The organism is Pseudomonas sp. FEMGT703P, assembly GCF_002786345.1.
Lineage (GTDB): Bacteria > Pseudomonadota > Gammaproteobacteria > Pseudomonadales > Pseudomonadaceae > Aquipseudomonas > Aquipseudomonas peli.
Map to the genome: position 1 here is coordinate 1 of NZ_PGCM01000001.1, position 57,671 is coordinate 57,671.

Below are 57,671 nucleotides of genomic sequence, written 5' to 3' on the forward strand. Positions count from 1 at the left end.
TGCCAGCCCGGACGACCCGCGCCCCACGGCGATTCCCAGCTCGGCTCGCCCGGCTTGACGCCCTTCCACAGGACGAAATCCAGCGGGTCCTGCTTGGCTTCGTCGACTTCGATGCGCGCACCGATCTTCAGGTCTTCGATCTTCTTGCGCGACAGCTTGCCGTAACCGACGAACTTGCCGACGCGGTAATACACGTCGCCATTGCCGGGCGCGTAGGCAAAGCCCTTGTCGATCAAGGTCTGGATCATCTCGTGCATGCCGGCGATATGCCCGGTGGCACGCGGTTCCTGATCCGGACGCAGCACATTGAGGCGTGCTTCGTCTTCATGCATGGCCGCAATCATGCGCTCGACCAGCGCTTCAAACGGCTCACCGTTGTCATTGGCGCGCTTGATGATCTTGTCGTCGATGTCGGTGATATTGCGCACGTAGGTCACGTCATAGCCACGATGACGCAGCCAGCGAGTCACCACATCAAACGCCACCATCACCCGCGCGTGACCGATATGACAGAAGTCGTAAACCGTCATGCCGCACACATACATGCGCACCTGGTTACCCACCAGCGGTTTGAAGACGTCTTTGCTTTTGGTCAGCGTGTTGTAGATCGAGAGCATCGGAGTTCCTTGGAAAACCTCGGGCCAGCGTACCGGCCCGGTTCTAATCTGAGCGACTGGGCCTTAGGCCCAGGAATCGCGCAGCGTTACGGTACGGTTGAATACCGGTGCACCCGGCTTGCTATCCTTCATATCCGCGCAGAAGTAGCCTTCGCGCTCGAACTGGAAGCGCTCTTCCGGTGCAGCCTCAGCCAGCGAGGGCTCGGCGCGACAGCCTTTGAGCACCACCAGCGAATCCGGGTTGATGTTGTCGAGGAAGCTGCCGCCCTCTTCGTCCTTCTCCGGGTTGGCGGAGCGGAACAGACGGTCATACAGGCGCACTTCACACTCAACGCTTTCAGCCGCCGGCACCCAGTGGATCACGCCCTTGACCTTACGGCCTTCCGGGTTTTTGCCCAGGGTATTTTCGTCGTAGCTGCAACGCAGTTCGATGATGTTGCCTTCGGCATCCTTGATCGCTTCGTCAGCACGAATCACATAGCTGCCACGCAGACGCGCTTCGCCACCGGGAACCAGACGCTTGAAGCCGTCTGGCGGGGTTTCTTCAAAGTCACCGGCGTCGATATAGATCTCGCGGCTGAACGGCAATACACGAACGCCCATATCCTGCTTGGGATGGCGCGGCAGTTCCAGATGCTCGACCTTGCCTTCCGGATAATTGGTGATCACCACTTTCAGCGGCTTGAGCACGCACATGGCGCGGCCTGCGTTGGCATCCAGGTCATCACGGATGGCGAACTCGAGCATGCCCACATCGACCACGCCGCCGGCGCGGTTGACGCCGATCATGTCGCAGAAAGTGCGGATCGAAGCCGGGGTGTAACCACGGCGGCGGAACCCCGACAGGGTCGACATGCGCGGGTCGTCCCAGCCATTAACGTGGTTTTCGTCGACCAACTGCTTGAGCTTGCGCTTGCTGGTGATGGTGTAGTTGAGGTTCAGCCGGGCGAACTCGTACTGACGCGGCTGCGCCGGCACCGGCAGTTGCGCGAGAAACCACTCGTACAGCGGGCGGTGGTCTTCAAATTCCAGGGTGCAGATCGAGTGGGTGATGCCTTCAATGGCGTCCGACTGACCGTGGGTGAAGTCATAGCTCGGGTAGATGCACCACTTGTCGCCCGTCTGGTGGTGATGAGCGTGGCGAATGCGGTACAGAATCGGGTCGCGCAGGTTGATGTTCGGCGAGGCCATATCGATTTTCGCGCGCAGCGAACGGTCGCCATCGGCGAATTCACCAGCTTTCATGCGGGCAAACAGATCAAGGTTTTCCTCTACGCTGCGCTCACGGAACGGGCTGTTCTTACCCGGCTCAGTGAGGTTGCCGCGGTAAGCGCGCATTTCTTCGGCGTTCAGGTCGCAGACAAACGCCTTACCGGCCTTGATCAGCTCGATGGCCCAGGCATGCAGCTGGTCGAAATAGTTGGAGGCATAACGCTCCTCGCCCGCCCACTGAAAGCCCAGCCACTGCACGTCGCTCTTGATCGCGTCGATGTATTCCTGGTCTTCCTTGGCCGGGTTGGTGTCATCAAAGCGCAGGTTGCACTCGCCACCAAACTCCTTGGCCAGGCCGAAGTTCAGGCAAATCGACTTGGCGTGACCGATGTGTAGATAGCCATTGGGCTCCGGCGGAAAACGGGTAATGATCTTCGCGTGTTTGCCAGCATCCAGGTCAGCCTGGACGATAGGACGAAGAAAGTTGGCGGCGGCGACAGTTTCTGGCTTGCTCATGGGGTCCTTAGCGAGTGCGAGGCGCGGCTCAGAACCGGTTCGCGTGCACCAGGCAACGCGTCAACAGGCTCTCAGGGTAGGCCGACTTATACAAAGCGCTTATCATAGCCGAAGCTGTCAACCCCCTGACAGGCCCAAGAACCGCTGCAACGCCCTTTGCTGGAAATTCAGCGGCTCACGGATTTATCGACAGAGCGATTACCTACATGATCAAGCTGCACACCAACCACGGCGTTATCACCCTCAACCTGTTCGAAGACAAAGCCCCGGAAACCGTGGCCAACTTCAAGCAGTACGTCAAAGAAGGTCATTACGACAACACCGTTTTCCACCGCGTGATCAGCAACTTCATGATCCAGGGCGGCGGTTTTGAGCCGGGCATGAAGCAGAAAACCACCCGCGCCCCGATCAAGAACGAAGCCAACAACGGCGTGGCCAACAAGATCGGCACTGTGGCCATGGCCCGTACCATGGAGCCGCATTCGGCCTCCGCGCAGTTCTTCATCAACGTGGGCGACAACAGCTTCCTTAACCACAGCGCACCAACCGTGCAAGGCTGGGGCTATGCGGTGTTTGGTGAAGTGGTTGAAGGCATGGACGTGGTCAACGCCATCAAGGCCGTTGCCACCACCAGCAAATCCGGCCATCAGGATGTACCGGTTGAGGACGTGATCATCGAGCGTGCCGAGATCGTTGAGTGATCTTACTGATCTCCGACCTGCATCTTGAACAGGAGCGCCCGGACATCAGCCGGGCGTTCCTGCATTTCCTCCAGACGCGCGCGACCCAGGCTGAGGCGCTGTATATCCTCGGCGACTTCTTTGAAGTGTGGATCGGCGACGATGCCATCACCCCCTTTCAACGTTCGATTGCCCAAGCCCTGCGCCAACTCAGTGAGCGCGGCACACGCATCTACCTGATGCATGGCAATCGCGACTTCTTGATCGGCAAAGCCTTCTGCCGCGAAGCGGGCTGCACGCTATTGCCCGACCCTTGCGTGATTGAACTGAATGGTGAGCGTGTGCTGCTCATGCATGGAGACAGCCTGTGCACCCAGGACATCGGCTATATGAAGCTGCGCCGCTGGCTGCGCAACCCGATTTCGCTGTTTATCCTGCGCAACCTGCCGCTCAGCACCCGACAAAAACTGGCGCGCAAGCTGCGCAATGAAAGCCGCACCCAGACGCGGATGAAAGCCAGCGAGATTGTCGACGTCACCCCGGATGAAGTGCCGCGCATCATGGCCGAGCAACGCGTACGCACGTTGATCCACGGCCACACGCACCGCCCCGCCACCCATCAACTGCAGGTTAACGGCCAGACGGCGCAACGCATTGTGCTGGGCGACTGGGACAAGCAGGGCTGGGCACTGCAGATCGACAGCCAAGGCTTGCAGCAAAGTGCCTTCGATCTTGAACCTGCGTGAAACTTTGACGGCGCGCACAAAGCGCTGAGCGCCCCCACTTGACGGACGATTCGCCGATCATCAGCATCAGCGACCTCAAAACGCCATCAGGGACCGATCATGCTGCTCAGCAAGGAACATCTCTTTAAATACGCCATCGCCCCCGCCGCACTGGTGGCGGTGAGCTTCGTCACCTTCAACAGCGTGTTCTTCTATAACGAAGCCGGTTTTGCCACCCACGTGCGCACCATCTTCGGTGAAGAGAAAGTGGTCGACGACGTTGGCTACGCCACCAAATGGTTCGGCCGCGCCACCGCCTGGAAGAAGGCCCTGAGCGTGCAATCGGTGCTTACCGAAGCCCTGGCCATCGACGACAGCAGCGACAACGACTCGCTCGGCGCAACCATCGAAGCCTTTCCCATCGTGTTTCTCGGCAACGTCGATGCCAAGGTCGAGTCCTCCGCGCGTTTCCGCCTACCTGCAGGCGAGCAGTTCCTGAAAATCGCTCAGGAATACCGCAACCCGGAGAACTTCATCAAAACTGCGCTGGTTCCGGCCATCAAGGAAACCCTGCAGGCCACCGCCTCACTAATGAGCGCCGACGATTTCTATGCCGGTGCGCGCAGCGAGTTTGCTGCCGAGTTCGAAAACCAGCTGAATGACGGCCTGTACCTGATCAAGCGCAAGGAAATTCGCGGCCCGCGCGGCCACCAGCCCACGCAAACCGCAATCCTGCAGGCCGGCACTGAACAGGGTGTGTTCGGCGATAACAACGTCAGCCAGTTCGTCACCGAAAAGGTCATGGACAACAAGGGCATCCCGGTACGCAAGCAGCAGCAGTTCCGCAAATACGGCGTTGAAGTGGTCGAGGCGCGCATCACCAACGTCGACCCCAACCCGCAGTACAAGCAGCGCATGGTCAAGGTGCAGCAAGCCCTGGCTGAGCTGGCCGTAGCACGGCAGAACCGCCTGAAGGAAGAAGAAGAGAAGCTGCTGGTGACCGCCCGCGGTGAGAAAGAAGTGGAAGCGCGTCGCCAGGAAACCCTGCGCGACCAGATCGAGCGCACCACCCAGGCGGAAACCGAGAAGCAACTGGCGCGAATCAACGCCGAGCGTGAAAAAGGCCGCGCCGAGATTGAAAAGCAGACTGCCGAGCTGCTGCGCGACAAGGCTGCGATTACCGCCGACGCGACGAAGATCACCGCCGATGCCGAGGCTTATGCCCGTGAAGCGGTGATCAAGGCGGACGGCGCGTTACAACCCAAACTTGATGCACTGATCGCGATCAACAAGGTTTGGGCCGAAGCAGCTGCTCAAGCACCCGTGCCCAGCGTGATGATGGGTGGCGGTAGCGACGGCGCCAGCAGTCGACAGGATGAAATCAGCCAACTGATGGGTGTTCTGGCCACCAAGGCTGCACGCGACCTATCGCTGGACCTGAAAGTGCAGCAGTAAGCACCGCACCAACCCTACTAAAAAGCGCCCTACTGGGCGCTTTTTGCTTTAGAGCGGCGGCACACCGCTGTGGAAGCGAAACTCAGTGTCCGGCGACTCGATCAGCTCGCGCTCTGCCACCCTCACCCGTTCAATGGCCTGGTCCACATCACGCGCATCGCCGTACTGATACGCCAGCTTCAGGTAATTCTGGAAATGCCGCGCTTCACTTTTCAACAAACCGAAGTAGAACTTGCCTAGCTCTTCATCAAGATGCGGCACCAGGGCCTCGAAACGTTCACAGCTGCGCGCTTCGATAAAGGCGCCGACCACCAGGGTATCCACCAGCTTGTGTGGCTCATGGGTGCGCACCACCTTGCGCAGGCCCGAGGCGTAGCGCGCCGCCGATACCGGGCGCAGGCCGATCTTGCGGCGTTTCATGATGCGCAGCACCTGCTCGTGATGCACCAGCTCCTCACGGGCCAGACGCGACATGGCGTTGAGCAGGTCAACATAGGTGCTGTACTTGGCTATCAGACTCAGCGCTGTGCTGGCGGCCTTAAATTCGCAGTTCTTGTGGTCGATCAGCAGCGTCTGCTGATCAGCCAAGGCGGCGGTGATCCAGGCATCCGGTGTGCGGCAGCCGAGAAACTCGTGAATTTCCGGCAGGTTCATCGGTGCATCTCCGTAACCAGACGGCGACATGCCAACAGACAAGGGGCAAAACAACGCAGCAGATCATCAGTTGCGGCTAACGGATACATAAATTCACAAAACCAGGCAGGCGGGAGTGATAAGGCTACAGCGCAGCCATTATACGAATGAGCGCGCGAACAGCCACTCGATTGACACCCGTCAAGCATCAAGCCAGTGGCAGCGATCTATAGTGATAAACAGTACAACTGACTGCACATGGAGATGATCATGCAAGCTATTCGCAGCATTCTGGTGGTGATGGAGCCCAATCACACGGAAGACCTGGCACTGAAACGCGCCAAACTGATTGCCGGCGTCACTCAATCTCACCTGCATCTGCTGGTGTGCGACAAGAAAAGTGATCACACCGGCTACCTGCGCGATCTTACCGGCTTGCTCAACAGCGAAGGGTTCAGCACCTCCAGCCAGCAGGCCTGGGATGAAAATAAGCACCAGACCATCATCAACGTGCAACAGGCCGAAGGCTGCGGCCTGGTGGTCAAGCAGCACTTCCCCGACAACCCACTGAAAAAAGCCCTGCTCACCCCCGATGACTGGAAACTGCTGCGCTACTGCCCGGCGCCAGTATTGATGGTGAAAACCGAAAAATCCTGGGCTGGTAGCGTCATCCTGGCTGCGGTCGATGTCGGCAATGCCGATGGCGAACACCGCACCCTGCACACCAGCATCGTCAGCCATGGCTTTGATATTGCCGCCCTGGCCAAGGCTGAGCTGCACGTGATCAGCGCTCATCCGGCACCGATGCTCTCGGCGGCCGACCCGACTTTCCAGCTCAAGGAAACCATCGAAGCGCGCTACCGCGAGCAATGTAAGGCGTTTCAAGCCGAGTACGAAATCAGCGATGAGCGCTTGCATATCGCCGAAGGCCCAGCCGATGTCTTGATCCCGCAGACCGCGCATCGACTCAACGCAGGCGTGACGGTGATTGGCACCGTGGCGCGCACCGGTATTTCCGGCGCACTGATCGGCAACACCGCCGAGGTGATTCTCGACTCACTGGAAAGCGACATCCTGGTGCTCAAGCCGGATGACATCATCGCCCACCTGGAAGAGTTGGTCGCCCAGCGTTAAACCAACTGCGCGCAACAAAAAAGCCGCCTGAACAAGCGGCTTTTTCATGCAGCACAGACTTCAGACCCTTAGCTCAAGCCCTTCGAGCAGAAAGCGTGGCGCGATGTAACGTTCGTAGTGCGCTTCAGACAGCAGAAAGAACTCTCGATCAATCGCATCACGTAACTCCGGCAGACCCCAGCCACGAAACTCAGGGAACAGTACCATCCCATAAGCCTCCAGCTGACTGATTACCCGCGCCCCCCGGGCAATCAACTGATACGCCCAGCAATACGGTGATTGCTGCGGCACAAAGCGGATCTTGCGCTGTTCCAGCTGCATACGCAGGCGATCGGCATCGAAAACTTCCAGCTTGGCCGCCATCACCTGCACCAATAAGACTTCCAAACGCAGCCAAACGGCGTGTTTTTCCTCGTCGTTGTAGCCGTTCCAGTTGATCACCTCATGGTGAAAGCGCTTGCAGCCACGGCAGACCAAATCACCGTAAACAGTGGAGCACAGGCCGACACAAGGGGTTTTGATGCGTTGGTTGGACATAGCAAAAGGCATGGACACTGGCGGACAGGCTGGCATCTTAGCCCTTTGTCTAAGGCAGATCACCCCTATATAAGCGGGGCCTTTGGCTTAACTTATTCAAAGCTTTCCAGTAGAATCAGCCGGCCTTTTAGAGGCAGCAACGTCCGTTGGAAGCTGTTTTCAAAGCGTCACGAGCACAGTCAATCCTGCAGGTTCGATGTTGGTGCCGACCCTTGAGCCACCCTTCAAGTGTCTGCACCAGCCCTCATCCAGCCCGTCCTGCCGGCGTAAAACTTTGAAAACAGCTTCTGCAAGAGAGCAGCGTAACCTCGGCTGAGCGGCCCATAACGCCACGAAGCGCCTGGTTTGTTGTTTTCTGGATCGCGTCCCGGACAACCCTTTGGGACCACTGATGAGGGTAATAACTGTGCTTGAAGCCTATCGCAAACATGTAGCAGAGCGTGCCGCTCAGGGTATCGTGCCCCAGCCGCTGAACGCCGAACAAACCGCAGGCCTGATCGAGCTGCTGAAAAACCCGCCAGCCGGCGAAGAAGCTGTACTTCTCGACCTGATCACCAACCGCGTGCCGCCAGGCGTCGACGAAGCCGCCTACGTTAAGGCCGGTTTCCTCTCTGCCCTTGCCAAAGGCGAAGTCACTTCCCCTCTGATCAGCAAGCAACACGCTGTTGAACTGCTCGGTACCATGCAGGGCGGTTACAACATCGCCACTCTGGTAGAGCTGCTCGACGACAGCGAACTGGCTGCCGTGACTGCCGAGCAACTGAAGCACACCCTGCTGATGTTCGACGCCTTCCACGACGTTGCAGAGAAAGCTAAGAACGGTAACGTTCACGCCAAAGCCGTACTGCAATCCTGGGCTGACGGCGAGTGGTTCAAGAACCGCCCGACTCTGGCCGACAAGATCAGCCTGCGCGTATTCAAGGTCACCGGCGAAACCAACACCGACGATCTTTCCCCGGCTCCAGACGCCTGGTCGCGTCCGGATATCCCGTTGCACGCCCTGGCCATGCTGAAAATGGCCCGCGACGGCATCGTGCCGGACGAGCAAGGCGTAACCGGCCCGATGAAGCAGATCGAAGCCATGCGTGGCCAAGGTTTCCCGATTGCCTACGTCGGTGATGTAGTCGGTACCGGTTCCTCGCGCAAATCCGCCACCAACTCGGTGCTGTGGTTCTTCGGCGACGACATCCCTAACGTGCCGAACAAGCGCGCGGGTGGTTTCTGCTTCGGCAGCAAGATTGCTCCGATCTTCTACAACACCATGGAAGATGCCGGCGCTCTGCCAATCGAATTCGACGTTTCCAACATGCACATGGGCGATGTGATCGACCTGTACCCGCATGCTGGCAAAGTCTGCAAGCATGGCACCGACGAAGTACTGACCACCTTCGAAATGAAGACCCCAGTGCTGCTCGACGAAGTCCGCGCTGGCGGCCGTATCCCGCTAATCATCGGTCGCGGTCTGACCGAGAAAGCGCGCGCCGAACTGGGCCTGGGCCCAACCGACCTGTTCAAGCTGCCTGAGCCACCTGCTGCTAGCACCAAGGGTTTCACCCTGGCGCAGAAGATGGTCGGCAAGGCGTGCGGCCTGCCAGAAGGCAAAGGCGTGCGTCCTGGCACCTACTGCGAACCGAAGATGACCACCGTCGGCTCCCAGGACACCACTGGTCCGATGACCCGCGACGAGCTGAAAGACCTGGCTTGCCTGGGCTTCTCCGCTGATCTGGTGATGCAGTCTTTCTGCCACACCGCGGCTTATCCGAAGCCAATCGACGTCACCACCCACCACACCCTGCCGGATTTCATCCGCACCCGTGGCGGCGTGTCCCTGCGTCCTGGCGACGGCATCATCCACAGCTGGCTGAACCGCATGCTGCTGCCGGATACCGTCGGTACCGGTGGTGACTCGCACACCCGTTTCCCGATCGGCATCTCCTTCCCGGCCGGTTCCGGTCTGGTTGCCTTCGCTGCTGCCACTGGCGTCATGCCGCTGGACATGCCGGAGTCGGTACTGGTGCGCTTCAAGGGCAAACTGCAGCCGGGCATCACCCTGCGTGACTTGGTGCATGCCATCCCTTACGTGGCCATCCAGAAAGGCCTGCTGACCGTCGAGAAGAAAGGCAAGAAGAACATCTTCTCTGGCCGCATCCTTGAGATCGAAGGTCTGGACGAGCTGACCGTTGAACAGGCTTTCGAGCTGTCCGACGCCTCTGCCGAGCGCTCCGCTGCCGGTTGCACCATCAAGCTGCCGGAAAAGGCGATTGCCGAGTACCTGCGTTCGAACATCACCCTGCTGCGCTGGATGATCAGCGAAGGCTACGGCGATGCCCGTACCATGGAGCGTCGTGCTCAAGCGATGGAAGCCTGGTTGGCCGATCCGAAGCTGATGGAAGCGGACAAGGACGCCGAGTACGCCGAAATCATCGAAATCGACCTGGCCGAGATCAACGAGCCGGTTCTCTGCGCTCCGAACGACCCAGACGACGCTCGTCTGCTGTCCTCCGTTCAGGGCGAGAAAATCGACGAAGTGTTTATCGGTTCGTGCATGACCAATATCGGTCACTTCCGCGCGGCTGGTAAGTTGCTGGAAAAAGTCGAAGGCACCCTGCCTACTCGCCTGTGGCTGTCGCCGCCGACCAAGATGGACCAGCATCAGCTGACCGAAGAAGGCTACTACGGCATCTACGGCAAAGCCGGCGCGCGCATGGAAATGCCGGGCTGCTCGCTGTGCATGGGTAACCAGGCACGCGTTGAGGCGAACTCCACCGTGGTTTCGACTTCCACCCGTAACTTCCCCAACCGCCTGGGCGATGGCGCCAACGTCTACCTGGCTTCGGCCGAGTTGGCAGCTGTTGCAGCCATCACCGGCAAACTGCCAACTGTTGAGGAATACATGGTCTACGCGAAGAAAATCGACACCATGGCAGCGGACGTTTACCGCTACCTGAGTTTCGACCAGATCGCTGAGTTCCGTGAAGCAGCTGCAAACGCCCAGATCCCTGCTGTTCAGGTCTAAGCGTTACCGGCAATAAAAAAGCCCCGCCTAGTGCGGGGCTTTTTTATTGCAGCCTGGCTTGCCAGGCAATGCTCAGCAGCTACCTTCTGACATGGGGGTGCAACAACGCACCACGGATCATCAGGAGAGCCTCATGAAGCACTGGATTATTGCCGTACTCTGCGTATTCAGCCTGGCCGGCTGCAGCAGTGAATACATTATCAGTACCACCGACGGGCAGATGCTGACCAGCGACGGCAAACCGCAGCTGGACGAGGACACCGGCATGATCGAGTTCACCGACAGTGAAGGCCGCAAACAGCAAATCCCACAGAGTTCAGTCAAGCAGATGCTGGAACGCTAAACCAGCTCTGCCAGCCTCAAACCGAACCCCGCTACGGCGGGGTTTGTTCTGTCTGCGTCCCCGTACCATGCGCTGGCATACGCCTTGCTTTGGCTTAAGCCACTAAGCCTTTCCAACGGCGGAAACGGCTCAAATAGACAATGGTGTCGTTCTGATCGCTGACTGAAGTCAGTGCTTGGTACGGCACCTTTTTGTGTGGGCACAGGAAACGCACCATGAATGAGCACGAGATCAGCCGCAGTCACCCACCGGAAAAACCGGTGCTGAACATCGGCTTTATGGCCCTCACAGACGCCGCATCGGTCATCGTCGCCGCCACTCAGGGCTTCGCCGAGAAGCATGGGCTGACCCTCAACCTACAGCGCCAGGCTTCCTGGGCCACGCTGCGCGACAAATTGCTGAGCGGCGAACTCGATGCAGCGCATAGCCTCTACGGCCTGATCTATGGCGTGCAGCTGGGTCTTGGCGGTGCACCAACCACCGATATGGCCGTGCTGATGGGCCTGAACCAGAATGGCCAAAGCATCAACCTGTCGCCCGCCTTGCAAGCCGCCGGTGTGAGCACTGGCAGCGCATTGGCGCAACGCGCGCACCAGCCTGGCGCAAAACTGACCTTCGCCCAGACCTTCCCCACCGGCACCCACGCCATGTGGCTGAATTACTGGCTGGCCAGCCAAGGCATTCACCCATTGAGCGACGTGGACAGCGTTGTCGTACCGCCACCGCAGATGCTCGCCCACCTTAAGGCCATGCGCATCGATGGTTTCTGCGTCGGCGAACCCTGGTGCGCTCAGGCCGTGAATGAGCAGATGGGTTGCACCCTTATCACCAGCCAGGCCATCTGGCCGGACCACCCGGAGAAAGTTCTGGGCTGCACCCGTGAGTTTGCTGAGCAGTACCCCAACAGCGCGCGTGCGTTGATCATGGCTGTGCTGGAAGCCAGTCGGTTTATCGATGAGAGCGAAGAAAACCAACGCAGCACCGCGCAGCTGCTCAGTGGTAGCGAGTATGTCGATGCGCCTCTGTCGGCGATTCAGCCGCGTTTCCTCGGCCAGTATCAGGACGGCCTCGGCCATGCCTGGCAGGATGCCCACCCGCTGCGCTTCCACGCAGGCGGCGCAGTCAACCAGCCGTACCTGTCCGACGGCATGTGGTTTATGACCCAGTTCCGCCGCTGGGGCCTGCTGCGTGACGACCCGGACTACCTGGCGATTGCTCGCCAGGTGCAGCAACTCGACCTCTACCGCCAGGCTGCCGAAGCACTCGGCATCAACATACCAAGCGACATGCGCAGCAGCCAGTTGCTCGATGGCCAGGTCTGGGACGGCAGCGACCCGGCAGCTTACGCGCGCAGCTTTGTCTTACACGCCCTGGCCGATGCGCCCCTCAGTACTCAACAGGAGAGCCGCTAATATGCTGCGCATCCTGCTGATCAATGACACCGCAAAGAAGGTTGGCCGCCTGAAAAACGCCCTGACCGAGGCCGGTTTCGAGGTCATCGACGAATCCGGATTGACCATCGACCTGCCGGAACGGGTCGAGGCAGTTCGGCCTGACGTGATCCTGATCGACACCGAATCACCGAGCCGCGACGTGATGGAACAGGTGGTACTGGTCAGCCGTGATCAACCGCGGCCGATTATCATGTTCACCGACGAGCACGATCCCGGCGTGATGCGCCAGGCGATTCAGAGCGGCGTCAGCGCCTATATCGTCGAAGGCATCCACGCCCAGCGTCTGCAGCCGATTCTCGACGTAGCCATGGCTCGCTTCGAGAGCGACCAGGCGCTGCGTGCGCAGCTGCAGGCACGTGATGCCCAGCTGGCCGAACGCAAGCGCATCGAGCTGGCCAAGGGCCTGCTGATGAAGATGAAAAGCTGTGACGAAGAACAGGCCTATACCCTGATGCGCCGTCAGGCGATGAGCCGCCAGCAGAAGCTGGCCCAGGTGGCCGAACAGATTATCGCCATGCATGACATGCTCGGCAGCTGAGCCGGCGCACTGTTATGCCGCAGCGCCGCTTGACTGTACTGGACAGCCGGGGGACTCGGCGCTTATCTTCGCCGCCTGGCCAGCGCACTGGCCAACGTCGCTCGGACGGTTCCGGGCGCTTACGTATCCGAGGAAAGCATGGCTGACCAAGCTTCGCGCCGCTTTGCGCGCATTGATCGACTCCCACCCTACGTTTTCAATATCACCGCCGAACTGAAGATGGCCGCGCGGCGCCGTGGCGAAGACATCATCGACTTCAGCATGGGCAACCCGGATGGCCCCACGCCGCCGCATATCGTCGAAAAGCTGGTGCAGGTCGCCCAGCGTGAAGACACCCATGGCTACTCCACCTCACGCGGTATTCCGCGCCTGCGCCGGGCCATTTCGCGCTGGTACAAGGACCGCTACGAGGTTGAGATCGACCCGGAAAGCGAGGCCATCGTTACCATCGGTTCCAAGGAAGGCCTGGCGCATTTGATGCTAGCCACCCTGGACCATGGCGACACCGTACTAGTGCCCAACCCCAGCTATCCGATCCATATCTATGGCGCGGTGATCGCCGGCGCCCAGGTGCGCTCGGTGCCGCTGATTCCCGGCGTGGATTTCTTCGCCGAACTGGAGCGGGCGATTCGCGAATCGATTCCCAAACCGAAGATGATGATCCTCGGCTTCCCCTCCAACCCCACCGCGCAGTGTGTGGAGCTGGACTTCTTCGAGCGAGTGGTGGCTCTGGCCAAACAATATGACGTGTTGGTGATTCACGACTTGGCCTACGCCGATATCGTCTACGACGGCTGGAAAGCCCCGTCGATCATGCAGGTGCCGGGCGCCAAAGACATTGCCGTGGAGTTCTTCACCCTGTCCAAGAGCTACAACATGGCCGGCTGGCGCATCGGCTTTATGGTCGGTAACAAGGAGCTGGTCAGCGCACTGGCGCGGATCAAGAGCTACCATGACTACGGCACCTTCACCCCGCTGCAGGTGGCGGCGATTGCCGCACTGGAAGGTGATCAGCAATGCGTGCGCGATATCGCCGAGCAATACCGCCAGCGCCGCAACCTGCTAGTCAAAGGCCTGCACGAGCTGGGCTGGATGGTCGAAAACCCGAAAGCCTCGATGTATGTCTGGGCGAAGATTCCTGAGCAGTACGCCCAGCTCGGCTCGCTGGAGTTCGCCAAGAAGCTGCTGCTGGAGGCCAAGGTCTGCGTCTCCCCAGGTATCGGCTTTGGCGATTATGGCGATGACCATGTGCGCTTTGCCTTGATCGAAAACCAGGACCGCATCCGTCAGGCGATTCGCGGGATCAAAGCGATGTTCCGCGCCGATGGCCTGTTACCTGGCAAGAAGGCCAAGGCCGACGAGTAAACAAACAGAGGGCACCTTAGGGTGCCCTCTTTGGTTTCAGCCGGAGTAATCCAGTACCGTCCAAACCTTGCTCAGACCACTGGTAATGACGCAGCCGCTCTGCCCGAGTTGATTGTTGCTGTGCAGCGACATCAGGTTGGTCATGCCATCCGCCGCATCCGAGCGCTCGCTCAGCCACTGCACGCGGCCGCAATTGGCCGTTTCGATCACATAACTGGCCGCTACGGCAGAGTTCTCGCTCGGCAATCTGATCACATCCACCACCGTACCCTGCTCTTCCACGCGTTTGCCGTCTGATACCAGCACGGCCCAGGCCTGCCCGTTCTCGATCACCAGGTAGGTGCCATTGGCCCTCGGTTGATCAAGCTGCGGTTGCGCACAACCGGCCAAAAGACCCAACAGCACAATTGTCATCAGCATCTGTTGCATTGTTAGTGACTCCTCTGCAGTGCCTGTGGCCATTGGCTTTGCGGGCAGATGGCGCGAGTGATCGAGTAGGTGCCGGTTAAGGCCTTGGGCTTACTATTATCGAATACTGTTTATTTGTACAGTATTTTTCGATTACCCTTGATCATGCCATCCAGCCAACCGTTCAGCCCGGCTAACGGGCCTATACAAGGCGTTAACAGGAGTACCCAGATGCTCGACGTACTGCAGCTGAAACACAGCGTAAACCGCATGCCCTTGGAAAAAGTCCGGGCCACCGTCAATGAATTGCAGCTTGAAGGCATCGTTACCGAGGGCAAAACGCCGTTTTCCCGGGTGCACTTCAACACCTGTTTTGCCGAGATCGAAGCCTTGCTGCAGCGCGCCGGCTATCACCGTCAGCTGGATGTAGTCGGCTATCAGGGCCTGGCCTATGCCATGTTCGACCCCTCGCGCTGGGAGGCGGTGGAGGTGCTGCGCTGGCTCAAAGAGTTTGTTGAGGAAGCTCAGGGTAAATCGCTGTCCCGCTAAGGCTGTGGCACGCGATCAATACTTGAGCTAGCCAGCACCAAGGCGAAGCAAAAGCGCTTGGCAGGAGCTTGGCCATGCACAGCATTGGCTCAATAAGCCGGCTGGCAGCGCTGCTGGTTTGCGGCATGGCGCACTGCTACGGCAAGAAAACTCTGCTCTAGCCAACATTCAATACTGCGCTTAAACCCATGATTTATAGCATTTAAGCCTGCCAACCTAAGGCTCGTTCGAGCCATTTTCAGAGCGCTCTGGCGGTTGTTAGCCGCCGTGCCCCAGCAAAACTGGCAAGCCCCTTGCAATTGCCCTCACAAGATTCCTGCGCAGCCCACCAATGGCGGTGAGCCGCGGATCACGGACAACGGCGTCCGTCAGGTCCCCTCCTTAGAGGTGGCCTGGCGTACGCCGTTTTTTGTTTCAGCCGGTTTATCGGCCAGAAAGGACAGACCTATGACTGATCGTGATTCGAAGCACCCAAGCCTGCACAGCCGCCGTAATTTCCTGAAAACCTCGATTGCCGTCGCCGGCACTGTCGGCGGTGTCGCCGCCCTTGGCCTTAGCGCGCCCGCCTCGCTGCGTAGCATGGCTTGGGCCGCCGGTTCCGATGCACCGGAAAAGGCGGCGCTGAAAGTCGGCTTTATTCCGTTGACCGACTGCGCCTCGGTAGTAGTCGCCGCTACTCAGGGCTTTGGCGAGAAATACGGCCTGACCATCACCCCAAGCAAGGAAGCCTCCTGGGCCGGTGTGCGCGACAAGCTGAATACCGGCGAGCTGGATGCCGCCCACGTGCTGTACGGCATGATGTACGGCGCACAACTGGGTATCGCCGGGCCGCAGAAGGATATGGCCGTGCTGATGGGCCTTAACCAGAACGGCCAGGCCATCACCCTCTCCAAACAGCTCAAAGAGGCCGGCGTCACCAACGGCGCACAACTGGCCGAGCATGTGAAAAAAGGCGGCAACCCGCTGACCTTCGCCCAGACCTTCCCCACCGGCACCCACGCCATGTGGCTGTATTACTGGCTGGCAAGCCTGGGCATCAACCCGATGAGCGATGTGAAAACCATCGTCGTGCCGCCACCACAGATGGTCGCCAATATGCGCGTCGGCAATATGGACGGTTTCTGCGTCGGCGAGCCCTGGGGCGCGCGAGCGATTGCCGACAAGATCGGTTTCACCGCCGTCACTACTCAGCAGATCTGGCCGGATCACCCGGAAAAGGTCCTCGGCACCACCCGCGCCTTTATCGAGCAGTACCCCAACGCAGCCCGCGCGCTGATCATGGCGGTGCTGGACGCCAGCCGCTTTATCGAGGCCAGCGAGGAAAACCGCAAGAGCACGGCCAAGCTGATTTCCGGTAAGGCTTACGTCAATGCCCCGGTCAAGGTGATTGAGCCGCGCTTCCTCAGCCACTACGAGGACGGCCTGGGCAACAGCTGGAAAGACGACCACGCCATGGCCTTCTGCAAGAACGGCACAGTGAACTTCCCGTATCACTCCGACGGCATGTGGTTTATGACCCAGTTCAAGCGCTGGGGCCTGATCAAGGAAGACCCGAACTACGCCGCCGTCGCCGCCGGGGTCAACCAGGTTGCGCTGTACAAGGAAGCCGCCAGTGCGCTGAACATCCCTGTGCCGGCCAGCTCGCTGCGCAGCAGCACGCTGATCGACGGCAACGTGTGGAATGGCTCCGACCCGGCAGCCTACGCCAACTCCTTTGCGATTAAAGCCTGATTGGGAGGTTCGTGATGAACGCACCACTGAAAACCCCATTGCCGTTAGCTGCGCCGATCAGCAAAGCGCCACGCCTGGTTCTGCCAGGCGTGGCGGCACTGACCAGCCTGCTCAAGGCGGTTGTGCCGCCATTGCTGGGCATCCTGCTGTTTATCGGCGTGTGGGCGCTGATTGCGACCAAGAGCGAGGGCCTGCCTGGCCCGGTCAGTACCTGGGCGGCGGCGCTGGAGCTGTTTGCCAACCCCTTCTATGACAACGGCCCGAATGACATGGGCATCGGCTGGAACATCCTGCATTCGCTGGGTCGCGTGGGGATTGGCTTTGGCTTGGCGGCGCTGGTGGGCATTCCGCTGGGTTTTGCCATCGGCCGCTTTGCCTTCTTGGCCGGCATGCTCTCGCCGATTATCAGCCTGCTGCGCCCAGTGTCGCCGCTGGCCTGGCTGCCCATCGGTCTGCTGGTGTTCGAAGCGGCTGGTCCTGCCTCAATCTGGGTGATCTTTATCAGCTCGATCTGGCCGATCATCCTCAATACCGCCGCCGGCGTGGCCAGCGTGCCGCAGGATTACCTGAACGTGGCGCGGGTGCTCAAGCTGTCAGAGTTCAAGGTGCTCACGCGCATTCTATTTCCCGCCGTATTGCCGCACCTGATGACCGGCATTCGCCTGGCCATTGGCGTGGCCTGGCTGGTGATAGTCGCGGCCGAAATGCTTACCGGCGGCACTGGCCTGGGCTTCTGGGTGTGGGATGAGTGGAACAACCTCAACGTCGAACACATTCTGATCGCCATCATCATCGTCGGTCTGGTCGGCCTGGCTCTGGAGCAACTGCTGTTGCTGCTGGCCAAACGCTTCGACTACGCCAGTTAAAGCAGGTAGCTGATTACGCCAGTTTAAGGAGCCGCAACATGGATAAATTCGTGGAGCTGACCCAGGTCGGCAAGCATTTCGATACCAAGAAAGGTCGTTTCCAGGCCCTGACCGACGTCAACCTGAGCATTGCCAAGGGTGAGTTCGTCACCCTGATCGGCCACTCGGGTTGCGGTAAATCCACCGTGCTCAATCTGATCGCCGGCCTGCTCGAGGCCAGCGAAGGCGGCCTGATCTGCAACGGCCGCGAGATCGACGGCCCCGGCCCGGAGCGCGGCGTGGTGTTCCAGAACCACAGCCTGCTGCCCTGGATGACCTGCTACGGCAACGTCTACCTGGCGGTGGAAAAGGTCTTCGCCGGCAAGGAAAGCAAAGCCCAGCTCAAAGAACGCACTGAAGCGGCGCTGGCCATGGTTGGCCTCAGCCACGCCACCTACAAGCATCCCAATGAAATCTCTGGCGGCATGAAGCAGCGCGTCGGCATCGCCCGCGCCCTAGCCATGCAGCCCAAGGTACTGCTGATGGACGAACCCTTCGGCGCGCTAGATGCCCTGACCCGCGCACACCTGCAGGACGAACTGCTGCGCATCGTCGGCGAAACCCACAGCACCGTGGTGATGGTGACCCACGATGTCGATGAAGCAGTGCTGCTATCTGATCGCATCGTGATGATGACCAACGGCCCGGCGGCGACCGTGGGCGATATCGTCAAGGTCGAGCTGGCGCGCCCGCGGGATCGCCTGGCACTGGCCAATGACCCTCACTACCACGCCTACCGCACCGCCGTGCTGGAGTTTCTCTACCAGCGCCAGCAACGCCCGGCGGCCTAGGGCGCAGGCGTGGCACCGATGCGCTGGAAGAAGGTTTCCACTGCATCGGTGTAGGCACCCGGCACGCCTAATTGCGCATTGATCTCGCCGTGCGACAACGCCTGTGGCAATACCGTCACCTGCATGTCCAATGCGCGGCCTCGCTCCGCAAATCCCTGCGCCTGGAGGCATGCCTCTTTGCGTTTACTGGAGCAGACGGCCAGCATTGGCGCGCCTGCTTGCTGCAAACGCCGCACGGGCGATGCGGCACGCCAATAGGCCGGGTCCTGGCCAAACGCCTTGTCATACAGTCGGTAGTGCCTGTCGCGCATAATGCGTTCAACATCAAACGCCGCACTGTCCAGTGCCACAGTGCCCAACCAGGGTTGTACAGCATAAGCCTGGCCAATCTCAGGAGCGGCACTGAGCAGGCTGACCAAATGCGCACCTGCCGAATGCCCCAGCAGTACCACGCGCTGCGGGTCACCGCCCCAGGCTGTTGCATGTTGCTGGACGTAGCTCAGCGCCTGGGCAATATCCTCGGCCTGCTGCAGGGGGGGGGCATCCGGTAATAAGCGATAGTTGGTCGACACAAACAGGTATCCCTGGGGCAACCAACGCGCCATCTTGTTCTCTACGACCCGGTCCATGCGCTTATCGCCTTTATCCCAGGCACCGCCATGCACCATCAGCAATATGGGCGCAGAGCGCGCATTGAGTGGACGATAAACGTCCAGGCGCTGGCGCTCATGCTGACCGTATGGCAGATCTGCCAACAGTTCAGCACCCAGCTGCGCGGCACTTTTGGCACTGCGTCGATCACTCATGGCATCGCGCAGCCCCTGCGCCTGCACATCCCCCAGTAACAGCAGCGCCAGCAGTCCACCCATGCTCAATTGCCTGAAGTTCATACGCGCTTAACTCCGCACCTGAAGATGATGGGCCGATCATCACCGTTTTACCTGCAACGCGCATCAGCGGCTGCCCGACAGATGCGAACGGGGTTAACATTCGCCACCTTTTACTGACGACCGGATGCTGGCATGGCCCGCCTGACCCTTGAGTTCCCCGAAGACCAGTTCTGCTACAGCACCCACCTAACGGTGCGGGTGACCGACATAAACGCCGCCAACCACCTGGGTAATGATTCGATGATCTCGATGATTTCCGAGGCGCGGGCGCGTTTTCTCTTCGAGTTCGGCATCGAGGAAACCCAGGAAGACGGCACAGGCATCATCGTCACGGACCTCGCCACCACCTACCGCGCCGAGGCTCACGCCCGTGATCAGTTGCTGTTCGAGGTTGGCGTGATGGATTTCAACACTTATGGTGGCGACATTACTTTCCGCATCACCCGCCCCGCCGACAACACGCTGGTGGCCATGGCCAAGTCCGGGTTTGTGTTCTTCAACTACAAACTGGGCAAAGTGGTGCAGATGCCGGCGACCTTCAGCGACAAATTCAGCAAGGTCAACTGGCTGAGCAAGTAACCTGGGCTTATCGGCATAAATCGGGTGATTACCGTCCTGATCACGCTTGATCGCAGCAAAGCTGCCGGATTGAGCATTAATTGCTCAACTATCTAGCGGCCGCCGTGACAGCTGGCACATCCTCTGCTACGCCTTAGGCATAACAACAAAAGCAGGGGAATTGCAATGCCAACCACGCGCAGCCATGTCCGCCACGCCGGGCTTTTGAGCAACCTACTCGCTATGGCCCTCCTCACCCTTCCCTTACCGACCCAGGCTGCACATGCAGCCGCCTACGCCACACCCGGTGAGTCACGCTGCAGCATGCTAACGCCTACCAGCTGACGCACTCGCCACAAGGCCGATTGAGGCCTGCCTTAGAAAGCCTGGCTTGTCGGAACCGGGAAAAAATTCTGCGCCCTATTCAAGGGCATGCCTTCCGCCAGCGCCTCCTTTTGCAGCACAGTCGCAGCTATCCAACAGCTGAAAGCCCCGTAAATCCATGGATTGCCCGGTTGGCGCAGCTCTTGCTAAAGACCTGTTACCGGTAGCCAATGGCGGCTGCTCAAAAAACGACAAAGACGTCGCATAAACCTCGCCCTAGAGCGCTCGGTTTATGCGGCGTTTTGCGTTTTACGCCCCAGCGTTTGGGGCTGGCACCTGCCCTGCGATCCAGGACTTGCGCTAGTAACTCTCTCAACCCAGCTGTGGCGGAGGGTCTATTGATGTTTCGCCGCGAGCCGCGTCGAAACGTCAACAGACCCTGTTCCTCAGGGTGGCGTACCACAAGTACACCACCTCCCCGATAGGGTGCGGCCGCCGTGTCCACGACCATGGCGTACCGCCCCCACCGGGACCCTTTTTTGCTGAATGAGGTTTTCGATGAATACAAGTTTCTGGAAATCCGGCCACACCCCAACCTTGTTCGCCGCGTTTCTGTATTTCGACCTGAGCTTTATGGTCTGGTACGTGCTCGGTCCACTGGCTGTGCAGATCGCCACCGCTCTCGACCTGACCGCGCAACAGCGCGGTCTGATGGTCGCCACGCCGATTCTCGCCGGTGCCGTGCTGCGTTTGCTGATGGGCTTTCTGGCGGATCGCCTATCACCCAAAACCGCCGGCCTGATTGGTCAGGTGATTGTCATCGTGGCGCTGTTCTGCGCCTGGCAGATCGGCATCAGCAGCTATGAACATGCCTTGTTATTAGGTCTGTTCCTCGGTTTTGCGGGCGCGGCTTTTGCCGTAGCCCTGCCGCTGGCCTCGCAATGGTATCCACCGCAGCACCAGGGCAAGGCCATGGGCATTGCCGGTGCGGGTAACTCCGGCACCGTACTGGCTGCACTGTTTGCCCCGGGCTTGGCCGCACTATTCGGTTGGCAGAACGTATTCGGCTGGGCACTGATCCCGCTACTGGCAACCCTGCTGATCTTCGCCCTGGTTGCCAAAAATGCTCCGGAGCGCCCCAAGCCAAAAGCCCTGGCCGATTACCTGAAAGCTCTGGGTGACCGCGACAGCTGGTGGTTTATGTTTTTCTACAGCGTGACCTTCGGCGGCTTTATCGGCCTGGCCAGCGCCCTGCCCGGTTATTTCAACGACCAGTACGGCCTGAACCCGGTGACCGCCGGTTACTACACCGCCGCCTGCGTCTGTGCCGGCAGCCTGTTGCGCCCCCTCGGCGGCGCACTGGCCGACCGTATCGGCGGCATCCGCACCTTGCTGATGATGTACACCCTGGCGTCCTTGAGCATTGCCGCTGTGGGTTTCAATCTGCAAAGTTCGACCGCAGCGCTGGCCCTGTTCGTCACTGCCATGCTCGGCCTTGGCGCAGGTAACGGCGCAGTGTTCCAACTGGTGCCGCAGCGCTTTCGCAAAGAAATCGGCGTAATGACCGGGCTGATCGGCATGGCCGGCGGCATCGGCGGCTTCCTCCTCGCCGCCGGCCTGGGCACCATCAAGCAGCAGACCGGTGATTACCAGCTCGGCTTATGGCTGTTCGCCAGCCTCGGCGTGCTCGCCTGGTTCGGCCTCTATGGAGTCAAGCTGCGCTGGCGCACCACCTGGGGCAGCGCAGCAGTGACCGCAGCACGCGTGTAACTGCCGAATTAGGGTGGAGAACGCCTTTCTCATCCAACACCCTACGCAAAACTATTGGAGCACTGAGGCAAAGGCGAGGCTGACTGGCAGCGCTTATTGCACTGGTCAGGAAAGGCGGGAGAAGTCGGCAGCGGCTCTCCTTAGCTGCCTCACCAGCCTCGCCTTTATCTCGGCGCTTCTTCAGACGCCTACTCAGGAACCTCTGCATGGCCTTGCAACTGACCTTCGGCGAAGCCAGCGCCACCGGCCCGCGTAGCGAAAATCAGGACGCCATTCGCGTGGTCACCCCGGCTCCGGCCCTGGCGGCCAGCAAGGGCTACCTGTTCGCCCTCGCCGATGGCGTTAGCCAATGCGCCGACGGCGGCCTGGCGGCGCGCGCCACTCTGCAGACCTTGGCCCTGGATTACTACTCCACCCCGGAAACCTGGGCGGTAACCCAGTCGCTGGACCGTGTGCTGGTCGCGCACAACCGCTGGCTGCAAGCCAATGGCGGTGGTCAGCCACTACTCTCCACGCTGAGCGCGCTGATCCTGCGCGGCCGGCGTTTTACCCTGGCGCACATCGGTGATTGCCGGGCCTACCGCTGGCTGAACGGCACGCTTGAGCGCCTCAGCGAAGACCATGTGTGGGAACAACCCGGCATGCAGCATGTGCTCAAGCGCGCCATGGGTCTGGACCAGCACCTGGTAATGGATTATCTGGATGGCGAGCTGCGTCAGGGCGAATGTTTCGTGTTGGTCAGCGACGGTATCTGGGCCACCCTGGGCGACGCGGGCATTCAACGCATCCTCCACGATGAACAGGACCTGCCCGCCGCCAGCAGTGCGCTGGTCAATGCCGCGCACCTGGCCGGCAGCCAGGACAACGCGAGCGCCCTGCTGCTGCGCGTTGAGGCATTACCGCAAAGCGATCTGGCCGACACCTTGGCGCAACTGCAGCACTGGCCGCTACCAGCCAAACTGCGTGAAGGGCAGAATTTCGAAGGCTGGCAGATTGAGCGACTGCTGGCCGAATCGCGCCAATCGATGGTGTATCGAGTGCGTGATGCTCAGGCGCGGCGCTGGCTGCTGAAAACCCTGCCGCCCAACCGCAGCGATGAGCAGCAAGCCGGTCATGCACTATTGCTTGAAGAATGGTTTGTGCGCCGCGTGGCCGGGCGTTTCTTCGCCGAAGTGCACCCGCTGCCGCTGCGTCAGCATCTTTACTACGTGCAGCGCGAATACGCCGGACAAACCCTGGCCGAACACCTGCGCCTGAGTGGCCCGCTGGGCCTTCCGGAATGGCTGGACATCGCCCCCCGACTAATCAAAGCACTGGGTATGCTGCACCGGCGCAATATCCTGCACCGCGATATCAAGCCGGAAAACCTGCTGTGGGGCGATGACGGCGAGCTGCGCGTGCTGGATTTCGGCCTGGCCTACTGCCCCGGCCTGACCCGCGATGAAGCCTGCGAGCTGCCCGGCACGCCCAGCTATATAGCCCCGGAAGCCTTTACCGGCGCAGCACCCAGCCCACAGCAGGATCTCTACAGCGCAGGCGTTGCGCTGTATTTTCTGCTCACCGGGCATTACCCCTATGGCGAAATTGAAGCCTTCCAACATCCACGCTTCGGCCAGCCGACTCCAGCCAGCCGCTATCGCCCGGATTTACCCAGCTGGGTCGACGACAGCCTCAAACGAGCCCTGAGTGCCGAACCGAAACAGCGCTATGAAACCGCCGAAGAATGGCTGCTCAACCTGGAGCAGGCAGAACGTAAATCCCTCAGCAGCCGGCCACGGCCACTGCTGGAACGTGAACCGCTGCTGGTCTGGCGAGGCGTGGCCTTGTTTTCCCTGCTGCTGAATCTGCTCCTGCTGATCGGGCTGCTGCATTAAAGCCGCCACTTTCGCACCAACACTGCGCAGGATGCCTTTAAACGGTGCGTAAAACCTCACAAAACAGCTGTAACTTGCTGATAAGCCTTGAAAATACGCACCATACAAGTTGGCACAAGCTCTGCATTGCTGATTGCACAATTTAATAAAGCGCGGCCTCAACGAAGAAGGTTGCACTTCCCGATAGAACGGGACTTGGACAAAGGCGTCCTCGCTAGGTGACTAGCGGGACGCCTTTTTTGTGGCCAGCCATCCATGGCTGCCACCCTACGGGCCGTCGCGGGGCGACGTCAAAAATTGCTCCCGGCAATTTTTTGTTTTGCGTGAGTTTTATTAAGCAGATTGATGGCCACCTAAATGACTGTTGGAACAAGGCTGCTGAGTAGCCAAGTCAAACCATTGCTGGTGATATACACGGGCTTGAGGAGATCAATATGAGCGCAAAAGTCTGGCTGGTAGGCGCAGGCCCCGGTGACCCGGAGCTGCTGACCCTAAAGGCGGTTAAAGCCCTGAACCAGGCCGAGATCGTGATGATTGATGACCTGGTCAATCCCGCCGTACTGGAGCACTGCATCAACGCGCGGATCGTGCCGGTAGGCAAGCGCGGCGGTTGCCGCTCCACGCCACAGGCGTTTATCCATCGCCTGATGCTGCGTTATGCCCGCCAGGGTAAATGCGTCGTGCGCCTGAAAGGCGGCGACCCCTGCATCTTCGGTCGTGGCAGCGAAGAAGCCGACTGGCTGAGCGAGCACGGTATCGAGGTGGAAATGGTCAATGGCATTACAGCAGGCCTGGCCGGAGCGACCAACTGCGGCATCCCTCTGACACTGCGCGGCGTAGCACGCGGTGTCACCTTGGTTACCGCGCACACCCAGGATGACAGCAGTCTCAACTGGCCTGCTCTGGCTCAGAGCGGCACAACGCTGGTGGTGTATATGGGCGTGGCCAAACTGGCAGAAATCCGCGAGAGCCTGCAGGCAGGCGGCATGCGCGCCGACATGCCGGTGGCCTTGATCGAGAACGCCTCCCTGCCACACCAGCGCGAATGCCGCAGCAGCCTCGCGGCCATGCAACAAGCCGCCCACGACTTCAAATTGAAAAGCCCGGCCATTCTGGTGATTGGTGAGGTCGCGGCTCAACCAAACATACAGCTAGCTGCTATCAGCGCCTAACCACTTCGCGAAGTTCCAATTGCCTGCCACCAGCGGGCTTTTTTACATGGGTTTTTCTTTATGGGCCGCCATGGATGGCGGCCCATAAAGAAAAACCCGGCCGAAGCCGGGTTTTCTATACAGCCAGATCGATTACTGCTTGATCTGAGCTTCTACTTCAGCTTCTACGCGGCGGTTAACAGCGCGGCCAGCGTCGGTAGCGTTGTCAGCAACCGGACGAGCTTCACCGTAGCCAGCAGCGTTAACGCGAGCAGCGTCTACACCGTACTGGTTAACCAGCACGTCACGAACAGCGCTTGCACGACGCTCGGACAGGTTCTGGTTGTAGGCATCGCTGCCTTTGGAGTCAGTGTGACCTTCAACCACGGTGGTGGTCTGTGGGTACTGCTTCATGAAGTCAGCCAGGTTCTTGATGTCGCCGTAGCTTTCTTCTTTAACGCTGGCTTTGTCGAAGTCGAACTTAACGTCCAGCTCAACGCGAACCAGTTCCATCGGCTCTTCAACAGCAACCGGCTCTGGAGTCGGCTCAACAGCAGCAACGGCAACTGGAGCTGGCTTGCTGCCACCACCGAAGTTCATGCCGATACCGACGCTTGGTGCCCACTCGGTGTCGCCTTGGTCGATGTTGTACTGAGCTTCAACGCCAGCACGGGCGTAGAAGTTGTCAGTGAAGTAGTACTTGGCGCCGCCGCCGATGTTGGCGAAGGTGGAGCCGTTACGACCATTGCGACCGGACTGACCGATGCTCTGATCCGAGAAACCTGCAGAAACGTAAGGACGCAGTGCGTCGCCAGCGTTGTTGAAGTGGTACAGAGCATCCAGAGCGGTGTTCGAGCCCTTGATGTTGCGGCCATCTTCGCCACGAGCGTTGTGCACTTCGTCGTAGGCCAGACGCAGTTCAACGTCGTCAGTCAGGTAGTAGCCGATGCTGCCGCCGAACAGGTTGCCGTTGTTTTTGAAGTCACGGGCGCTGTCGAAGATTTCCTTCTTGGCAAAACCCTCCACTTCGACAGCGCCTTGACCCTGAGCCAGAACGCTGAGGGAGGAAGTGGCCAACAACGAGCCAATGACAACGCCTAAAGTGTTTTTCAATTTCATTACTAATGTTCCCTATCTTGGTGGTCAGTAAGTTGTCTGACGAACACAAGACAACTCAGCCGGCAATTCTACCAGAATTAACCGTTAGCTAGGACGGCTTTATTCAAGATAAGTTTCAGCGCTGTCCGAAAATTTATCGCGCAGCCGGTCAAGTGCACGTTTATAACGCATTTTCGTGGCGCTCAGGCCCATGTGCATAATGTCGGCAATCTCCTGAAACTCCAGTTCCGCGACAAAACGTAGCACCAGGATTTCCCGATCAATGGGATTGACATGCACCAGCCAACGATCAAGGCCGCCTTTATCCTCAGGCTTTGGCGCTTTTTCTTCGGATGCTTCTTCAAGCGGGTCCAAACTTAAGGCGTCAATAAGGCGACGTTTGCGCCGCTCCTTGCGATATTGAGTAATACATTCGTTGTAAGTAATGCTGTACAACCAGGTTTTGAACTTCGATTTGCCCTCAAAGTTCTTCAGGCCATATAAGACCTTGAGCATGACCTCCTGACAAACATCGTCAGCATCACGGTCATTGCCTAAATAACGCGCGCAGACATTGAACAACGTGCGCTGATAACGACGCATCAGTTCTTCATAAGCACGGGTTATGTGAAACAACTCGTCGTGGGCACGCGCCACCAACTCTTCGTCCGAGAGTTCGCGGGGGTCGTAACGCAGAGACGCAGAGTGGGCTTTATTCAAAACGAGTCGGGCCGACAGTCAGGACATAAGCCAGCGCAGCCTGTAAGTCAGGCTGCGGATTGGCCGCATACAATAACAGGGATTAGCCTTAGCGGCTGCTTACCTGCTGCTCGAGCAAGGTGCGGTTAGCCACAGAAACCAGTTCGCCGGCTTCCGTCAGCAACGTGGTTTTGACCGTACCGATTTCCTCGATCTGCCCTTCGACCTCACCTACCTGCACTTGTTGCCCAACCTCATACAACTCACGCACATAAATACCGGCCAGAATCTGGCTGGCAATGTCGCGACTGCCCAGGCCCAGCGCCAGCGCGACCGCGAGGCCGACCGAGATCAGCACGATGGCGATCACGTTGTTGAGCAGATCGGTTTTCACTTCCAGCTGACCAATCGCCACCGAAATGCTGATGATGATCACCAGCCCCTGAGCCACGCGGCCCAGGCCACTTGCATAGTCCAACCCGACGCCTTCTGCGGCACCGCGCACCAGGCCGCTGACCAGCTGCGCCAGCAATACGCCCGCGAGCAGCACCAAAGCCGCACCGAAGACTTTTGGCAGGTACAAAGCCAGTACATCAAGGGTCGCAGAAACTCGCTCCAGGCCCAGCGATTCGGCGGCGGTCACCAGGAAGATCAACAACACGAACCAGTAGACGATCTTGCCGATCAGGGTCGACACCGGCACCTGAATGCCGGCGCGGCTCAACAACTTGGTCAGGCCAGTGCCAGCCATCAGGCGATCCAGGCCGATCTTGCCGAGCAATTTCGACAGCAGCGTATCGAGGAACTTGGCGACCACAAAACCCAGCAGCACCACCACCATGGCGCCAAATAGACGCGGGATAAAGGCGGCAATCGGGGACCAAACGCTGGCCATCGCATCAACCAGAACTTGAGTAAATTCCATGCTCAGTCAGCCTTATTAACAGTTGAATCGGTGGTTTTACGACGCGAGACCGGCGCCACATGCGCCGAGCCGTTGTTCAGGGCCAGCATCAATGCGCCGGCCCAGTGTCCCATCAGGGCAAACAGATCACCCGCACCGACTTGGCGGTTGGCGGTTTTCAGCACGCGATGCAGACAGGCGTCATCGTCGTGACTCGAGGTGGGCGACTTGAGCAAATCGCGCAGTGATTCTTCAAAGGGATCGTGCATGGCGCACCTCACAGGATGTGTCGGCTAGACGAGACGAGTACAGAGCAAGTCACATCAGATCCAACGCAAGCGACGAAAAAGCAGCCACTGCACCAGCGCAACGGCGGCCATCAGCGAACACGCCAGCAGAAAGCCATGGGGGCTTTCTGAACCGGGAATACCGCCGACATTGATACCGAGAAGGCCGGTAAGAAAACTCATTGGCAGGAAAATCCCGGTGATGATGCCGAAGCGGTACATGGTGTGGTTCATCCGCTCATCCATGCGCCGATTTTCCGCCTCAAGCAGCAGGTTGACCCGCTCACGGCTCAACTCCAGCTCTTCAAGGTAGCGCGTCAGGCGGTTATTCAGCTCGTTCCAGTAGCTGCTATCGGCTCCGACCAGCCAGGCCTGAGCACTGGCTGTGAGTTGCCCGTAGATATCCCGCTGTGGCGACAGAAAACGTCGCAAGCTGGCGGCGCGCCGGCGGATTTGCAGTAGCGCGGCATGATCAGGGGCCTGACTCTCCAGCGCATCGGCACGCTCTTCCTGATCATCGACCTGCTCGGACAACTCGCCGACCAGCAGCTCGATCTTGTCAGTCAGGTAATGCGCCAGGCGCAAAATCAGCTCAGCCGAGGTTTTCGGCCCCCTGCCCGCCAGCAAATCCTCGATCAAGGCTTCGGTTGCGTGCAAAGGCCGCAAGCGCAGGGAGATCGCGCGCTGCGCATCGGCAAAAATGCGCACCGAGACCATGTCTTCAGGCTCGGCCCCTGGGTTGAGGTTAAGGCCACGCAGGAACAGCAACAGTTGCTGCTCAGGCAACGCCAGCAGACGTGGGCGAGTGTTCTCTTCCAGCAGCAGGTCGCAAGCAAAAGCGCTCAGACCACTTTCTGCACGCAACCAAGTTTGCGTCTGCGGATGACTGCGATCCCAATGCAGCCAGAGGCTTTCCTGCTCGCTTAGGACCAGGCCTTGCAGCTCCTGCCGGGCAATGCTGCGGGCACCGCCGTGACCATTAAGGACAAAGGCGTGCACCAGGCCCCATTGCGCGTTGTCACCTTCGTGCATGACGGTTTCCTGCAAGCGCCCTACTCCGGCATCTGCAGTGCAGAGGGCGAGATGATCACGCCATTATTGTCGGCGTAGATAAACTCACCCGGGCGGAAGGTCACGCCGCCAAAGGTCACTGCGACATTAAGGTCACCGATGCCACGCTTGTCGGTTTTCATCGGGTGACTGGCCAGGGCCTGAATGCCCAGATCGGTCTGCGCCAACACATCAACATCACGCACGCAGCCGTACACCACAATCCCTTCCCAACCGTTCTTCGCGGCTTTCTCGGCGAGCATATCGCCCAGCAGCGCGCGGCGCATGGAGGCACCGCCATCCACCACCAACACTTTGCCTTTGCCCGGCAGGTCGACCTGCTCCTTGACCAGTGAATTGTCCTCGAAGCACTTGACGGTGACGATCTCGCCACCGAAGGAATCACGGCCACCGAAGTTGCTGAACATCGGCTCAACCACCTGGACCAGCTCCGGGTAGGCGTCACAAAGATCGGGAGTGATGTAATGCATGGCAAAGCTCCTTGGATGTTGTAGGTCAGCTGACAGAGCAATCACGCCCTGCTGTGCAGCATTGAGCCACAGACGGGGGCACAACGGGCAAACGCCACACGCCCCATCTGTATCGATTCACGCTTTCAGTAAAAAGGCCGGACACCGGCCAGCGCCTGCCTATTCAGGCGAAACCACGTTGTTACGCGCTAACTCGGCTTGCGCCAGCTCAGCAGCGACCTGCGGACTCTTGCGCAGCCACTGTTCGACCAACGGCCAGACCTCAAGTTGCGCTTCTTTACTAACCAGCATCTCAACATGGCCGAAATCACCGCTGAAGCCATGCTTCTTACCTAGACAGAGAAACTCACTCAAGGGCGATCCAAATTGCTTGAGCAGTTTTTCACACGCCCAGACCGGGTCTTGATGGTCACCCAGCGCGGCCACAGCCATTACCGGAACACGCACCTCGGCCAGCCCCGCCCACCAATCGCGGTCAGTATCACCAAAGCGGCCGAACAGGCCGTGCCAGCGCAAACTTTCGACTGCAAGACCTATCGGCTCATCCTCCGGACCACGCTTGAGCCGTGACCCGGAAATCACCGAGAACCGTTTGAGTAGCAAGCGGCTACCCCACTCCAGCGGCGGCAGTTTCAACGGCCAGTAAACCCGGCTGATCTGGCTGCCAAACAGGACGCTGGAAGCGATTTTATCTTCACTCAGATACTGCCCACCGAGTGCGCCGGCCAGAATAATCCCTCCAAGGGAATGGCCTAACCAGTGAGCCTTCTGCGGATTCTGCTCATGCACAAAATCAGCAATTGCCGGCAGATCGTAGCGCACGTAGTCACTGACCGTGTTGCGCGAATAGTCACGATTGCGCGGCGACAGGCCATGGCCACGCATTTCGGCAATCCATACATCAAAACCGGCGCGCGCCAAGTAAGGCCCCAAGCCAATGCATTTGGGGGAATACCAGAAGCGCCGGTTGGAAAAACTGCCGGGAATCAGAATCACCGGCACGCCACGTACCTGTTCATGACCAGCACGACCAAGACGAGTCAGTGCCAGCTCGACACTGTTGTCCGGACTGTTACCGGGTTTGAGACGATAGACATCCTCGCTCAAATCGCCCCGAAACTCTGCACTGATCAAGGTGACGGGGAAAAGCTCACTGCTGCTTTGCATCTATCTTCGCTCTGGTACAACCAATTGCCGGGAGCAATTCTTTCACGTCGCAAGCGACGGCCCGGAGGGGGACAGCACAGGATGTGCTGGCACAAAAAAGGGCAGGATCAACCCGCCCTTGAACAGAGATTTAAACGCGCTATCAGGCTGGCGCTTGGCCTTCAGCCAGGAAGAACCAGGTATCAAGTACCGAATCCGGGTTCAGCGAAACACTTTCGATACCCTGCTCCATCAGCCAGCGCGCCAGATCCGGGTGATCCGAAGGACCCTGACCGCAGATGCCGATGTACTTGCCAGCCTTGTTACAGGCCTGGATGGCATTGCTCAGCAGCTTCTTCACGGCCGGATTACGCTCATCGAACAGGTGCGCGACGATGCCCGAGTCACGGTCCAGGCCCAGGGTCAGCTGGGTCAGGTCGTTAGAACCGATGGAGAAACCGTCGAAGAACTCGAGGAACTCTTCAGCCAGAATCGCGTTGGATGGCAACTCGCACATCATGATGACTTTCAGGCCATCCTGACCACGGGCCAGACCGTTGGCGGCCAGCAGATCGACCACCTGACTGGCTTCCCCCAGGGTACGCACGAACGGCACCATGATCTCGACGTTGGTCAGGCCCATCTCGTTGCGCACTTTCTTCAGCGCGCGGCACTCCAGCTCGAAGCAGTCGCGGAACGATTCGCTGATGTAACGCGAAGCGCCACGGAAACCGAGCATCGGGTTCTCTTCTTCCGGCTCGTAGAGTTTGCCGCCGATCAGGTTGGCGTATTCGTTGGACTTGAAGTCCGAAAGACGCACGATGACCTTCTTCGGCCAGAACGCAGCGGCCAGGGTGCTGATGCCCTCAACCAGCTTCTCAACATAGAAATTGACCGGATCATCGTAACCGGCAATGCGTTTCTCGACGCTGTCCTTGATCTCCGGCGGCAAGCCAGCGAAGTTCAGCAGCGCTTTCGGGTGCACGCCGATCATGCGATTAATGATAAATTCCAGACGCGCCAAGCCGACGCCTTCATTCGGCAGCTGAGCGAAGTCAAATGCGCGGTCGGGGTTACCGACGTTCATCATGATCTTGAATGGCAGCTCGGGCATGGCGTCGACCGAATTCTTGCGAATATCGAAGCCCAGCTCGCCTTCAAAGATAAAGCCGGTGTCGCCTTCGGCGCAGGAGACCGTAACACCCATGCCATCTTTCAGTACCTGGGTGGCGTTGCCGCAACCGACCACGGCTGGAATACCCAGCTCACGGGCGATGATCGCGGCGTGGCAGGTACGCCCGCCACGGTTGGTGACGATGGCGCTAGCGCGCTTCATCACAGGTTCCCAATCCGGGTCGGTCATGTCGGAGACCAGCACATCGCCGGGCTGGACTTTGTCCATCTCGGACACGTCATGGATAACCCGCACGCGGCCCGCACCGATCTTCTGACCGATCGCGCGACCTTCCACCAGCACGGTGCCGGTTTCCTTGAGCAGGTAGCGCTCCATCACATTGACGTTGGTGCGGCTTTTCACCGTTTCAGGGCGCGCCTGAACGATGTACAGCTTGCCGTCATCACCGTCTTTGGCCCACTCGATGTCCATCGGACGACCGTAGTGCTTCTCGATGATCATCGCCTGCTTGGCCAGCTCGCTGACCTCAGCATCAGTCAGGCAGAAACGCGCACGTTCGGCACGGTCCACATCGACCACCTTGACCGATTTACCGGCCTTGGCTTCGTCGCCGTAGATCATCTTGATGGCTTTGCTGCCCAGGTTGCGGCGCAGAATTGCCGGGCGACCAGCTTCCAGCGTCTGCTTGTGCACGTAGAATTCGTCAGGGTTGACCGCACCCTGCACCACAGTTTCACCGAGGCCGTAGGCGCCGGTGATAAACACCACGTCGCGGAAGCCGGATTCTGTATCGAGGGTGAACATAACGCCGGCGGTGCCGGTTTCCGAACGCACCATGCGCTGCACGCCAGCAGACAGCGCGACCAGTTTGTGGTCGAAACCCTGATGCACGCGGTAGGCAATAGCGCGGTCGTTGAACAGCGAGGCGAATACTTCTTTGGCAGCGCGGATCACGTTGTCCACACCGCGAATGTTCAGGAAGGTTTCCTGCTGACCAGCAAACGAGGCATCTGGCAGGTCTTCGGCGGTGGCCGAGGAGCGCACAGCAACGGCCATATTGTCGTTACCACCAGCCATTTCGGCGAAGGCGGTACGGATCTGGGCGTTCAACTCTTCGGGGAAAGCAGCGTCCATCACCCACTGACGGATCTGCGCACCGGTTTTGGCCAGCGCGTTAACGTCATCAACATCAAGGGCGTCGAGCGCAGCATGAATCTGATCGTTCAGACCGCTCAGTTCAAGAAAGTCCCGGTAGGCCTGGGCTGTAGTGGCGAAACCACCAGGCACCGAAACTCCGGCACCGGCAAGGTTGCTGATCATCTCGCCCAGGGAGGCGTTCTTGCCCCCTACGTGCTCAACATCGTGATTGCCGAGCTTGTCGAGGGAAACTACGTACTCTACCAAGGTGATCTCTCCACTAAGGTGTTGGAAAAGCTCAAGGGGCTGGGGAAGCTCGGCGGCATACATGCCGGCACGATTGTGGCCTGGCCCTGGAAAATAAGTAACAATGCAGGCCGGGTCGGCCCTGCAAAGGCGGGCCTATGATAGCCAAGATTCGTCCTCAGCTTAAGGCCCATGGTGCAAATGAAACGAACCGCTTTTTTCATCTCCGATGGCACCGGCATCACCGCCGAAACCCTGGGCCAAAGTCTGCTGGCACAGTTTGAAACTATCGACTTCACCAAGCTCACGCGCCCCTACATAGACAGCGTGGAAAAAGCGCGCGCAATGGTACAACAAATCAATAGCGCCGCCGAGAAAGACGGCTCTCGCCCGATCATCTTCGACACCATCGTCAACCAGGACATTCGCGACATCCTGGCAGAGTCCGAAGGGTTCATGATCGATATTTTCGCAAGCTTCCTTGCGCCGCTCGAACAAGAACTGACTTCTCACTCCTCGTACTCGGTCGGCAAATCGCACTCCATTGGCCATAACTCGAATTACATGGAGCGCATTGAGGCAGTCAACTTCGCCCTCGACAACGACGACGGTGCGCGCACCCACTACTACGACAAGGCCGACCTGATCCTGGTCGGCGTTTCGCGCTGTGGTAAAACGCCTACCTGCCTGTATATGGCCATGCAATATGGCATTCGTGCCGCCAATTACCCACTGACCGAAGACGACATGGAGAGCCTGCAGCTGCCAGCCGTGCTGAAAAAGCACAAGGACAAGCTGTTCGGCCTGACCATCGACCCGGACCGCCTCACCGCCATTCGCCACGAACGCAAACCCAACAGCCGCTACGCCAGTTTCGCCCAGTGCGAGTTTGAAGTGCGCGAAGTGGAAAACCTGTTCCGCCGCGAGAACATCAACTTTATCAACTCCACCTATTTCTCCGTGGAAGAGATATCCGCGAAGATCTTGGTGGAAAAAGGTGTTGAGCGCCGCCTCAAGTAACTCGTACAACTCATTGAAGCTAATAGAAAAAGCTCGAACTCTTCGAGCCTTTTCTCATTTATAAACGCTACAAAGCATCGCCCGGCACACGCACCCAACCTTCCATCAAGATTCGCGCGCTGCGACTCATGATCGCCTTGGTTACCGTCCACTGACCGTCGACCAGCGCTGCCTGCGCACCAACGCGCAAGGTGCCGGATGGATGGCCAAAACGCACGGCTTCACGCGCACTGCCGCCCGCTGCCAGATTGACCAAGGTGCCGGGAATTGCCGCTGCGGTGCCGATGGCCACCGCGCAGGTACCCATCATGGCGTGATGCAGCTTGCCCATAGACAGCGCACGCACCAGCAGATCGATCTCGCCCGCAGGCACCGTTTTGCCACTGGAAGACAGGTAATCCTTTGGTTTAGCAACAAAGGCGATTTTCGGCGTGTGCTGGCGGGTAGCTGCTTCTTCCGCCGTTTTGATCAGCCCCATGCGCAACGCCCCCGCCACACGGATCTTTTCGAAACGCGCCAGCTGCTCAGGGTCACCGTTGATCTGCTCGCGCAACTCAGTGCCTTGATAGCCAATATCTTCAGCGTTTACGAACACGGTCGGAATGCCCGCAGTGATCATGGTTGCCTTGAAGGTGCCAACACCCGGCACGTCCAGGTCGTCCACCAGGTTGCCTGTAGGGAACATCGAGCCACCCTCCTCGCCGTCGTCAGACGGATCGAGGAACTCCAGCACGATCTCGGCCGCTGGAAAGGTCACACCATCCAGTTCGAAGTCGCCGGTTTCCTGCACATGGCCATTGCTGACCGGCACATGGGCAATGATGGTTTTCTGGATATTCGCCTGCCAGATCCGCACCACGCACACGCCGTTTTCCGGGATGCGCGCAGGGTCAAGCAGACCGGCATGAATGGCAAAAGCCCCGGCACCGGTAGACAGGTTGCCGCAGTTGCCGCTCCAGTCGACGAAGGCCTTATCGATCGAAACCTGACCATAGAGGTAGTCAACATCGTGATCCGGTTGACTGCTTTTCGACAAGATCACGCACTTGGAGGTCGAGGACGTTGCGCCGCCCATGCCGTCGATCTGTGCGGCATAAGGGTCAGGGCTGCCGATCACCCGCATAAACAGCTTGTCGCGCGCGGCGCCCGGCACCTGGCAGCTTTGCGGCAGGTCCTGCAGGCGGAAGAACACGCCCTTGCTGGTGCCACCACGCATATAGGTCGCGGGAATTCTAATCTGAGAGAGATGAGCCATGGTTTGGTCCTGGCTGAAAAGTGAAATTGCCGTAGGGTGGATCACGCTTCACCGTCGGTGCGTGAAGGCGGTGGATGGAAAAGCGCCATCCACCCTACGGAATCAGGCGACGGCGCCTTCGAGGAAGTCCTGAGCAAAGCGCTGCAGAACGCCACCGGCCTTGTACACATGCACTTCGGCTGCAGTGTCCAAACGACAGGTCACTGGCACCTTGACCACTTCACCATTGCGGCGATTGACCACCAGAGTCAGGTCGCAGCGGGGCGACACATCGCCCTGGATGTCGTAGGTCTCAGTGCCGTCGAGGCCGAGGGTCAGGCGGGTTGTACCCGGCTTAAACTCGACCGGCAGCACGCCCATGCCCACCAGGTTGGTGCGGTGAATACGCTCGAACCCTTCGGCCGCGATCACTTCCACGCCCGCCAAGCGCACGCCCTTGGCCGCCCAGTCACGCGAGCTACCCTGGCCGTAGTCAGCACCGGCGACGATGATCAGGTTTTGCTTGCGGTTCATGTAGGTTTCGATCGCTTCCCACATGCGCATCACCTTGCCTTCCGGCTCAACGCGGGCCAGCGAGCCCTTCTTCACTACACCGTCAACCACGGCCATTTCGTTGACCAACTGCGGGTTGGCAAAGGTGGCGCGCTGCGCAGTCAAATGGTCACCGCGGTGGGTGGCGTAGGAGTTGAAGTCCTCCTCTGGCAAACCCATTTTGTGCAGGTACTCACCGGCGGCCGAATCCAGCAGGATGGCGTTGGAGGGCGACAGGTGGTCGGTGGTGATGTTATCCGGCAGGATCGCCAGCGGCAGCATGCCCTTGAGCGTGCGCTCACCGGCCAGTGCGCCTTCCCAGTAAGGCGGGCGACGGATATAGGTGCTCATCGGGCGCCAGTCGTACAGCGGGCTTTCGGCTTCGGTGACAGTGCCCAAATCAAACATCGGGATATAAATCTGCCGGAACTGCTCAGGCTTCACCGAGGAGGCAACGATGGCATCGATCTCTTCGTCGCTCGGCCACAGGTCCTTGAGGGTAATCGGGTTGCCGTTCTGGTCATGACCGAGCACATCCTGCTCGATGTCAAAACGCACGGTGCCAGCAATGGCGTAGGCCACTACCAGAGGCGGCGAGGCCAGGAATGCCTGCTTGGCATACGGGTGAATGCGCCCATCAAAGTTGCGATTACCGGAGAGCACTGCGGTGGCGTAGAGGTCGCGGTCGATGATTTCCTGCTGAATCACCGGATCCAGCGCACCGGACATGCCGTTACAGGTGGTGCAGGCGTAGGCCACGATGCCAAAACCCAGCTGTTCCAGCTCGCTCAGCAGCCCAGCTTCCTCCAGATACAACTTGGCGACTTTCGAACCCGGCGCGAAGGACGTCTTGACCCACGGCTTGCGCAGCAATCCCAGCTGGTTGGCTTTTTTCGCCAGCAGGCCGGCCGCCACCACGTTACGCGGGTTGGAGGTGTTGGTGCAGCTGGTGATGGCGGCGATGATCACGGCGCCATCCGGCATCAGGCCCTCGCCCTCCTCCAGTTTGCCAGCAGCTAACTTGGCCTCGTCGGCAATGCCGCGCTCGTGCAGCGCCGAGGTCGGCAGGCGCTTGTGCGGGTTGCTCGGGCCGGCCATGTTGCGCACCACAGTCGACAGGTCGAAGGTCAGTACGCGCTCGTATTCGGCACTGACCAGGGCATCGGCCCACAGGCCGGTGGTCTTGGCGTAGTGTTCGACCAGCGCCACCTGCTCAGGCTCACGCCCGGTGAGTTTGAGGTAGTCGATGGTCTGCTGGTCGATATAGAACATCGCCGCCGTTGCGCCGTATTCCGGGCACATGTTGGAGATGGTTGCACGGTCACCGATGGACAGGCTGTCTGCGCCTTCGCCGAAAAACTCGACCCAGGCGCCGACCACACGCTCCTTGCGCAGAAACTCGGTCAGCGCCAGGACGATATCGGTGGCGGTAATCCCAGGCTGACGCTTGCCGGTCAGTTTAACGCCGACGATATCGGGCAAGCGCATCATCGACGGCAAGCCGAGCATCACGGTCTCGGCTTCCAGGCCACCGACACCGATGGCGATCACGCCCAATGCATCGACGTGCGGAGTGTGGGAGTCGGTGCCGACGCAGGTGTCCGGGAACGCAATGCCGCCACGTGCCTGGATCACCGGGCTCATTTTCTCCAGGTTGATCTGGTGCATGATGCCGTTGCCGGCCGGGATCACGTCGACGTTCTTGAATGCCGTCTTGGTCCACTCGATAAAGTGGAAGCGATCCTCGTTGCGGCGCTCTTCCACGGCGCGGTTCTTATCGAACGCATCCGGGTCAAAGCCGGCAAATTCCACAGCCAGGGAGTGGTCGACGATCAGTTGGGTCGGCACCACCGGGTTGACCTTGGCTGGGTCGCCACCTTGTTCGGCGATGGCATCACGCAGGCCGGCCAGGTCGACCAGCGCAGTCTGGCCAAGAATGTCGTGGCACACCACCCGCGCCGGGTACCAGGGAAAATCCAGGTCCTGCTTGCGCTCGATTAGCTGCTTGAGCGCATCAGTCAGCGCTGCGGGTTCGCAGCGGCGTACCAGTTGCTCGGCCAGCACGCGGCTGGTGTAGGGCAGTTTGGCGTAGGCACCCGGGGTGATGGCATCGACCGCCTCACGGGTGTCGAAGTAATCCAGCACCGTGCCGGCCAGCGGTTTGCGGTATTGAGTGTTCACTGGGCTGCTCATTATTTGCGGTCCTTGAGCGGCACAAACTTCAGGTCCTCAGGACCTGTGTAGTTGGCGCTCGGACGAATGATCTTGCCGTCGATGCGTTGCTCGATCACATGGCTGGACCAGCCGGAGGTGCGCGCGATCACGAACAACGGGGTGAACATGGCGGTGGGCACGCCCATCATGTGGTAACTGACGGCGCTGAACCAATCGAGGTTGGGGAACATCTTCTTGATGTCCCACATGATGGTTTCCAGGCGTTCGGCGATGTCATACATCTTCATGTTGCCCTGCTCAGCCGACAGCTCGCGGGCCACTTCCTTGATCACCTTATTGCGCGGGTCCGCCACGGTGTAAACCGGGTGGCCAAAGCCGATCACCACTTCCTTCTTTTCGACCCGCGCACGGATATCGGCCTCGGCCTCGTCCGGGGTGTCGTAGCGTTTCTGCACCTCGAAGGCCACTTCGTTGGCACCGCCATGTTTCGGGCCACGCAGCGCGCCGATACCGCCGGCGATGCAGCTGTACATATCCGAGCCAGTACCGGCGATCACCCGCGAGGTGAAAGTCGACGCATTGAACTCGTGCTCGGCATACAGGTTGAGCGAGGTGTGCATGGCGCGCACCCAGGATTCACGCGGCTTCTCGCCATGCAGCAGGTGAAGGAAATGCCCGCCGATGGAGTCGTCGTCAGTTTCCACCTCGATGCGCTTGCCGTTGTGGCTGAAGTGGTACCAGTACAGCAGCGCAGAACCCAGAGAAGCCATCAGCTTGTCGGCAATGTCACGGGCGCCAGGGTGATTGTGGTCGTCCTTTTCTGGCGACACGCAACCCAGTACAGACACGGCGGTACGCATCACATCCATCGGGTGAGCGGACGGCGGCAATTGTTCAAGCGCAACCTTCAATGCCGCCGGCAACCCGCGCAGGGCCTTGAGCTTGGCCTTGTAGCCGGCCAGCTCAGCCACGTTAGGCAATTTGCCGTGCACCAGCAGGTGGGCGATTTCCTCGAACTCGCAGCGGTTGGCAAAGTCCAGCACGTCATAGCCACGGTAGTGCAGGTCGTTGCCGGTACGGCCCACGGTGCACAGGGCGGTGTTGCCGGCAGTGGTACCGCTCAGGGCGACGGATTTCTTCGGCTTGAAGCCCGGGGTGGTGTCGGTGGCGCTCATATTTATCTCCTCGGATCTTTGTTGTTCTTCTAGATCGCTATCACTTTTTTGCGGCAAACAGAGCATCGAGCTTCTGCTCGAAGGCGTGGTAACCGATGCGGTCATAGAGTTCGGCACGGGTCTGCATCAGCTCGATCACGTCTTTCTGGTGGCCGTTCTGGCGAATCGAGGTGTAGACACTTTCTGCTGCCTTGTTGGCGGCGCGGAAGGCCGACAGTGGGTAAAGCTGAATAGCCACGCCCACCGAGGCCAGTTCGTCGCGAGTGAACAACGGCGTGGCGCCGAACTCGGTGATGTTGGCCAGTACCGGGACATTCAGCGCATCGACGAAGCGCTTGTAGGTCGGCAGGTCATAGGCCGCTTCGGCGAAGATGCCGTCGGCACCGGCCTCCACGTAACGCAGGCAGCGCTCGATCGCCGCATCCACACCCTCGGCTTGAATCGCGTCAGTGCGGGCAATCAGGAAGAAATCAGGATCGGTTTTGGCATCAGCTGCAGCGCGCACGCGATCAACCATTTCCTCGCAGGAGACAATCTCCTTGCCTGGACGGTGGCCGCAACGCTTGGCACCCACCTGATCTTCGATATGCGCGGCAGCGGCGCCGGCCTTGATCAGGTTCTTGATGGTGCGCTCGATATTGAAGGCGCTCGGGCCAAAGCCGGTGTCGATATCCACCAGCAACGGCAAGTCGCAGACATCGGTGATACGGCGCACATCAGTGAGCACGTCATCCAGGGTGTTGATGCCCAGATCAGGCAACCCGAGGGAGCCGGCGGCCACCCCGCCACCGGACAGGTAAATCGCCTTGAAACCTGCGCGCTGGGCCAGCAAGGCATGGTTGGCATTGATCGCACCGATCACCTGTAGGGGCGACTCGATGGCAAGCGCCTGACGGAAACGCTGGCCGGGGGAAAGCTGACTCATGACTCACCTCGTGGTTTGGCTGTCTTGGTGTGCGCGCCCGTGCTGCTGGAGAAATGGCGCTCGATATTGCGTTTGGAAGCCCCGATATGACGGCGCATCAACAACTCGGCCAATTCGCCGTCTCGGTCGGCGATGGCATCGAGAATACGATGGTGTTCGGCAAAGGCCTGACGCGGACGATTGGGCGTCGCGGAGAACTGCAGGCGGTACATGCGCACCAGTTGATAGAGCTCGCCGCAGAGCATCTGGGTCAGGGTCTTGTTGCCACTGCCCTGAATGATCCGGTAGTGAAAGTCGAAATCGCCTTCCTGCTGGTAATAACCGACGCCCGCCTTGAAGGCAGCGTCCTGCTCATGCAGGTCGAGCACCGCGCGCAACTCATCGATTTCTGCCTGACTCATGCGCTCGGCGGCCAGGCGACAGGCCATACCTTCCAAGGACTCACGAATCTCATAGAGTTCGATAAGTTCGGCGTGACTGAGCGACACCACCCGCGCGCCAATGTGCGGCACGCGCACCAGTAGGCGCTGGCCTTCCAGGCGATGAATCGCTTCACGCAGCGGGCCACGGCTGATGCCATAGGTGCGCGCCAATTCAGGCTCGGAAATTTTGCTGCCGGGGGCAATCTCGCCCTTGACGATAGCCGCCTGAATACGCCGGAAAACCTGCTCAGAAAGCGTTTCAGCATCTTCCTGGCTAGACTCGAGCGGCTCAATTAGATCAAGCATATTGTCGACACTGCGAAAATTAAGTGCCTGAAAACTACGCCCAGAAGACATTAGTGTCAAACAAACCAAGAAGATTGTTGACAGTGTACAGCACTACTTTAGTCGCCCGCAGTCGCGACCTTACTTGCATAAACGCCTATAAGCGCCTGTCACGACTGAAAAACCCCATGTTAGAATGCCGCCCGTTTAACACGAGCAGAGGAATTTCTGACTGCCTGCTAGACTCCAAGCCCAGGCGCGCCAAGAGCCGCATGCGCACCCTGCATGTGCTTGCCCCTTCATCAACACCATACTTCAGGACTTATGACACTAAAGCCCACCATTCTTCTGCTATGCCTGCTACTTACTCCCGGCCTGAGTTTCGCTGCGGAGAAGACAGTCTATGGGCTTAATGAATACGTCCGTTTATTCGACCTCGACCTGAAGCTTGCCGCCAAGCTCGACACCGGCGCCAAGACCGCATCACTGAGTGCTCGCGACATCAAACGCTTCAAGCGTGATGGCGAAACCTGGGTACGCTTCTATCTGGCCATCGACGAAGCACATAGCAGCCCGATCGAACGCCCCCTGGCGCGCATCAGCAAGATCAAACGCCGCGCAGGCGACTATGATCCACAGGAAGAAAAAACCTATACGGCACGCCCCGTGATCGAAATGGATGTGTGCATGGGCAGCAGCCTACGCACAATTGAAGTGAACTTGACCGACCGCAGTGCTTTCCAATACCCGTTGTTGATAGGCTCCGAAGCACTCAAACGCTTTTCGGCGCTGGTCGATCCGAGTCTTAAATACGCAGCAGGTAAACCTGCTTGTGCCCCTGACGCAAACCTTGGCGAGTAATTCCCATGCGCTCTCTTACCCTCCATCTGAAAGTCCTGGTCATACTCCTCGTGAGCCTGGGCGTTCTGATCACGGCTTATCAGATCTTCATCCTCGGCATCCCCATGACCGAAGACGAAACTGATGACCTGTGGAACATCGACGCCAAAGTCGAGTTCCAGGCCAATCCACGCGAGCCAGTAAAGCTGCAGATGTTCGTGCCGCCGCTGGCCCAGGATTACGTCAGCCTGAATGAGAGCTTTATCTCGAATAACTACGGCGTGAGCATCAACCGCGCCGACGGCAACCGCAAAGTCACCTGGTCCGCACGTCGCGCCAGTGGCAAGCAAACTCTTTACTACCGTTTGGTACTGACCAAGCGCTACAGCGGCGAGCAAGCCAAGGCCAAGGGGCCGATCTTCCGCGACAGCATCCCGGTTGAAGGCGCCGAGAAGATTGCTGCCGAAGCGTTGCTGGCACCTATTCGCCAGCACTCAGCGGACGTTGAAACCTTTATCAGCGAGACCATCAAGCGCGTTAACAACAGTAATGATGACAACGTCAAACTGCTGCTGGGCGGCGATGCCTCTACCCCGAACAAAGCCAAAGTAATCGAACTGCTGCTGTCCATCGCCCATGTGCCAATGGAGCGCGTACACACCATTCGCCTGGCTGCGGATATCCAGCAAAACCCAGAACTGTGGCTGCGCAGCTTCAACGGCGAGAACTGGCTGTATTTCAACCCAGAAAGCGGCGAGCAAGGCCTGCCGGTTGATCGCCTGGTCTGGTGGATTGGCGATGATAACCTGGTCACCCTGGAGGGTGGTAAGCAGGCGCAAGTCAGCTTCAGCCTGAACAACAGCGAAATGAACGCCATTCGCCTGGCTAAGCTGACCGACGAAAATACCGACGCTGACTTCCTCGAATACAGCTTGTACGGTCTGCCGCTGCAAACTCAGCAGACCTTCATGATCATGGTGATGATCCCGATTGGCGTGCTGGTGATTCTGATCCTGCGTAACCTCGGTGGCCTGCAAACGCTCGGTACCTTCACCCCGGTTCTGATTGCCCTGGCTTTCCGTGAAACCCAGTTAGGCTTCGGCATTATCTTGTTTACCGTGATAACCGCTCTGGGTCTGTCGCTACGCTCCTACCTCGAACACTTGAAGCTGCAGATGCTGCCAAGGCTATCGGTGGTGCTGACCTTTGTAGTGGTGCTGATTGCGGTGATCAGCTTGTTCAGCCATAAGCTGGGCCTGGAACGCGGCCTTTCCGTAGCCCTGTTCCCAATGGTAATTCTGACCATGACCATCGAGCGCCTGTCGATCACCTGGGAAGAGCGCGGCGGCGGCCATGCCTTCAAGGTCGCCATCGGCACCCTGTTCGCTGCCACCCTGGCGCACCTGCTGATGAGCGTGCCGGAACTGAACTACTTCGTGTTCACCTTCCCGGCCGTACTGATGATTCTGGTGGGCTTCATGCTGGCGATGGGTCGCTACCGTGGCTACCGCCTGACCGAACTGTTCCGCTTCAAAGCCTTCCTCAAGGACTAATGCCATGTTCGGTCTGATCAAGACGTGGAAAGCCCTGGAAGCCAAAGGCATCATGGGCATCAATCGGCGTAACGCGGACTACGTGCTGAAGTATAACAAACGGCACCTGTACCCGATCGTCGATGACAAGATCATCACCAAAATGCGCGCTATCGAAGCGGGTATCGATGTGCCGGAAATGTACGGCATCATCGATACCGAAAAAGGCATCGATAACCTGCGTGCAATCATCGGTGATCGCCCGGACTTCGTGGTCAAGCCAGCGCAAGGCGCTGGCGGTGACGGCATCCTAGTGATCGCCGATCGCTTTGAAGAGAAGTACAAAACTGTCTCAGGCAAGATCATCAGCCACGAGGAGATCGAGCATCAGATCTCCAGTATCCTGACAGGCCTCTACTCCTTGGGCGGTCACCGTGATCGCGCGCTGATCGAATACCGGGTCACACCCGACCAGATCTTCAAGAGCATCAGCTACGAAGGCGTGCCGGACATTCGCATCATCGTACTGATGGGCTATCCAGTCATGGCTATGCTGCGCTTGCCGACGCGTCAATCCGGCGGCAAGGCCAACCTGCACCAGGGCGCCATTGGTGTCGGTGTAGACCTGGCCACCGGCGTGACCCTGCGCGGCACCTGGCTGAACAACAAGATCAGTAAGCACCCGGACACCACCAATGCGGTAGACGGTGTGCAACTGCCTAACTGGGACGGCTTTATGAAGCTCGCCGCTGGCTGCTACGAGCTCTGCGGTTTGGGCTATATTGGCGTGGACATGGTGCTGGATCAGGACAAGGGCCCGTTGATTCTCGAACTCAACGCCCGCCCAGGCCTGAACATCCAGATCGCCAACGACTGCGGCCTCACCCACCGCGCCCACGCAGTCGAGGCGCGTATCGCCGAACTGCAGAAAAAAGGCATCGTCGAAACCGCCGAAGAGCGCGTGCGCTTCTCGCAAGAGCTGTTTGGCCATGTCTCGATTGCGCAAATCTGATTGATCGCACAAACAAAAAAGCCCGGACAAGTCCGGGCTTTTTTATGGCTGTTTGATTGGGTCGCTAACGCACAATCGCCAACTCGAATGCGCCTTCATCGCTGTGTGCATGGGTCTGCATACCAGCCTCATCGACTGCCAGCGCCTGCAGGGGCCGCTTGAAGGGTTTGTTATCCAGGGTTTGCAGGCTGCGATCTTCATCCGTAGTCAATAGCAGCACATAGTGCTCACCGGCGGCGGCTCTTACCGGCACAGTGCCTTCGATAAAGGCATAGCGATACCAAGTTTCCGCATGCAGCTGATACACCGCATCACTCACCAGGCGCGTCGGCTGCTTGGCCTGATCAAGGAACAGCAAGGAGGGATAAGCGACCTGCTTGTTGGCGAAGCTGCGAATACGCAAACCGAAGTCGTACTGCGAGCGTGGCAGTTTCAGGGCCGCGTAGTAGCTCTTGCCCATGGGAAAATCCAGGCTGGGGGAAAAGCGATTGAGCTCTTCATAACGTGGTTCATCGGCGCTGATAGGGGTGAAATCTTCCTCACTCAATTGCCCACAGCAACGCTCGACTAGCTCCTGATAGCGCCCCTCAACCTTCTCTTCAGTACCCGCCAGCAAGGCCTGCATCGCGGCAGTGGGCTGCCCATCCAGCCCCGGCAAAGTGTGTGGTTTAGCGTCAAAGGTCACTTCCCTACCCTGGGTCAGCGGCACATTGTGCAAGGTGGGTGTCGGCGCTTTGGCTCCCTTGGGCGGGACCTTGGAGTTACGCATGCGCCCCTGCTCATCCACCCAGGTGAAGTAGCGTCCATCCTGCTCGTCACGGGCAAAATCGCGCCCCTCCAATACATCAGAGCTGATGTAGGCACTGGAGCGCTCACCCGTACCCAGAAGAACCTCATTACCGCCGGCTTGCACCTGCTGCCCAGCATAGAAGCTGTTCTGCAGATTGCCGCTGGCGTCCACCCAGGTGAAATAGCGTCGCTTGCTTTCACCACTGCTCTTGCTGCCAGGCCAGACTGCTGCCTCACCGTCATTCAAGCGCGCCTGATCGCTGCGCTGGATATTGCCGGTAGCCGTCTGTTGATGCGCCACGTAGCGATTGTCGACAAAACTGTTGTGCACCCGCCCCTGATCATCCACCCAGGTTAAGTAGCGGCCGCTGGCGCTGGCCTGCGTAGCCGCCATAAAACCCACCAGCATCAGCACAATACGCATGACTGAACCCTAGAAAGTGGTGCGATAGGTCAATGCCAACACATAGGCTTTGACACTGGTTTTAACATCCAAATCGGCATAAGGGTTGTACACCATGCTGTCGATGGATGAGCAGTTGATATTGCAACTGGAACGCGCCGGGATGTCCTGTTTACTGACCAGATAGTTGAAGCCCAGATCGATCACAGTGTCCTTATCCCACTGATAACCCACCCCGAGACCATAGAGTTTGGCATCCCCAAGAGGTGCCAGTACGTCAGCCTTGTTGCCGGGAATGGCTGAAGGTCTTGGCTCATAGCCCATACGCAAACTCAGACGGTCATTGACCTGGTATTCGACACCAACGGCCCAACTCCAGACGGACTCATAACCACGGTCAAGAATGATGCTGGTGGACGTGGCGTTCTCCGGAGAGAACAGACTGGCGATGGTCAAAATATCCAGCTGACGGTCGAACTCCAGTTCGAACTTGTCCCAGGCGGCATAGTCGGTCCACTTCACATCCAGGTTGATCTGCCAGCGCTCATGCGGCTTGAACTTGATACCGCTGGCAAAGTGGGCCGGATAGGTCATATTCAAGGAAACGTTGCCCTGCTCCTTATCGAACAAGCCATCCGGTGTCAGGGTATTGAACACCGCACCGATAAATGAGCCGTCCAAGCCCTGCCAGAACCCCTGCCAGTTGTCCGAATAATCCACCACATAGCGCCCTTTCAAGCGCATCCTGGCCTCACTTTGATACACCGCACCCAACGCAAACCAGTCGCTTGGCTCCCACAGAAAGCCGACGTTCCAGGTAGGTGAAAGGGTTTGCTGCATATCGATATCGATATTGGCGATGTCAGTGAACGGACCCAACTCACCGCCACAAATATTCAGGAAAATCTCGAACGGATTACTGTCAACCAAGCACAACGCATCCTGAGCAACACCGACAAACCCAGTGAGGATGCCAGGCGCACGAAAATCCTGATTTAGCGCCATCGCCTGATGGGAAAAACCGATAGACAACCCCAGTGATAACTCGTCATTGACCTGATACGCCAGCGAAGGTGAAAAGTAGGTCAGGCGCTGGATAACCAATTCCTTGCCTTGATAACGCCCTGGGTCGTCATCGTCACGGGCAAAACCCAGTGCTTGTGGCGTGTACATATTGGTAGCAAAGGTCAATTTGGAGCCTGGAGGCGTGATCGACAACCCTGCCAACGGAGCAAACAGCATGGGCAACTCCGTTGCCCCTCCCACCCCAGGCAGATACATCATGGCCGCACCGGCTCGACTAGATGAGTTGGCAACGGGGTCGTTGTCGAGGCCAAGAAAGTTACTCCCGTAACCTTCAGGCGCATCAAAATCGGCACGAATATCCATCATCCCAGTGATGAATTTGACCGTCGTTTGTCGACCTTTCAACTTGCTTAAGGCGGCCGGGTTGTAATGCACAGAGTCGATTCCGACAAAGTCAGCCGTAACTGCGTTGCCAAGTGCCATAGCCTTAGGGCTACCAATCGTTAGATTTTGCGCCAACTGTGCCTGGGCGAGCCCACAACAGAGCGAGGCTACCCAAAAAATCGCCTGCGTCAGCAGCGAAATTCGCGTGTTCATAGGAAGGTTCGCTCGCGTCTATTGGGCCTTCAGGCCTTTGATATCCAAAGGCATGGAGATGCCCAACAGCACATCTGGCGAATCTTCAGTCATCCCAAAACCGGCGCTGACGTTGACGATGCGTTCAGGTGAGGTTCGTAAACCCAGCGAGAAGTTCATTACCGCGCTGGTCTGTCCACTGCCCTCAGCTTCACCATCGGCGAAAGTGAAGGTCGGCTTCAAGGAGTGCGACATCTGGTAAGAGGTCGCCAGCGACACGTCATAGGAGAGTGCATAGGCAAAACCCATGCTCAGCGAGAATGAGGATCCGGGATCAACCTCTTCAAGTAGTCGCCCCCCACGCACTTGACCGATACCGGTGATGGGCATGTTGTAGGTGTATCCGAGAGATCCGAATAACACGACCGGGTCGATCACATAGGACATATTCGCCCCGACGCCCAGGCTGTAAGTACCGCTGCCCGTTGCCAGATCACTTTGGCTATTTATGTCATAGGGGCTGTTACCTGTTGGCAAGCCCAGGGTTGCATACAGCGTGGTCACAGGTTTGCCGCGCAAGGATGTCCACGGCTGCCAACGCAGGCTGGCGGAGACATCGCCCAGACTGTAGGCATTCAAATCACGCTCAGTGTCATATTTGGCAATCATGGGCAAACGAACGCTAAAGGTCAGGTTGTCCCATACGCCGTAGTCGAAGGTGAACGAGTTGGTGAAGGTATGCTGCGCTTCGCCCTGAGAGACCACGCTGAACACGTTGTTACCTGTGCGCACAGTCTCCACCACAGTGTCGCGCAGCAGCGAATAATCGAAACCATAGGTCAACGTCCGCTCACCCTTTTTCAGCAGGGTGTAGCTTTTCTCCGCAGCCTGGAACACCTCTTCCAGCGCCTTGGCGCTGTCGGCGTCGTCATCCTGCTTGCTCAGCGCCTCACGTGCCTGATCGACCGAAGCCGGATCGGCAAGTACCCCTGAACTGGTAGCCCCAGCCAGCATGGCCAGCCATACATAATGCAAAACTCTCATGGCGCAGCCCCCAAATATTTATTCTTATGCCGGGCGTTTTACTTGCGTCGGATATAGCGAATATCGCCCTCGGAACCCAGCTCTGTGGCTTGGTTCTCGGTGAACTTGGTCATCTGTGGAAACTCGCGAAATGCCAGCAAGCTGATGGTGCGGTCATCGATGATGCGCAAATCCTGCTCGCTCAAGGCAAGGGCATTTGGCGGCTCATTGCCATTGGGGAAAATCACAAACAGCACGTTCTGATCCCAGATTTCCTCAAAACGCGTACGGGTAAAACTGATATTGCCAAGTGCCGGATCCGCCACAAACACATGGTCGTTGTACACATCGCGCACCACCACAAAGTGTTTGAAGCCGGCATATTCGATCGGCACGATGGCTGGATGCTCAAGCGCGTCGAGATCAGCAAAGCCCGCCCGAAAACCACCACTTTTGTAACCCAACGCGGTGACAAAGCGCTTCATATCGAGCAGGGAAAACCCACGCCGCTCAACGATTTTGTCAGCCTCACCAAACTGCAACAGGCCTTCCATCACCTGGCGTTCCTGCAGGTTACGGCCAAGGAAATAATCCAGCAGCGAGGTCAGCGCAGCCGATCCACAGCTGTAGTCATAGGCCTGACGAATCACATTGCGAAACTGCAACTGGCTCATCGGCTCAAGCGTCACCGTCTCACGCAAAGGCCCATTCGGCAGCAAGTGCTGATTGATATGCACAGTACCCGGCGCAGGCGGTTTGGTATCCACCGCCTCGCTAAAGCCCCACACACCGATCAGGCTGCCCAGCAGAATCTCGATCATCAGCCAACCGCACTCCTATCCAACAAGAGAAAAGTCCTACCGGCCGAAGCCGGTAAGACTTTTCATCACGCGGAACGACTAAGCGAACTTAGTGGCCCCAGACTTTTACGGTGGTACCAGCCATGTTCATGTCGTTAACAGCCAGGGAGCCGATGCTTGCAGCGTTTGTGTCACCAATTTTGATAGCACCCACGCTCAGCTGACCAGTGATGGTCGGCAGGCTGATTTGCAGCTGCTGAGTGCCACTGGCGTTTTCCACCACGTCAACTTTGACGGGAGCAGTGTCGGAGATGTTGAAGCCGGTGAAGGCAACGGTTTCCATACGCAGCGAACCGCCGCCAGCGTCGCCGTCGGTGTAAACCAGGCTGCCAATGGTGCCGTTGAAGCTACCGGAGATGCTGATGCCGTCCTGACCAGTTACGGTTGCCAGAGCAGTGTCATCCATGGCCTTGAGCTCAGCCTGAGCCATGAAAGGAACAGCCAGAACAGCGGCGGCCAGGGCCAGTTGCTTGAGGGTTTTCATTGTTATTGTCTCCACAGTTCACTAATGGGTTGTCCCCGGCAGGCTGCTCTGGACTCCTGTCCGTCTCAGCTAGCGGCGTGCGCCGCTCACCAGGTCTGACACTGCTTCCCTATTCGCGTCAGGCTTGGAATCGTGAAGCACCATGCTTCTCGTCCTGACGTTAAAACTACTGGTGCAAGCCCTGGCTGCCAGCCCATCCAAGGGATGGAGCGCCCATCTGGCGCAAATCCGGCAGCCAACGCTCAGGCCTCGCTCAACAACCTCAGACTCTTGCCCTTCAAAACCGCTTGCGTACGGCTGCGCACGCCCAGCTTGGCGAACAGGTTGTGCAGGTGCCATTTGATCGTGGCCTCTGACAAATGCACCGCCTGTGCGATATCGCGGTTCGACAAACCGGCCGCGACAAAGCGCAGAATTTCTCGCTCGCGATGGCTAACATCTTGATTTTCATCGAAAGTTTCGAGATCGATGGACAACCGACGGCATTGCTCGCGCAGCTGTTCAGCCAGTCCTTGCCAGGCGCTGGCTCGCTTGGATTCCGCACTGTGCCAAGCGTCCCAGAGCGGTAGCAGCCAGAGTGCGTCATCCAGAAACATGCGCCGGTAACCGCTGGCCCAGGCATCCTCTAGCGTGGTTTTGAGCAAGGCAAAGGCCTTGTCGCTGTTACCTTTGCGCCAGTACGCCACAGAAAGTAACAAGGAAAGACGCAAGCGCCGATCACGCTGATGCTCAGCAGTCTGTTTGGCTAGGCAGGCTTCGAGTATGGCTTGCGCCTTGTCAGCACGTCGCTCGCAGAGGGCCAGCCGCGCCTCCGACAACACCTGCACAGTTTCCGCATCGGCATACCGCCCAGGCGTTAGGACCGCTAGGTGGCGTTGCAGCTGCAGGCAGGTGCGCTCGGCCTCATTGGGCTTACGCAGCCACAGCAGAAACTGCACCTTGCAGCTCATGCCCAGGGCATAGACGCGCTCATACCCAGGACCATGCAAACCGGCCAACCATTCGTCCAACTCAGCCAGGGCCGACTCACCCTCGCCAGCAAAGAACCGCGCCTTGGCCATCACCAGTTTGCCGCGACTGATCAGCTCAACCGGCGTGGCTACGTCGCGCCAGGTGGTTGCCAGCGGCAGCTCAGCGAGAATCGCCGCATGCCGATCCTGCTCATACAGCAAATCCGCATAAGCCAGGGCCAACGGCCCGCCGACCCGACTGCGCCGACCAAATACCTGCTCGACCCGCGCGCGCGCGCTTTCAGCCAAGACGCGGCCGCGCTCGGGCTGGCCCATTTCCTTGCAAATCAGTGCCTCAATCAGGCTGACCACCGCATGCAGGTATTCGCTATCGGCCTGCTCCAGGTTATCGCGCGCCACCGCAATCGATTTGGCCGCCTCACCGAATTCGCCCAGCAGCGCGTAGGCCGCGGCCTGAATGCAGGACATGCTGGCGCGGAAAATCGGCTGATTATCGGGCACCAGGGCCAGCCAGTGCCGCGCCACTTTCAGCGCGCCCTCCAGCTTGTCCTGATACAGCAGCACCAACGCCTTGAGCACTTGAGCCACGGCCAGCAGCACTGCCAGACCAAAGTGCATCGGCTTGCCACGCCCCTGCATCAGACGCGTGCTGACCTCTTCAATTAAAGCTTCGGCCTCGGCGTACTTCTGCTCGAAGGCCAGCTGCCAGGCGTAGAAAATCTGGAACACCGGATGTTCACGGATGACCTCCGAGGGCACATCCTTGAGGATCGCCAGGATGCCGTACACCTGATTACCCGCAATCAGCGTCGCGCCCTGGCGTTCCAGCAACTCAGCGGCAAAGGCGTAATCCCGCGCGCGCAGGGCGTATTTGACCGATTTATCGGTCAGTTCATGGCTTTCACACCAACGAGCGGCGGCATGCAGCAGATGGGTTGGATCACCCGCACGGCTGAGGCGGCCCTGAAGAAATTCGGCAAACAAGTGGTGATAGCGAAACCACTCGCCCTGCTCGTCCAGCGCGATGATAAACAGCTGGGCCGTTTGCAGGCGCTTGAGCATTTGCGCGCCATCCGTGCGACCGGTCAGGGCGTTGCACAACTCGGCATTGAACTCATCCAGCACCGAAGTCTGATCGAGAAACAGCTGCTGATCCTGCGGCAGATGATCAAGCACGTCCTCAGCCAAGTAATCAGCGATATTGCGCTCAGTGCCTGACAGCCCTGAGAGAAATGCAGCGCGCTCGGGCTGCCGCGCCAGTGCCAGCGCCACCAGGTGCAAGGCCGTAATCCAGCCTTCGGTACGCCGGTGTAGCAAGTCCAGCTCGGCACTGCTCAGCTGCAGCTGCTTAAGCTCATGAAAATAGGCTTCCGTCTCGCCTCGAGTCAGGCGCAGCTCGTCTGCCTTGATCCACAGCGCCCAGGGCGAAATAACCGGCTGCTCATCGAGAAAACGCGGTTTGTAGCGCGTGCTACCGATCATCCGCACATTGGCCGGCACCTGCTTGACGAAGTAATTGACCAGCGGCCCCAGATCGACATGCCGCACGCGATGAAAGTCATCAAAGATCAAGTACAGATCGCCTTGAACCCTTTTCAGGTCGCCGATAAACGAATCCATCAGCAGCTCATTCGGCACACTCAGGTCGTCACGCAACAGACGTGCGGTGCTTGCTCCAAAGCCAGGCAGTTGCGCCTCAATGGACGCGATCAGGTAATGCAGCAAACGTTGTGGCTCGCTGTCGGCCTCATCGCAGGACAACCAGGCGACCCGCGCACCAGTCTCCAGCAAGCGCAGACGAAACTGACTCAGCACCGTACTCTTGCCAAAGCCCGCCGGCGCGCTGAGTAGAATCAGACGCTGCTCGCGCGCCTTGAACAACCGGTCAAGCAAGGCATCGCGGGCCAACAACGGGCGGCCGGCGGACTCAGCAGGAAACAACTTGGTGCGCAGTAACGGTAACTTGCCCGGACGGGGTTTCGATTGGCTATTCATTGATCAAGAAGACTCAGTTCACGCGCGCGGCGGATGGCTTGTGTGCGGTTACGCACCTTGAGCTTTTCGTAAATGTTGTGCAGGTGCCATTTGACTGTGCCGAGGGCCAATGACAATTGCTGGCCGATCTCGTCATTCGACATGCCCTGAGCCGCGAGGCAGACCACCTCACGCTCGCGCTCGGTCAGCCCCTCTTCGAGTACTTCCTGCGACTGCCGCGCACTGTTGCCCGGCCAGATAGCCAGCAAAGCACGGATAAACCCCTGCAGCGCCGGCTGGCGTTCGGCGGCTTCCAGCTGCTGGAGCAACAAGCGAATAGCTTCGCCCTCCTCGACAAACAAGCTACGCACCCCTTCGCGCTCGGCACCAATCAAACATTGCACCAGCAAACTCTGCGCACGCTCCTGGTAGCCCAAACGCTGATAACTCAGCGCCGCCAGCAAATCGAGCCGCAAGCGATGCAAACCGTGCCAGTTATCCAACAACATGCCGCGCAGCTGAGTGATTTCATGCAGCGCTTCGCTGTAATGGCCGCGCGCCTGCTGCAGGCGAATGCGGGTCAGGCCGCGCACCCACAGCACGGGGTTAAAACGCATGTGCTGGTAATGCTCGGCCAGCTTGCTCCAGTCCACCGTTTTGAGGCGTTGCTCAGCGCGCTTGAGGCGGTCCGCTGCAGGCTCCTGAAGAATCTGCACCACCTCATCGGCCACCGCTTGGGCATAGAAACGCCAGGACTGGTTGCGCGCGGCAAGGTTCTGCATCAGCACCAGGCTGGCATAGGCTTCCTTGGGGTTATCCTGCATGCGCTGCACATGGGCCATGCACAGCATGCCCTGGGCATATAGATCGATCGGATTGATCACATCCACCGTGGCCAGCGCCCAGCGCAGGCGCTCCTCAATACCGTCCAAGCGTCCTTGGTTGTAGGCAATCAGGGCTTCGGTGATGGTCGGTAGCGCCAATGCCCGCGATCGATCGGAAAACCAGGGTATGACCCGCGCGCGCAACTGGGCGAACAGCAGCTCGGCCTGACGGATCTGCCCCTGCTCCAGACTCAGCAGCACCTCGACGTTGGCCAACTGCATATCCAGATAGCGCCCTTCGAGGAAGTGATTGCGCTGCTGCGCCAGAGCCAGCAAACGTTTGGCCTGATCTGGCTGGCCGATCATCACATTGGCCAGCGCACCGACGATCAGCATCGCCACTTCAAGAAAGGCGGTGTGCTGGCCCAGCTGCACTTCAACCCGCCGCGCCAGGGCAATGCAGGTCTGCAGGTCATCCTTCTGCAAGGCGATAACCGACTTGATCGCCAGGGTTGCCAATAACTTGTCGCTAAGCGGCGCGCCCTGCTTGGCTTCCGTCCAACGCTCAAGCAGCTCATCGAGCATGCGGTTGGCTTCCACCAGCCCCAGCTCGGCGGCACGGGTCCAGACATCGGCGAGTACCAGCACGGGAAAGCGCTCGGCAATCTCATCCGGTACGTGCTGACGCCATTTGTAGATCAGGTTGAGCTGACCACGGTTGATCAACTCCAGGCCGCAACCATCGACCAACGCGGCGAGCATTTCCGGGTCTTCGGCGAGGCACGCATGCTCAATGGCTAGGTTCTGCATATGGTGGTTGGTGAACCACAGGCTGGCGTTGAAATGCAGCTGCTTGAAACGCTCCGGGTCGCGCTCTTTCAGGCGGCTGCGCAGGAATTCGGCAAACAGGTTATGAAAGCGATACCACTGCCTTTCGCGGTCCAGCGGTAGGAGGAATAGCTGCATGGCCTCCAGCTCTTCCAGCAACTGCTGGCCATCATGCCGCCCGGTCAGGGCATTAGCCAGGTCACCACTAAGCTGCTGCGCCACACCCAGAGCCAGCAGGAGTTCCTGTTTGTCGGCGGGCAACTGCTCGAACACGCTGCGCAGCAGGTACGCACCCACAGCGACCTGATCCGTGCCCATGTCGGCAATCTGTGCAGCGGCCTGAGGTTGATGACGCAGCCAGAGGCTGGCCAAATGCACGCCCACCATCCAACCTTCGGTCTGGCTGTACAGCGCCGAAAACGCCACGGCATCTAGCTGCAAACCGCAGCGCTGCAAGTAATCGCGGGTTTCCGCCTTGCTCAAGCGCAGTTCCTGCTCACCGATCTCCACCAGCAAATCCTTGGCGCGCAGGGTGGCCAGGTTAAGTGCCGGCTGAGAGCGGCTACCGATGGCCAGGGTAAAACCTTCAGGGGCAAATTTGATCAGGCGATTAAGTGCGTTCAGCAACTCGGTGTCCTGAATCAGGTGCAGATCATCGAGCACCAGCAGCAGCGGGGTTTCCAGCTGCGCCAGGTCCACCAGCAGACTTTCCATCACCGCAGATACCGGAACACGCATGGTGTTCTGCAGGTAAGCCAAAGCTTCTGCGCCAAAGCCTGGTAACAGACACGAAAGCGCTTCAATCAGCTGCAGCAGAAAACGAGAAGGCTCATCGTCACCAGGGCCAAGCGACAACCAGGCAACAGCCTGACCGCTGTGTGCCCGCGCCTGGGCTAACGCAACCAATGCGCTGGTTTTACCGAAGCCAGCCGGGGCAGCCAATAGCAGCACCCGCGCATGGGGATTGCCAGACAGCGCCGATTCCAGCTGCGGCCTGACCAGATAATCAGCAGACGCTTGAGGTGGCATCAGCTTGGCACGCAAGAGGCTGCCAGCGGCAGGATCCATTACTTCATCCATGGCCTTGATCCCGTAGTAATTATTGTTTTATGAGTCACATCGAACATCCGGGGACAGTTCCATACTAATGAGCACAAGCATCCCGAGTAAACCCACGCGCAAGCTCTAGGATGAATGTTGGCGACGTTCTACAATCGGCGTCCGCGCACCTTGAAAGTGTCATATGCCTACTTGCCTTGTACAGGCTCTGCCCTACCTCGCAGACCCTTCGCGTTACTTCAGCAGCGTCATGCATGCACCCGGTGCCGTCTTACTGGATGCCGGACGCCCAACCGCGCAGCGTGGACGCTATGACCTTATCAGCGCCTGGCCATTGGCAGAGCTGGCACCAGCACCTGACGAAACGGCCAACGCTTTCCTGCAACGCCTACGCCAGAGCCTTGCCAGTCTCGGCGAGTGCCAAGCACCGGCAGATAATCCGCTTCCGTTCGTCGGCGGATTGATTGGCTACCTGAGTTACGACTTCGGCCGCAGACTTGAACAGCTACCGGCCCAAGCTCTCGACGACCTCAATCTGGCCGATGCCCGTTTTGGCCTCTACGCCTGGGCCCTGATCACCGATCACCAGCAACAACGCAGCCAGCTGATATTTCACCCAAGCCTGGACGCGGCAGAACGCCAGCGCCTTAGCACGCTGTTTGCCATGCCGGCAGCGCCTGTGCTGCACCCCTTCAAGCTGCTTGAACATTTTCAGTCGGATACCAGCGAAGCCGAGTACCTGCAATGTTTTGCGCGGATTCAGGCCTACATTCAGGCCGGTGACTGTTATCAAGTGAATTATGCGCAACGCTTCCGCGCGGGCTATCAAGGCTCGCCGTGGACCGCCTACCAAGCCCTGCGCGCCGCCTGCCCTACACCCTTCTCGGGTTATCAGTCTTTGCCAGACGGCGGCGCCATCATCAGCCTGTCGCCTGAGCGCTTTCTGCGCATCAGCGAAGGCCAGGTGGAAACGCGACCGATCAAAGGCACCCGTCCTCGCCATACCGATGCAGAGCGGGATAAAGCGCAAGCCGACGCCCTGCTGGGCAGTAGTAAGGACCGAGCGGAAAACCTAATGATTGTCGACTTGCTGCGTAATGACCTGGGCCGCAGTTGCACCGTAGGCTCGGTGCGGGTACCTGAACTCTTTGCTCTGGAAAGCTACCCCAATGTGCATCATCTGGTCAGCGTCGTGACCGGCGAGCTGGCAGCGGATAAAGATGCCCTGGACTTGATCGCCGGCAGTTTCCCCGGCGGCTCGATTACTGGCGCGCCAAAGATCCGTGCTATGCAGATCATCGATGAACTGGAGCCCACTCGCCGCGCCCTGTATTGCGGCTCGCTGCTGTATCTGGATGTCCGCGGCGAAATGGATAGCTCAATCGCCATCCGCAGCCTGTTGGCCAAGGATGGACAGATCAGCTGCTGGGGTGGCGGTGGCATCGTCGCCGACTCAAACGGCCAGGCCGAATACCAGGAATCGATTACCAAGGTCAGAGTGCTGCTGGAGACACTAGAGCAGTTCTGCGACTGAACTGGACGGCAGGCACAAAAACTTCCGGGAGAAGTTTTTGACGTCGCCCAGCGACGACCCGAAGGGTGGCCGCCATGGATGGCAAGCCACAAAAAAGCCCGCAAATGCGGGCTTTTCAATAGAGAGCTGATTACAGGCTCAGCTCTCTATTGGATGCCTTGAGGAACTCGCGCTTGAGGTCTTCATAGGTGTGTACTGCAGGGAACTGCGGGAATTCGCGAATCACGTTGTCCGGCGCATGGAACAGGATACCGGCATGGGCTTCGCTGAGCATGGTGGTGTCGTTATACGAGTCACCCGCCGCGATCACGCGATAATAGAGGCTCTTGAAGGCGATGACCGACTGACGCTTGGGGTCCTTTTGGCGCAGTTGGTAATCCACTACGCGATCCGTTTCATCGGTGATCAGCTTGTGGCATAGCAGAGTAGGGAAACCCAACTGACGCATCAGCGGCTGGGAGAACTCGTAGAAGGTGTCCGACAGAATCACCACCTGAAAGCGCTCGCGCAGCCAATCGACAAATTCCACCGCGCCATCCAGGGGCTTGAGTGTAGCGATCACTTCCTGGATATCGGACAGCTTCAAGCCGTGCTCGTCCAGGATGCGCAGGCGCTGTTTCATCAGCACGTCATAGTCCGGAATATCCCGGGTGGTCGCTTTCAGCGATTCGATGCCAGTTTTTTCCGCGAAGGCGATCCAGATTTCCGGGACCAACACGCCTTCCAGGTCGAGACACGCGATTTCCACAGGACACTCCTAGCTTGGATTTATTTGAGAA

Annotated in this window: 49 protein-coding genes; 22 read left to right on the top strand and 27 right to left on the bottom strand. The window is 58.9% G+C overall.

The window, feature by feature from the left end; genetic code table 11:
• On the bottom strand, positions 1–617 hold a 617-nt coding region (locus CUR33_RS00005; RefSeq protein WP_289238307.1), incomplete at its 3' end, for a class I tRNA ligase family protein.
• 63 nt (positions 618–680) lie between these two features.
• Positions 681–2,345, bottom strand: coding sequence for a glutamine--tRNA ligase/YqeY domain fusion protein (locus CUR33_RS00010; protein ID WP_289238308.1), 1,665 nt, complete (start codon positions 2,343–2,345; stop codon positions 681–683).
• A gap of 206 nt (positions 2,346–2,551) precedes the next feature.
• On the opposite strand from CUR33_RS00010, the gene CUR33_RS00015 reads away from it, so the two are divergent.
• The 3 genes from CUR33_RS00015 (at position 2,552) to CUR33_RS00025 (ending at position 5,205) form a co-directional block, all read left to right on the top strand.
• Positions 2,552–3,046 carry a peptidylprolyl isomerase gene (locus CUR33_RS00015; RefSeq protein ID WP_090255875.1) on the top strand — a complete coding sequence of 165 codons (495 nt, stop codon included), beginning with the start codon at positions 2,552–2,554 and terminating at the stop codon, positions 3,044–3,046.
• The gene (gene lpxH / locus CUR33_RS00020) at positions 3,043–3,771 is read left to right on the top strand and encodes a UDP-2,3-diacylglucosamine diphosphatase (protein WP_289238309.1); all 729 of its coding nucleotides are present in this window, start codon (positions 3,043–3,045) and stop codon (positions 3,769–3,771) included. The genes CUR33_RS00015 and lpxH overlap by 4 nt, the downstream gene beginning before the upstream one ends.
• Positions 3,772–3,870: 99 nt before the next feature.
• Entirely contained in the window at positions 3,871–5,205 is a 1,335-nt protein-coding gene (locus CUR33_RS00025; protein ID WP_160088456.1) for an SPFH domain-containing protein, read from the top strand.
• A gap of 48 nt (positions 5,206–5,253) precedes the next feature.
• Here CUR33_RS00025 and miaE read toward each other — a convergent pair whose 3' ends face one another.
• On the bottom strand, positions 5,254–5,859 hold the full coding sequence (miaE, locus tag CUR33_RS00030; protein WP_289238310.1) for a tRNA-(ms[2]io[6]A)-hydroxylase: 606 nt from the start codon (positions 5,857–5,859) through the stop codon (positions 5,254–5,256).
• A gap of 249 nt (positions 5,860–6,108) precedes the next feature.
• On the opposite strand from miaE, the gene CUR33_RS00035 reads away from it, so the two are divergent.
• Positions 6,109–6,972 (top strand): universal stress protein, encoded by an 864-nt coding sequence (locus CUR33_RS00035; RefSeq protein WP_090255879.1) that lies wholly within the window; start codon positions 6,109–6,111, stop codon positions 6,970–6,972.
• 60 nt (positions 6,973–7,032) lie between these two features.
• On the opposite strand, the gene CUR33_RS00040 is transcribed toward CUR33_RS00035, so the two are convergent.
• The gene (locus CUR33_RS00040) at positions 7,033–7,509 is read right to left on the bottom strand and encodes a DUF1289 domain-containing protein (protein WP_289238311.1); all 477 of its coding nucleotides are present in this window, start codon (positions 7,507–7,509) and stop codon (positions 7,033–7,035) included.
• A 406-nt stretch (positions 7,510–7,915) separates the two neighbouring features.
• Between CUR33_RS00040 and acnB the strand changes: the two genes are divergently transcribed.
• The 5 genes from acnB to alaC all read left to right on the top strand — a co-directional run bounded on the left by acnB (position 7,916) and on the right by alaC (position 14,225).
• Positions 7,916–10,525 carry a bifunctional aconitate hydratase 2/2-methylisocitrate dehydratase gene (gene acnB / locus CUR33_RS00045; protein ID WP_090255881.1) on the top strand — a complete coding sequence of 870 codons (2,610 nt, stop codon included), beginning with the start codon at positions 7,916–7,918 and terminating at the stop codon, positions 10,523–10,525.
• A gap of 133 nt (positions 10,526–10,658) precedes the next feature.
• Positions 10,659–10,868, top strand: a complete 210-nt coding sequence (locus CUR33_RS00050; RefSeq protein WP_282875840.1) for a YgdI/YgdR family lipoprotein — start codon at positions 10,659–10,661, stop codon at positions 10,866–10,868.
• A gap of 215 nt (positions 10,869–11,083) precedes the next feature.
• Complete coding sequence (locus tag CUR33_RS00055; protein WP_289238312.1) at positions 11,084–12,280, top strand: CmpA/NrtA family ABC transporter substrate-binding protein; 1,197 nt, start codon at positions 11,084–11,086, stop codon at positions 12,278–12,280.
• 1 nt (position 12,281) lies between these two features.
• Positions 12,282–12,860, top strand: coding sequence for an ANTAR domain-containing response regulator (locus CUR33_RS00060; protein ID WP_289238313.1), 579 nt, complete (start codon positions 12,282–12,284; stop codon positions 12,858–12,860).
• Between the two features lie 138 nt (positions 12,861–12,998).
• The gene (gene alaC / locus CUR33_RS00065) at positions 12,999–14,225 is read left to right on the top strand and encodes an alanine transaminase (protein WP_289238314.1); all 1,227 of its coding nucleotides are present in this window, start codon (positions 12,999–13,001) and stop codon (positions 14,223–14,225) included.
• Positions 14,226–14,261: 36 nt separating this feature from the next.
• Here the strand turns inward: alaC and CUR33_RS00070 are convergent, their stop codons facing one another.
• Positions 14,262–14,654: a hypothetical protein gene (locus CUR33_RS00070; protein WP_160088468.1), complete on the bottom strand. Its 393-nt coding sequence runs from the start codon at positions 14,652–14,654 to the stop codon at positions 14,262–14,264.
• A gap of 210 nt (positions 14,655–14,864) precedes the next feature.
• On the opposite strand from CUR33_RS00070, the gene CUR33_RS00075 reads away from it, so the two are divergent.
• From CUR33_RS00075 to CUR33_RS00090, 4 genes are all read left to right on the top strand, one after another.
• The gene (locus CUR33_RS00075; RefSeq protein ID WP_090386771.1) at positions 14,865–15,182 is read left to right on the top strand and encodes a transcriptional regulator; all 318 of its coding nucleotides are present in this window, start codon (positions 14,865–14,867) and stop codon (positions 15,180–15,182) included.
• Between the two features lie 447 nt (positions 15,183–15,629).
• Positions 15,630–16,913, top strand: a complete 1,284-nt coding sequence (locus CUR33_RS00080; protein ID WP_289238315.1) for a CmpA/NrtA family ABC transporter substrate-binding protein — start codon at positions 15,630–15,632, stop codon at positions 16,911–16,913.
• Positions 16,914–16,927: 14 nt separating this feature from the next.
• Entirely contained in the window at positions 16,928–17,779 is an 852-nt protein-coding gene (ntrB, locus tag CUR33_RS00085; RefSeq protein ID WP_275962595.1) for a nitrate ABC transporter permease, read from the top strand.
• A gap of 38 nt (positions 17,780–17,817) precedes the next feature.
• Complete coding sequence (locus CUR33_RS00090; protein WP_108488301.1) at positions 17,818–18,609, top strand: ABC transporter ATP-binding protein; 792 nt, start codon at positions 17,818–17,820, stop codon at positions 18,607–18,609.
• Here the strand turns inward: CUR33_RS00090 and CUR33_RS00095 are convergent.
• On the bottom strand, positions 18,606–19,478 hold the full coding sequence (locus CUR33_RS00095; protein WP_289238316.1) for an alpha/beta hydrolase: 873 nt from the start codon (positions 19,476–19,478) through the stop codon (positions 18,606–18,608). The two genes, CUR33_RS00090 and CUR33_RS00095, sit on opposite strands and share 4 nt — an antisense overlap.
• Positions 19,479–19,631: 153 nt before the next feature.
• Here CUR33_RS00095 and CUR33_RS00100 point away from each other — a divergent pair, with 153 nt between their 5' ends.
• The 4 genes from CUR33_RS00100 to cobA all read left to right on the top strand — a co-directional run bounded on the left by CUR33_RS00100 (position 19,632) and on the right by cobA (position 25,197).
• A complete protein-coding gene (locus CUR33_RS00100; protein ID WP_167144484.1) occupies positions 19,632–20,078 on the top strand; it encodes a thioesterase family protein in 447 nt (148 codons plus the stop codon).
• 861 nt (positions 20,079–20,939) lie between these two features.
• Positions 20,940–22,151, top strand: a complete 1,212-nt coding sequence (locus tag CUR33_RS00105) for a nitrate/nitrite transporter (protein WP_289238317.1) — start codon at positions 20,940–20,942, stop codon at positions 22,149–22,151.
• A 206-nt stretch (positions 22,152–22,357) separates the two neighbouring features.
• Positions 22,358–24,025 carry a bifunctional protein-serine/threonine kinase/phosphatase gene (locus CUR33_RS00110; RefSeq protein WP_289238318.1) on the top strand — a complete coding sequence of 556 codons (1,668 nt, stop codon included), beginning with the start codon at positions 22,358–22,360 and terminating at the stop codon, positions 24,023–24,025.
• Positions 24,026–24,459: 434 nt separating this feature from the next.
• On the top strand, positions 24,460–25,197 hold the full coding sequence (gene cobA, locus CUR33_RS00115; protein WP_289238319.1) for a uroporphyrinogen-III C-methyltransferase: 738 nt from the start codon (positions 24,460–24,462) through the stop codon (positions 25,195–25,197).
• 132 nt (positions 25,198–25,329) lie between these two features.
• On the opposite strand, the gene CUR33_RS00120 is transcribed toward cobA, so the two are convergent.
• From CUR33_RS00120 to ppsA, 8 genes are all read right to left on the bottom strand, one after another.
• Positions 25,330–26,295 carry an OmpA family protein gene (locus CUR33_RS00120; protein WP_090255896.1) on the bottom strand — a complete coding sequence of 322 codons (966 nt, stop codon included), beginning with the start codon at positions 26,293–26,295 and terminating at the stop codon, positions 25,330–25,332.
• Positions 26,296–26,394: 99 nt separating this feature from the next.
• Positions 26,395–26,994 (bottom strand): RNA polymerase sigma factor SigX, encoded by a 600-nt coding sequence (gene sigX, locus CUR33_RS00125; RefSeq protein WP_090255897.1) that lies wholly within the window; start codon positions 26,992–26,994, stop codon positions 26,395–26,397.
• A gap of 88 nt (positions 26,995–27,082) precedes the next feature.
• Positions 27,083–27,898 carry a mechanosensitive ion channel family protein gene (locus tag CUR33_RS00130; protein ID WP_090255898.1) on the bottom strand — a complete coding sequence of 272 codons (816 nt, stop codon included), beginning with the start codon at positions 27,896–27,898 and terminating at the stop codon, positions 27,083–27,085.
• A gap of 2 nt (positions 27,899–27,900) precedes the next feature.
• On the bottom strand, positions 27,901–28,146 hold the full coding sequence (locus CUR33_RS00135; protein WP_090255899.1) for a CrfX protein: 246 nt from the start codon (positions 28,144–28,146) through the stop codon (positions 27,901–27,903).
• A 54-nt stretch (positions 28,147–28,200) separates the two neighbouring features.
• Complete coding sequence (locus tag CUR33_RS00140) at positions 28,201–29,196, bottom strand: zinc transporter ZntB (protein ID WP_289238320.1); 996 nt, start codon at positions 29,194–29,196, stop codon at positions 28,201–28,203.
• A 20-nt stretch (positions 29,197–29,216) separates the two neighbouring features.
• Positions 29,217–29,705: a ribonuclease E activity regulator RraA gene (gene rraA, locus CUR33_RS00145; protein WP_090255901.1), complete on the bottom strand. Its 489-nt coding sequence runs from the start codon at positions 29,703–29,705 to the stop codon at positions 29,217–29,219.
• Positions 29,706–29,864: 159 nt separating this feature from the next.
• Complete coding sequence (locus tag CUR33_RS00150; protein ID WP_289238321.1) at positions 29,865–30,872, bottom strand: alpha/beta fold hydrolase; 1,008 nt, start codon at positions 30,870–30,872, stop codon at positions 29,865–29,867.
• Positions 30,873–31,014: 142 nt separating this feature from the next.
• Entirely contained in the window at positions 31,015–33,390 is a 2,376-nt protein-coding gene (ppsA, locus tag CUR33_RS00155; RefSeq protein ID WP_090255903.1) for a phosphoenolpyruvate synthase, read from the bottom strand.
• A gap of 180 nt (positions 33,391–33,570) precedes the next feature.
• Here ppsA and ppsR point away from each other — a divergent pair, with 180 nt between their 5' ends.
• Complete coding sequence (gene ppsR / locus CUR33_RS00160) at positions 33,571–34,389, top strand: posphoenolpyruvate synthetase regulatory kinase/phosphorylase PpsR (RefSeq protein ID WP_090255935.1); 819 nt, start codon at positions 33,571–33,573, stop codon at positions 34,387–34,389.
• 67 nt (positions 34,390–34,456) lie between these two features.
• Here the strand turns inward: ppsR and prpF are convergent, their stop codons facing one another.
• From prpF to CUR33_RS00185, 5 genes are all read right to left on the bottom strand, one after another.
• A complete protein-coding gene (gene prpF, locus CUR33_RS00165; RefSeq protein ID WP_289238322.1) occupies positions 34,457–35,644 on the bottom strand; it encodes a 2-methylaconitate cis-trans isomerase PrpF in 1,188 nt (395 codons plus the stop codon).
• A 102-nt stretch (positions 35,645–35,746) separates the two neighbouring features.
• A complete protein-coding gene (gene acnD / locus CUR33_RS00170; protein ID WP_289238371.1) occupies positions 35,747–38,356 on the bottom strand; it encodes a Fe/S-dependent 2-methylisocitrate dehydratase AcnD in 2,610 nt (869 codons plus the stop codon).
• Between the two features lie 11 nt (positions 38,357–38,367).
• Positions 38,368–39,525, bottom strand: a complete 1,158-nt coding sequence (gene prpC / locus CUR33_RS00175) for a bifunctional 2-methylcitrate synthase/citrate synthase (RefSeq protein WP_289238323.1) — start codon at positions 39,523–39,525, stop codon at positions 38,368–38,370.
• A gap of 40 nt (positions 39,526–39,565) precedes the next feature.
• On the bottom strand, positions 39,566–40,450 hold the full coding sequence (gene prpB, locus CUR33_RS00180) for a methylisocitrate lyase (protein WP_289238324.1): 885 nt from the start codon (positions 40,448–40,450) through the stop codon (positions 39,566–39,568).
• Entirely contained in the window at positions 40,447–41,178 is a 732-nt protein-coding gene (locus tag CUR33_RS00185) for a GntR family transcriptional regulator (protein WP_289238325.1), read from the bottom strand. The genes prpB and CUR33_RS00185 overlap by 4 nt, the downstream gene beginning before the upstream one ends.
• 303 nt (positions 41,179–41,481) lie before the next feature.
• On the opposite strand from CUR33_RS00185, the gene rloA reads away from it, so the two are divergent.
• Genes rloA through CUR33_RS00200 form a run of 3 tightly spaced genes read left to right on the top strand, consistent with a single transcriptional unit; the run spans position 41,482 to position 44,541 of the window.
• Positions 41,482–42,018 (top strand): retropepsin-like aspartic peptidase RloA, encoded by a 537-nt coding sequence (rloA, locus tag CUR33_RS00190; protein WP_090255907.1) that lies wholly within the window; start codon positions 41,482–41,484, stop codon positions 42,016–42,018.
• Between the two features lie 5 nt (positions 42,019–42,023).
• Complete coding sequence (gene rloB / locus CUR33_RS00195; RefSeq protein ID WP_160088496.1) at positions 42,024–43,550, top strand: osmotic stress tolerance membrane protein RloB; 1,527 nt, start codon at positions 42,024–42,026, stop codon at positions 43,548–43,550.
• Positions 43,551–43,554: 4 nt separating this feature from the next.
• A complete protein-coding gene (locus CUR33_RS00200) occupies positions 43,555–44,541 on the top strand; it encodes an alpha-L-glutamate ligase-like protein (protein ID WP_090255909.1) in 987 nt (328 codons plus the stop codon).
• Between the two features lie 64 nt (positions 44,542–44,605).
• Here the strand turns inward: CUR33_RS00200 and CUR33_RS00205 are convergent, their stop codons facing one another.
• The 7 genes from CUR33_RS00205 to CUR33_RS00235 form a co-directional block, all read right to left on the bottom strand.
• A complete protein-coding gene (locus CUR33_RS00205) occupies positions 44,606–45,754 on the bottom strand; it encodes a MalM family protein (protein ID WP_289238326.1) in 1,149 nt (382 codons plus the stop codon).
• Between the two features lie 9 nt (positions 45,755–45,763).
• Positions 45,764–47,356: an outer membrane protein transport protein gene (locus CUR33_RS00210; protein WP_289238327.1), complete on the bottom strand. Its 1,593-nt coding sequence runs from the start codon at positions 47,354–47,356 to the stop codon at positions 45,764–45,766.
• An 18-nt stretch (positions 47,357–47,374) separates the two neighbouring features.
• Entirely contained in the window at positions 47,375–48,379 is a 1,005-nt protein-coding gene (locus CUR33_RS00215; protein WP_289238328.1) for a transporter, read from the bottom strand.
• 38 nt (positions 48,380–48,417) lie between these two features.
• Entirely contained in the window at positions 48,418–49,179 is a 762-nt protein-coding gene (locus tag CUR33_RS00220) for a C39 family peptidase (RefSeq protein ID WP_090255913.1), read from the bottom strand.
• An 88-nt stretch (positions 49,180–49,267) separates the two neighbouring features.
• Entirely contained in the window at positions 49,268–49,702 is a 435-nt protein-coding gene (locus tag CUR33_RS00225; protein ID WP_289238329.1) for a DUF6160 family protein, read from the bottom strand.
• Positions 49,703–49,944: 242 nt separating this feature from the next.
• Positions 49,945–52,668, bottom strand: coding sequence for a LuxR C-terminal-related transcriptional regulator (locus CUR33_RS00230; protein WP_289238330.1), 2,724 nt, complete (start codon positions 52,666–52,668; stop codon positions 49,945–49,947).
• Positions 52,665–55,379: a LuxR C-terminal-related transcriptional regulator gene (locus CUR33_RS00235; RefSeq protein WP_289238331.1), complete on the bottom strand. Its 2,715-nt coding sequence runs from the start codon at positions 55,377–55,379 to the stop codon at positions 52,665–52,667. Before CUR33_RS00235 ends, CUR33_RS00230 begins: the two co-directional genes overlap by 4 nt.
• A 163-nt stretch (positions 55,380–55,542) precedes the next feature.
• Here CUR33_RS00235 and pabB point away from each other — a divergent pair, with 163 nt between their 5' ends.
• Positions 55,543–56,892 carry an aminodeoxychorismate synthase component I gene (gene pabB, locus CUR33_RS00240; protein WP_289238332.1) on the top strand — a complete coding sequence of 450 codons (1,350 nt, stop codon included), beginning with the start codon at positions 55,543–55,545 and terminating at the stop codon, positions 56,890–56,892.
• Between the two features lie 130 nt (positions 56,893–57,022).
• Here pabB and thrH read toward each other — a convergent pair whose 3' ends face one another.
• Positions 57,023–57,640, bottom strand: coding sequence for a bifunctional phosphoserine phosphatase/homoserine phosphotransferase ThrH (gene thrH / locus CUR33_RS00245; protein ID WP_160088508.1), 618 nt, complete (start codon positions 57,638–57,640; stop codon positions 57,023–57,025).
• Positions 57,641–57,671: the final 31 nt, after the last annotated feature.

Excerpts from the sequence above, each read along its gene's own strand:
- CUR33_RS00010 (WP_289238308.1), bottom strand. The coding sequence starts at position 2,345 with ATGAGCAAGCCAGAAACTGTCGCCGCCGCCAACTTTCTTCGTCCTATC.
- CUR33_RS00015 (WP_090255875.1), top strand. The coding sequence starts at position 2,552 with ATGATCAAGCTGCACACCAACCACGGCGTTATCACCCTCAACCTGTTC.
- CUR33_RS00025 (WP_160088456.1), top strand. The coding sequence starts at position 3,871 with ATGCTGCTCAGCAAGGAACATCTCTTTAAATACGCCATCGCCCCCGCC.
- miaE (WP_289238310.1), bottom strand. The coding sequence starts at position 5,859 with ATGAACCTGCCGGAAATTCACGAGTTTCTCGGCTGCCGCACACCGGAT.
- CUR33_RS00035 (WP_090255879.1), top strand. The coding sequence starts at position 6,109 with ATGCAAGCTATTCGCAGCATTCTGGTGGTGATGGAGCCCAATCACACG.
- CUR33_RS00040 (WP_289238311.1), bottom strand. The coding sequence starts at position 7,509 with ATGTCCAACCAACGCATCAAAACCCCTTGTGTCGGCCTGTGCTCCACT.
- CUR33_RS00050 (WP_282875840.1), top strand. The coding sequence starts at position 10,659 with ATGAAGCACTGGATTATTGCCGTACTCTGCGTATTCAGCCTGGCCGGC.
- CUR33_RS00055 (WP_289238312.1), top strand. The coding sequence starts at position 11,084 with ATGAATGAGCACGAGATCAGCCGCAGTCACCCACCGGAAAAACCGGTG.
- CUR33_RS00060 (WP_289238313.1), top strand. The coding sequence starts at position 12,282 with ATGCTGCGCATCCTGCTGATCAATGACACCGCAAAGAAGGTTGGCCGC.
- alaC (WP_289238314.1), top strand. The coding sequence starts at position 12,999 with ATGGCTGACCAAGCTTCGCGCCGCTTTGCGCGCATTGATCGACTCCCA.
- CUR33_RS00070 (WP_160088468.1), bottom strand. The coding sequence starts at position 14,654 with ATGCAACAGATGCTGATGACAATTGTGCTGTTGGGTCTTTTGGCCGGT.
- CUR33_RS00075 (WP_090386771.1), top strand. The coding sequence starts at position 14,865 with ATGCTCGACGTACTGCAGCTGAAACACAGCGTAAACCGCATGCCCTTG.
- CUR33_RS00080 (WP_289238315.1), top strand. The coding sequence starts at position 15,630 with ATGACTGATCGTGATTCGAAGCACCCAAGCCTGCACAGCCGCCGTAAT.
- ntrB (WP_275962595.1), top strand. The coding sequence starts at position 16,928 with ATGAACGCACCACTGAAAACCCCATTGCCGTTAGCTGCGCCGATCAGC.
- CUR33_RS00090 (WP_108488301.1), top strand. The coding sequence starts at position 17,818 with ATGGATAAATTCGTGGAGCTGACCCAGGTCGGCAAGCATTTCGATACC.
- CUR33_RS00095 (WP_289238316.1), bottom strand. The coding sequence starts at position 19,478 with ATGGGTGGACTGCTGGCGCTGCTGTTACTGGGGGATGTGCAGGCGCAG.
- CUR33_RS00100 (WP_167144484.1), top strand. The coding sequence starts at position 19,632 with ATGGCCCGCCTGACCCTTGAGTTCCCCGAAGACCAGTTCTGCTACAGC.
- CUR33_RS00105 (WP_289238317.1), top strand. The coding sequence starts at position 20,940 with ATGAATACAAGTTTCTGGAAATCCGGCCACACCCCAACCTTGTTCGCC.
- CUR33_RS00110 (WP_289238318.1), top strand. The coding sequence starts at position 22,358 with ATGGCCTTGCAACTGACCTTCGGCGAAGCCAGCGCCACCGGCCCGCGT.
- cobA (WP_289238319.1), top strand. The coding sequence starts at position 24,460 with ATGAGCGCAAAAGTCTGGCTGGTAGGCGCAGGCCCCGGTGACCCGGAG.
- CUR33_RS00120 (WP_090255896.1), bottom strand. The coding sequence starts at position 26,295 with ATGAAATTGAAAAACACTTTAGGCGTTGTCATTGGCTCGTTGTTGGCC.
- CUR33_RS00130 (WP_090255898.1), bottom strand. The coding sequence starts at position 27,898 with ATGGAATTTACTCAAGTTCTGGTTGATGCGATGGCCAGCGTTTGGTCC.
- CUR33_RS00135 (WP_090255899.1), bottom strand. The coding sequence starts at position 28,146 with ATGCACGATCCCTTTGAAGAATCACTGCGCGATTTGCTCAAGTCGCCC.
- CUR33_RS00140 (WP_289238320.1), bottom strand. The coding sequence starts at position 29,196 with ATGCACGAAGGTGACAACGCGCAATGGGGCCTGGTGCACGCCTTTGTC.
- rraA (WP_090255901.1), bottom strand. The coding sequence starts at position 29,705 with ATGCATTACATCACTCCCGATCTTTGTGACGCCTACCCGGAGCTGGTC.
- CUR33_RS00150 (WP_289238321.1), bottom strand. The coding sequence starts at position 30,872 with ATGCAAAGCAGCAGTGAGCTTTTCCCCGTCACCTTGATCAGTGCAGAG.
- ppsR (WP_090255935.1), top strand. The coding sequence starts at position 33,571 with ATGAAACGAACCGCTTTTTTCATCTCCGATGGCACCGGCATCACCGCC.
- prpF (WP_289238322.1), bottom strand. The coding sequence starts at position 35,644 with ATGGCTCATCTCTCTCAGATTAGAATTCCCGCGACCTATATGCGTGGT.
- prpC (WP_289238323.1), bottom strand. The coding sequence starts at position 39,525 with ATGAGCGCCACCGACACCACCCCGGGCTTCAAGCCGAAGAAATCCGTC.
- prpB (WP_289238324.1), bottom strand. The coding sequence starts at position 40,450 with ATGAGTCAGCTTTCCCCCGGCCAGCGTTTCCGTCAGGCGCTTGCCATC.
- CUR33_RS00185 (WP_289238325.1), bottom strand. The coding sequence starts at position 41,178 with ATGCTTGATCTAATTGAGCCGCTCGAGTCTAGCCAGGAAGATGCTGAA.
- rloA (WP_090255907.1), top strand. The coding sequence starts at position 41,482 with ATGACACTAAAGCCCACCATTCTTCTGCTATGCCTGCTACTTACTCCC.
- rloB (WP_160088496.1), top strand. The coding sequence starts at position 42,024 with ATGCGCTCTCTTACCCTCCATCTGAAAGTCCTGGTCATACTCCTCGTG.
- CUR33_RS00200 (WP_090255909.1), top strand. The coding sequence starts at position 43,555 with ATGTTCGGTCTGATCAAGACGTGGAAAGCCCTGGAAGCCAAAGGCATC.
- CUR33_RS00205 (WP_289238326.1), bottom strand. The coding sequence starts at position 45,754 with ATGCGTATTGTGCTGATGCTGGTGGGTTTTATGGCGGCTACGCAGGCC.
- CUR33_RS00210 (WP_289238327.1), bottom strand. The coding sequence starts at position 47,356 with ATGAACACGCGAATTTCGCTGCTGACGCAGGCGATTTTTTGGGTAGCC.
- CUR33_RS00215 (WP_289238328.1), bottom strand. The coding sequence starts at position 48,379 with ATGAGAGTTTTGCATTATGTATGGCTGGCCATGCTGGCTGGGGCTACC.
- CUR33_RS00220 (WP_090255913.1), bottom strand. The coding sequence starts at position 49,179 with ATGATCGAGATTCTGCTGGGCAGCCTGATCGGTGTGTGGGGCTTTAGC.
- CUR33_RS00225 (WP_289238329.1), bottom strand. The coding sequence starts at position 49,702 with ATGAAAACCCTCAAGCAACTGGCCCTGGCCGCCGCTGTTCTGGCTGTT.
- CUR33_RS00230 (WP_289238330.1), bottom strand. The coding sequence starts at position 52,668 with ATGAATAGCCAATCGAAACCCCGTCCGGGCAAGTTACCGTTACTGCGC.
- CUR33_RS00235 (WP_289238331.1), bottom strand. The coding sequence starts at position 55,379 with ATGGATGAAGTAATGGATCCTGCCGCTGGCAGCCTCTTGCGTGCCAAG.
- pabB (WP_289238332.1), top strand. The coding sequence starts at position 55,543 with ATGCCTACTTGCCTTGTACAGGCTCTGCCCTACCTCGCAGACCCTTCG.